Source organism: Pseudomonas sp. RIT-PI-o, assembly GCF_001297215.1.
GTDB lineage: Bacteria > Pseudomonadota > Gammaproteobacteria > Pseudomonadales > Pseudomonadaceae > Aquipseudomonas > Aquipseudomonas moraviensis_A.
Window position 1 is genome coordinate 227,205 of record NZ_LHPA01000041.1, and the last position, 57,671, is coordinate 284,875.

Annotated in this window: 36 protein-coding genes and 1 pseudogene (2 of these 37 cut by a window edge); 20 read left to right on the forward strand and 17 right to left on the reverse strand. The window is 60.2% G+C overall.

All coding sequences use genetic code 11. The annotated features are described in order from the left end of the window. From AEQ63_RS23370 to secA, 4 genes are all read right to left on the reverse strand, one after another. Positions 1-523 carry the 5' portion of a Nudix family hydrolase gene (locus tag AEQ63_RS23370; RefSeq protein WP_042607300.1) on the reverse strand. 425 nt of this gene lie to the left of the window's left edge, so 523 of the gene's 948 nt are visible here — the first part of the coding sequence; it begins with the start codon at positions 521-523; its stop codon lies beyond the left edge, outside the window. Next, a complete protein-coding gene (locus tag AEQ63_RS23375) occupies positions 520-1,152 on the reverse strand; it encodes a glutathione S-transferase family protein (RefSeq protein ID WP_064365022.1) in 633 nt (210 codons plus the stop codon). Before AEQ63_RS23375 ends, AEQ63_RS23370 begins: the two co-directional genes overlap by 4 nt. Before the next feature lie 159 nt (positions 1,153-1,311). Beyond that, positions 1,312-2,529, reverse strand: coding sequence for a bifunctional glutamate N-acetyltransferase/amino-acid acetyltransferase ArgJ (gene argJ, locus AEQ63_RS23380; protein ID WP_064365024.1), 1,218 nt, complete (start codon positions 2,527-2,529; stop codon positions 1,312-1,314). Between the two features lie 122 nt (positions 2,530-2,651). Beyond that, positions 2,652-5,393, reverse strand: a complete 2,742-nt coding sequence (secA, locus tag AEQ63_RS23385; RefSeq protein ID WP_042607303.1) for a preprotein translocase subunit SecA — start codon at positions 5,391-5,393, stop codon at positions 2,652-2,654. Between the two features lie 307 nt (positions 5,394-5,700). Between secA and AEQ63_RS23390 the strand changes: the two genes are divergently transcribed. Beyond that, the gene (locus AEQ63_RS23390; protein ID WP_042607304.1) at positions 5,701-6,156 is read left to right on the forward strand and encodes a DUF721 domain-containing protein; all 456 of its coding nucleotides are present in this window, start codon (positions 5,701-5,703) and stop codon (positions 6,154-6,156) included. 90 nt (positions 6,157-6,246) lie between these two features. On the opposite strand, the gene AEQ63_RS23395 is transcribed toward AEQ63_RS23390, so the two are convergent. Beyond that, the gene (locus tag AEQ63_RS23395) at positions 6,247-7,731 is read right to left on the reverse strand and encodes a helicase HerA-like domain-containing protein (protein ID WP_064365102.1); all 1,485 of its coding nucleotides are present in this window, start codon (positions 7,729-7,731) and stop codon (positions 6,247-6,249) included. A 186-nt stretch (positions 7,732-7,917) separates the two neighbouring features. On the opposite strand from AEQ63_RS23395, the pseudogene AEQ63_RS29405 reads away from it, so the two are divergent. The 5 genes and pseudogenes from AEQ63_RS29405 to AEQ63_RS23420 form a co-directional block, all read left to right on the forward strand. After that, a pseudogene (locus AEQ63_RS29405) lies at positions 7,918-8,949 on the forward strand (HAMP domain-containing protein); the annotation flags it as partial. A gap of 93 nt (positions 8,950-9,042) precedes the next feature. Further along, positions 9,043-9,807 (forward strand): methyl-accepting chemotaxis protein, encoded by a 765-nt coding sequence (locus tag AEQ63_RS29410; protein ID WP_425375757.1) that lies wholly within the window; start codon positions 9,043-9,045, stop codon positions 9,805-9,807. A gap of 288 nt (positions 9,808-10,095) precedes the next feature. After that, a complete protein-coding gene (locus tag AEQ63_RS23410; protein WP_172667874.1) occupies positions 10,096-11,187 on the forward strand; it encodes a glycosyltransferase family 4 protein in 1,092 nt (363 codons plus the stop codon). 4 nt (positions 11,188-11,191) lie between these two features. Next, positions 11,192-11,950, forward strand: a complete 759-nt coding sequence (locus AEQ63_RS23415; protein ID WP_442965728.1) for a DUF2334 domain-containing protein — start codon at positions 11,192-11,194, stop codon at positions 11,948-11,950. Continuing rightward, on the forward strand, positions 11,947-12,945 hold the full coding sequence (locus AEQ63_RS23420) for a lysylphosphatidylglycerol synthase transmembrane domain-containing protein (RefSeq protein WP_042607308.1): 999 nt from the start codon (positions 11,947-11,949) through the stop codon (positions 12,943-12,945). Before AEQ63_RS23415 ends, AEQ63_RS23420 begins: the two co-directional genes overlap by 4 nt. Here the strand turns inward: AEQ63_RS23420 and AEQ63_RS28825 are convergent. Together AEQ63_RS28825 and purU are read right to left on the reverse strand one after the other, a co-directional pair. Continuing rightward, a complete protein-coding gene (locus tag AEQ63_RS28825) occupies positions 12,929-13,105 on the reverse strand; it encodes a hypothetical protein (RefSeq protein ID WP_173867350.1) in 177 nt (58 codons plus the stop codon). The genes AEQ63_RS23420 and AEQ63_RS28825 overlap by 17 nt on opposite strands. Before the next feature lie 81 nt (positions 13,106-13,186). Beyond that, the gene (purU, locus tag AEQ63_RS23425; RefSeq protein ID WP_016773477.1) at positions 13,187-14,035 is read right to left on the reverse strand and encodes a formyltetrahydrofolate deformylase; all 849 of its coding nucleotides are present in this window, start codon (positions 14,033-14,035) and stop codon (positions 13,187-13,189) included. Between the two features lie 336 nt (positions 14,036-14,371). Between purU and mvaT the strand changes: the two genes are divergently transcribed. Continuing rightward, entirely contained in the window at positions 14,372-14,749 is a 378-nt protein-coding gene (mvaT, locus tag AEQ63_RS23430; RefSeq protein WP_016773476.1) for a histone-like nucleoid-structuring protein MvaT, read from the forward strand. 97 nt (positions 14,750-14,846) lie between these two features. Here the strand turns inward: mvaT and sbcB are convergent, their stop codons facing one another. Continuing rightward, complete coding sequence (gene sbcB, locus AEQ63_RS23435) at positions 14,847-16,277, reverse strand: exodeoxyribonuclease I (protein WP_064365033.1); 1,431 nt, start codon at positions 16,275-16,277, stop codon at positions 14,847-14,849. A 267-nt stretch (positions 16,278-16,544) separates the two neighbouring features. On the opposite strand from sbcB, the gene AEQ63_RS23440 reads away from it, so the two are divergent. Genes AEQ63_RS23440 through AEQ63_RS23465 form a run of 6 tightly spaced genes read left to right on the forward strand, consistent with a single transcriptional unit; the run spans position 16,545 to position 23,246 of the window. Then, entirely contained in the window at positions 16,545-17,261 is a 717-nt protein-coding gene (locus AEQ63_RS23440) for an RDD family protein (RefSeq protein WP_064365034.1), read from the forward strand. Then, positions 17,258-18,235: a stage II sporulation protein M gene (locus AEQ63_RS23445; protein WP_064365103.1), complete on the forward strand. Its 978-nt coding sequence runs from the start codon at positions 17,258-17,260 to the stop codon at positions 18,233-18,235. Before AEQ63_RS23440 ends, AEQ63_RS23445 begins: the two co-directional genes overlap by 4 nt. Then, positions 18,222-19,760 (forward strand): hypothetical protein, encoded by a 1,539-nt coding sequence (locus AEQ63_RS23450; protein WP_064365035.1) that lies wholly within the window; start codon positions 18,222-18,224, stop codon positions 19,758-19,760. The genes AEQ63_RS23445 and AEQ63_RS23450 overlap by 14 nt, the downstream gene beginning before the upstream one ends. Beyond that, a complete protein-coding gene (locus AEQ63_RS23455) occupies positions 19,757-20,920 on the forward strand; it encodes a DUF4350 domain-containing protein (RefSeq protein ID WP_064365037.1) in 1,164 nt (387 codons plus the stop codon). Before AEQ63_RS23450 ends, AEQ63_RS23455 begins: the two co-directional genes overlap by 4 nt. Next, the gene (locus AEQ63_RS23460) at positions 20,917-21,918 is read left to right on the forward strand and encodes an AAA family ATPase (RefSeq protein WP_042607313.1); all 1,002 of its coding nucleotides are present in this window, start codon (positions 20,917-20,919) and stop codon (positions 21,916-21,918) included. Before AEQ63_RS23455 ends, AEQ63_RS23460 begins: the two co-directional genes overlap by 4 nt. After that, complete coding sequence (locus AEQ63_RS23465; RefSeq protein WP_064365039.1) at positions 21,915-23,246, forward strand: DUF58 domain-containing protein; 1,332 nt, start codon at positions 21,915-21,917, stop codon at positions 23,244-23,246. The genes AEQ63_RS23460 and AEQ63_RS23465 overlap by 4 nt, the downstream gene beginning before the upstream one ends. Here the strand turns inward: AEQ63_RS23465 and AEQ63_RS23470 are convergent, their stop codons facing one another. The 4 genes from AEQ63_RS23470 to AEQ63_RS23485 all read right to left on the reverse strand — a co-directional run bounded on the left by AEQ63_RS23470 (position 23,247) and on the right by AEQ63_RS23485 (position 37,915). Continuing rightward, the gene (locus AEQ63_RS23470; protein WP_064365041.1) at positions 23,247-27,287 is read right to left on the reverse strand and encodes a hypothetical protein; all 4,041 of its coding nucleotides are present in this window, start codon (positions 27,285-27,287) and stop codon (positions 23,247-23,249) included. Further along, positions 27,280-31,368, reverse strand: a complete 4,089-nt coding sequence (locus tag AEQ63_RS23475; protein ID WP_064365104.1) for a neuraminidase-like domain-containing protein — start codon at positions 31,366-31,368, stop codon at positions 27,280-27,282. The genes AEQ63_RS23470 and AEQ63_RS23475 overlap by 8 nt, the downstream gene beginning before the upstream one ends. 32 nt (positions 31,369-31,400) lie before the next feature. After that, complete coding sequence (locus tag AEQ63_RS23480; RefSeq protein ID WP_064365043.1) at positions 31,401-35,054, reverse strand: Tc toxin subunit A; 3,654 nt, start codon at positions 35,052-35,054, stop codon at positions 31,401-31,403. Positions 35,055-35,194: 140 nt separating this feature from the next. Further along, entirely contained in the window at positions 35,195-37,915 is a 2,721-nt protein-coding gene (locus tag AEQ63_RS23485; protein WP_152972408.1) for a hypothetical protein, read from the reverse strand. Positions 37,916-38,370: 455 nt separating this feature from the next. On the opposite strand from AEQ63_RS23485, the gene AEQ63_RS23490 reads away from it, so the two are divergent. Continuing rightward, positions 38,371-38,748 (forward strand): DUF6124 family protein, encoded by a 378-nt coding sequence (locus tag AEQ63_RS23490; RefSeq protein ID WP_064365047.1) that lies wholly within the window; start codon positions 38,371-38,373, stop codon positions 38,746-38,748. Positions 38,749-38,840: 92 nt separating this feature from the next. Here the strand turns inward: AEQ63_RS23490 and AEQ63_RS23495 are convergent, their stop codons facing one another. Then, positions 38,841-39,200 (reverse strand): PilZ domain-containing protein, encoded by a 360-nt coding sequence (locus AEQ63_RS23495; RefSeq protein ID WP_064365105.1) that lies wholly within the window; start codon positions 39,198-39,200, stop codon positions 38,841-38,843. A gap of 231 nt (positions 39,201-39,431) precedes the next feature. Then, positions 39,432-39,818 (reverse strand): tetratricopeptide repeat protein, encoded by a 387-nt coding sequence (locus tag AEQ63_RS23500; protein WP_042607317.1) that lies wholly within the window; start codon positions 39,816-39,818, stop codon positions 39,432-39,434. Positions 39,819-39,990: 172 nt separating this feature from the next. Here AEQ63_RS23500 and pyk point away from each other — a divergent pair, with 172 nt between their 5' ends. Further along, on the forward strand, positions 39,991-41,442 hold the full coding sequence (gene pyk, locus AEQ63_RS23505; RefSeq protein WP_024014116.1) for a pyruvate kinase: 1,452 nt from the start codon (positions 39,991-39,993) through the stop codon (positions 41,440-41,442). Positions 41,443-41,605: 163 nt separating this feature from the next. After that, positions 41,606-45,508 carry a hypothetical protein gene (locus AEQ63_RS23510; protein ID WP_064365048.1) on the forward strand — a complete coding sequence of 1,301 codons (3,903 nt, stop codon included), beginning with the start codon at positions 41,606-41,608 and terminating at the stop codon, positions 45,506-45,508. Positions 45,509-45,634: 126 nt separating this feature from the next. On the opposite strand, the gene AEQ63_RS23515 is transcribed toward AEQ63_RS23510, so the two are convergent. The 3 genes from AEQ63_RS23515 to AEQ63_RS23525 are packed head-to-tail and all read right to left on the reverse strand — an operon-like array spanning position 45,635 to position 48,447. After that, a complete protein-coding gene (locus AEQ63_RS23515; RefSeq protein ID WP_064365049.1) occupies positions 45,635-46,384 on the reverse strand; it encodes an enoyl-CoA hydratase-related protein in 750 nt (249 codons plus the stop codon). Positions 46,385-46,412: 28 nt separating this feature from the next. After that, positions 46,413-47,348: an iron-sulfur-binding ferredoxin reductase gene (locus AEQ63_RS23520; protein WP_064365050.1), complete on the reverse strand. Its 936-nt coding sequence runs from the start codon at positions 47,346-47,348 to the stop codon at positions 46,413-46,415. Next, positions 47,341-48,447 (reverse strand): GGDEF domain-containing protein, encoded by a 1,107-nt coding sequence (locus tag AEQ63_RS23525; RefSeq protein ID WP_064365051.1) that lies wholly within the window; start codon positions 48,445-48,447, stop codon positions 47,341-47,343. The genes AEQ63_RS23520 and AEQ63_RS23525 overlap by 8 nt, the downstream gene beginning before the upstream one ends. Before the next feature lie 430 nt (positions 48,448-48,877). Here AEQ63_RS23525 and AEQ63_RS23530 point away from each other — a divergent pair, with 430 nt between their 5' ends. From AEQ63_RS23530 to AEQ63_RS23540, 4 genes are all read left to right on the forward strand, one after another. Next, positions 48,878-50,401 carry a fumarate hydratase gene (locus AEQ63_RS23530; RefSeq protein ID WP_016773454.1) on the forward strand — a complete coding sequence of 508 codons (1,524 nt, stop codon included), beginning with the start codon at positions 48,878-48,880 and terminating at the stop codon, positions 50,399-50,401. Positions 50,402-50,602: 201 nt separating this feature from the next. Beyond that, positions 50,603-53,563, forward strand: a complete 2,961-nt coding sequence (locus AEQ63_RS23535; protein ID WP_330219473.1) for a SpvB/TcaC N-terminal domain-containing protein — start codon at positions 50,603-50,605, stop codon at positions 53,561-53,563. A gap of 99 nt (positions 53,564-53,662) precedes the next feature. Next, positions 53,663-55,117, forward strand: a complete 1,455-nt coding sequence (locus AEQ63_RS29185) for a hypothetical protein (protein ID WP_330219474.1) — start codon at positions 53,663-53,665, stop codon at positions 55,115-55,117. Further along, positions 55,114-57,671: the 5' portion of an RHS repeat-associated core domain-containing protein gene (locus AEQ63_RS23540; protein WP_064365052.1), read on the forward strand. The gene runs 154 nt beyond the window's last position; 2,558 of the gene's 2,712 nt are visible here — the first part of the coding sequence; it begins with the start codon at positions 55,114-55,116; its stop codon lies off the right edge, out of view. The genes AEQ63_RS29185 and AEQ63_RS23540 overlap by 4 nt, the downstream gene beginning before the upstream one ends.

Consider the following 57,671-nt stretch of genomic DNA (forward strand, 5'->3'; position numbering starts at 1 on the left):
CCAGATCGCGGTATTTCGGGTCGTAGCCATTCGGTGCGCGCAGCTGGATCAATTTGATGCCGCCAGCAATCGCCTTCTGGATGCCGCGCAACAACGCCGGGCCTTCGAGATCTTCCGGGGTGATCAGGTATTCGGCAGGCAAACGCGCCGCCGCGACGATTGGCTGGTTAGCCGCCGGGAATTCATAGTTGACCAGCTCTCTGGCGCTGACCCAGGCCAGTGGCTGGCCTTCAGCACCGTGGGGTTCGCCGCTGAATGCCGAAACTTCCCAGACATCCAGCAACACCTGTTTGTCCGGGTAGTCGTGGCGAACCTTGATCAACGGACGGGCAGCATCAACGACGATGCCCAGCTCTTCGTGCAGCTCGCGAGCCAGTGCCGATTCGACTGATTCGTCAGCCTCGACCTTGCCACCGGGAAATTCCCACAAGCCGCCCTGATGCTGAGTGTCGGCGCGGCGGGCGATAAGGATTTTGCCGGCGCCGTCACGAATGACGGCAGCGGCGACGTGGACGCGTTTCACGGGTTCAATTCCTCCAGTCCAGCCTTTTGCCACGCCTTGAAGGCGGGCCATTGGTAGACGGTTTCAACATAAGCTTCGTCGATCGCAGGCAGCTTCACCTGATAGGTGCGCAGGCGCACGGCGATCGGCGCGAAAAAGGTATCGGCGAGGCTGACCCGCCCGAACAGGTATGGCCCCTCTTCCGTTGCCGCCGCACGGCATTCGGCCCAGAGCGCGAGCATGCGTTCGATATCGACCTTCACTTCTGGCGGCACCGGGTTCAGCGGCGCATCCTGGCTGAGGTTGAACGGCATGTGGTTGCGCATGGCGAAGAAGCCGCTGTGCATTTGTGCGCAGGCCGAGCGGGCCTGGGCGCGGGCGAAAGTATCGCTCGGCCAGAGCTGCTCGGACGGAAACTGCTCCGCGAGGTATTCAGCGATGGCCAGCGAATCGGCGATGGTGCCGCGGGTGGTTTGCAGCAGCGGCACCTTGCCGGTCGGCGAGTGCTTGAGCAGGCGTTCGCGGGTGTCGGGCTTGCCGAGCTTGATCAGCTCTTCGCTGTAGGGTGCGCCGGTCAGCTCCAGCGCCAGTGCCGCACGCAGGGACCAGGAGGAAAGCAGTTTGTCGCCGATGATCAGGTGCAGGGACATGGTGTGGCGCCTTTTCGTCAGAGGGAAAACTCTAATTTTGTAGTGTCCGGACTGGCGCTATCGCGAGCAGGCTCACTCCTACAGTGGATGTGTGAAACGACACATATCTCTGTGGGAGCCAGCCTGCTGGCGATGCAGGCGACTCGGTCCCAGGCTGGATCAGGTGCGGTATTCAGCGTTGATCTTCACGTATTCATGCGACAGGTCGGTGGTCCAGATGGTTTCGCTGCAATCGCCGCGACCCAGTTCAATGCGGATGGTGATTTCTTCCTGCTGCATCACTGCCGAGCCCTGAGCTTCAGTGTAGGTGGCCGCACGGGCGCCACGGCTGGCGATGCACACGTCGCCGAGGAATACGTCGATCTTGCTCACGTCCAGGTCCGGCACACCGGCGCGGCCCACGGCGGCGAGGATGCGCCCCCAGTTCGGGTCGGAGGCGAACAGCGCGGTCTTGATCAGCGGCGAGTGCGCCACGGTATAGCCGACGTCCAGGCATTCCTGGTGGTTGCCGCCGCCATTCACTTGGACAGTGACAAACTTGGTCGCACCTTCGCCGTCACGCACGATGGCCTGCGCCACGTCCATGCACACTTCGAACACGGCTTGTTTGAGCTTGGTGAACAGCTCGCCTTCTGCGCGGGTGATTTCCGGCAGCGCGGCTTTGCCAGTGGCGATCAGCATGCAGCAGTCGTTGGTCGAGGTGTCGCCGTCGATGGTGATGCGGTTGAACGACTTGTTGGCACCGTCGAGCATCAGGTTGTGCAGCACGTCGCGGGAGACTTTGGCATCGGTGGCAATGTAACCGAGCATGGTCGCCATGTTCGGACGAATCATCCCTGCGCCTTTGCTGATGCCGGTGACGGTGATGGTCACGCCGTCATGCTCGAACTGGCGGCTGGCGCCCTTCGGCAAAGTATCGGTGGTCATGATGCCGGTGGCAGCAGCTTCCCAGTTGTTTTCCGACAGGTCGTCCAGCGCGGCTTGCAGTGCGCCTTCGATTTTCTCGACCGGCAGCGGCTCGCCGATCACACCCGTGGAGTACGGCAGGATCTGGCTGGCGTCGACGCCGGTCAGCTCAGCCAGTCTGGCAGTGGTGCGCTCGGCGGCGGCCAGGCCTGGTTCGCCGGTGCCGGCGTTGGCGTTGCCGGTGTTGGTCAGCAAGTAACGCACAGCGTTGTTCACGCGTTTTTTCGCCAGGATCACCGGCGCGGCGCAGAACGCGTTCAGGGTGAACACGCCAGCCACGGTCGAACCTTCAGCGCAGCGCATCACCACCACATCCTTGCGCCCCGGGCGCTTGATGCCGGCCGAGGCGATACCGAGTTCAAAACCGGCAACCGGGTGCAACGTTGGCAAAGGACCAAGACCAACAGCCATGAATGCGCTCCTTACTCAATGATGTCAGCACCGCCACGGGAAAGGACGGTGGGATAAATGGCAAAACGCCGCGACGGCAGGAGCCGGTCGCGGCGCGGGGTGTTCAGCGATTGAAACGGGTTTTACTGGATCTGCCCGTGGCAATGCTTGTATTTCTTGCCCGAACCGCAGAAGCACAGTTCGTTGCGGCCCAGCTTCTGCTCATTGCGAACTGGGGCAGCGGCGGTGGCCAGCGCCACATCGACCTCTTCACCCAACGCTTCGGGCTGATCCAGCCCAGGGGCTTCGGCGTGTTCGAACTGCATGCGCGCCGCCAGTGCTTCGGCTTCCTGACGCAGGCGCTGCTCTTCGGCTTCCGGATCTTCGCGGCGGACCTGAACGTGCGAGAGCACGCGGATCGAGTCGCGCTTGATCGAATCGAGCAGCTCGGAGAACAGGGTGAAAGACTCGCGCTTGTATTCCTGCTTCGGGTTCTTCTGCGCATAACCACGCAAGTGAATGCCGTGACGCAGGTGATCCATGGTCGACAGATGGTCTTTCCACAGGTCGTCGAGTACGCGCAGGACGATCTGCTTCTCGAACGAGCGCAGCGCCTCGGCACCGGCCTGGTCTTCTTTCTCGTTGTACGCCGCCATCAGCTCGGTCATGAGCTTCTCGCGCAGGGTTTCTTCGTACAGGTGATCGTCTTCGTCTAGCCATTGCTGGATCGGCAGCTTCACGCCGAAATCGCTTTCGATGGACGCTTCCAGACCGGCCACGTCCCACTGCTCTGGCAGCGATTGCGGCGGAATGTGCGCGCTGACGGTGGCGTTGAGCACGTCCTGACGGAAGTCGGCGATGGTTTCACCGATGTTGTCAGCGGCCAGCAACGTGTTACGCATGTGATAGATCACTTTACGCTGTTCGTTGTTGACGTCGTCGAACTCGAGCAATTGCTTGCGGATGTCGAAGTTGCGGCCTTCAACCTTGCGCTGCGCCTTCTCGATCGCGTTGGTCACCATGCGGTGCTCGATCGCTTCGCCCGGCTGCATGCCCAGGGCTTTCATGAAGTTCTTCACCCGGTCAGAGGCGAAGATGCGCATCAGGCTGTCTTCCAGCGACAGGTAGAAGCGGCTCGAACCGGCATCGCCCTGACGGCCGGCACGGCCACGCAGCTGGTTGTCGATACGGCGCGATTCGTGACGCTCGGAAGCAATTACCTGCAAGCCGCCGGATTCCAGCACTTGCTGGTGACGCTTCTGCCAGTCGGCCTTGATCTGGGCGATCTGCTCAGGGGTCGGGTTTTCCAGCGAAGCGACTTCCACTTCCCAGTTGCCGCCCAACAGGATGTCGGTACCACGACCGGCCATGTTGGTGGCGATGGTCAGCGCACCCGGACGACCGGCCTGAGCGATGATTTCGGCTTCTTTCTCGTGGAACTTGGCGTTGAGAACCTTGTGTTCGATGCCTTCTTTGACGAGCAATGCAGACATGTGCTCGGAAGTCTCGATGGTCGCGGTACCCACGAGCACCGGACGACCGGCGGCCATGCTTTCCTTGATGTCCGCCACGATTGCCGCGTATTTCTCTTCGGCGGTGAGGAACACCAGGTCGTTGTAGTCTTTACGCGCCAACGGTTTGTTCGGCGGGATGACCATGACTTCCAGACCATAGATCTGGTGGAATTCGAACGCTTCGGTGTCGGCGGTACCGGTCATGCCGGACAGCTTGGTGTACAGACGGAAGTAGTTCTGGAAAGTCGTAGAGGCCAGGGTCTGGCTCTCGGCCTGAATGTTCAGGCCTTCCTTCGCTTCGATCGCCTGGTGCAGGCCTTCGGACAGACGACGACCCGGCATGGTCCGGCCGGTGTGCTCGTCGACCAGTACGACCTGGCCGTCCTGCACGATGTATTCGATATTGCGGTTGAACAGTTTGTGCGCACGCAGACCGGCATAGACGTGGGTCAGCAGACCGAGGTTGTGCGCCGAGTACAGGCTCTCGCCTTCGGCCAGCAGGCCGACGCGGGTGAGCATGTCTTCGATGAACTGGTGACCGGCTTCGTTGAGCTCGACCTGACGGGTCTTTTCGTCAACGGTGTAGTGTCCGGCCTTGGTGACCTGGCCTTCGACTTCCTCGACGTGCAGTTCCAGCTGCGGGATCAGTTTGTTGATCTCCATGTACAGCTTGGAGCTGTCCTCGGCCTGACCGGAAATGATCAGCGGGGTACGCGCTTCGTCGATGAGGATGGAGTCGACTTCGTCGATCACGGCAAAGTTGAGTTCGCGCTGGAATTTTTCATCCATGCTGAACGCCATGTTGTCGCGCAGGTAGTCGAAACCGAATTCGTTGTTGGTGCCGTAGGTGATGTCGGCGGCGTAGGCGGCACGCTTCTCTTCCGGCGGCTGGAACGGCGTCACGACGCCGACGGTCAGGCCGAGGAATTCATACAGCGGGCGCATCCAGTTGGCGTCACGGCGGGCCAGGTAGTCGTTCACGGTCACAACGTGCACGCCCTTGCCGGACAATGCGTTGAGGTAAACACCCAAAGTGGCCACGAGGGTCTTGCCCTCACCGGTGCGCATTTCGGCGATCTTGCCTTCGTGCAAGGTCATGCCGCCGACGAGTTGCACGTCAAAGTGGCGCATGCCCATCACGCGCTTGCCGGCCTCGCGGGCTACGGCAAAGGCTTCCGGCAACAGCTTGTCGAGGGTTTCCCCTTTGGCGATACGGGCCTTGAACTCGGCGGTCTTGGCACGCAATTGATCGTCCGAAAGGGCCACCATTTGCTCTTCGAAGGCATTGACGAGCTGCACCGTCTTGAGCATGCGTTTGACTTCACGCTCGTTCTTGCTTCCAAAAAGTTTCTTTAACAAAGGCGCAAACATATCGGCAGGATCTTCCACACTAAAGGGATGGAGGGCGGCCCCGTGAGTCGCCCGTGCAGCCCTCATGGCCGCATGCGAACGAGCATTCTACCCGGAAACGGTGGTGAGGAAAGTGGCGATGTTCCACGATGCTGGCACTGCGCTTTGACGGGGCTCACTTAAAATAGGGGCGTTTTGCTCAACTTCAACCCGTCGGGGAAAGAAGTCAGGCGTTGATTTAATGAGCAAAGCAGGGACAAAAGCAATGGGCCAGTGGTTCCACAGCTTTCTGCTAACATGGCGCCTCTGTTACTTCAGGTGTTCGATCATGGCGTTTCGCCCTCTTACGGCCAGAGCACCCGCCGTCCTGTTACGCGAAGCCAGGCCGCTCAAAGCCATCCTCGGCCATGCCCAGCGCCTCGAGCATTTGCAGCGCCTTCTCGAAAGCCAGCTGCAACCGGCCGCCCGCGAGCATTGCCGGGTGGCCAAGTGGCGCGAAGGCGAACTGTCGCTGGTGGTCACTGACGGTCACTGGGCCACGCGCCTGCGCTACCAGCAAAAACGCCTGCAACGGCAGCTGCAATTGTTCGAAGAGTTCGCCAGCCTGACGCGGATCAAATTCAGTGTGCGCCCGCCGATCGTCCAGCATCGGGCGACTGGGCACACGATGGATTTGTCGAGCAGCGCGGCGGAGACGATTCAGTCGACGGCCGACGGGATCAGCGATCCGGGATTGCGCGCGGCGCTGGAGCGGTTGGCGGCGCATGCCAAGGGTAAAGCCTGAAGCAAAATCAAAAGATCGCAGCCTTCGGCAGCTCCTACAGAATGAATGCATTTCAACTGTAGGAGCTGCCGAAGGCTGCGATCTTTGCTTTTAGCGGCGCTTGCTGCCGCCGAGCAGCGACCCCATCAACCCGCGCACCAACTGCTTGCCGAGGTTATTGGCCGCCTGGCGCATCGCCGATTTCAGCGCCTGCCCTGCCGCCGTGCCGAGGAATTCGCCCGCGCGATCAGCGAGGCTTGGCTCTTCAGCCTGTTTACCTGCCGGTGTTTCGGCCTCAGGCGCCAGCCCTTTGCGGCCCATCAGGATTTCATAGGCCGACTCACGATCGATCGGCTTGTCATAGCGACCCCTGAACGGCGAGCCGGCGATCAGCATGGTGCGTTCGGTTTCGGTCAACGGCCCGATCCGCGATTGCGGCGGCGCCACCAGCACGCGCTGGACCATTTCCGGCGTGCCCTTGTCGGTCAACGTCCCGACCAGCGCCTCGCCAATCCCCAGTTCGGTCAGCACCGACAGGCTGTCGAACGCCGGATTCGGCCGGAAACCGTCCGCCACGGCGCGCAGAGATTTCTGCTCTTTTGCGGTGAACGCACGCAGACCATGCTGAATGCGCAAGCCCAACTGCGCCAGCACATCGTCCGGCAGATCCGCCGGCGATTGGGTGACAAAGTAAACCCCCACACCTTTGGATCGGATCAAACGCACCACTTGCTCCAGACGCTCCTGCAAAGCCTTGGGCGTGTCGCCGAAGAGCAAATGCGCCTCGTCGAAAAACAGCGCCAGCAGCGGCTTTTCGGCGTCGCCGCGTTCGGGCAGTTGCTCGAACAACTCGGCCAGCAGCCACAGCAGGAACGTTGCGTAAACCTTCGGCGCCTCGTGCACCAGCCGGCTGGCGTCGAGCAGATGAATGCGGCCACGGCCATCCGCCCCCGGTTGCAGAATGTCCTCGAGTTGCAGCGCTGGCTCGCCGAACAGCGCTTCGGCGCCCTGCTGTTCCAGCGTCGCTAAGCGGCGTAACAGTGCCTGGCTGGAACCGGTGGTCATCAGCGCCGCGTCTTCGCCGAGCAACTGCGGGTTGTCCTTGAGGTGATTGAGCAGCGCTTTCAGATCCTTGAGATCCAGCAGCAACAGCCCTTCGCGATCCGCCACTTTGAAGGCCGCGTAAAGCGCCGACTGCTGACTGTCGGTCAGCTCGAGCAGGCTGCCGATCAGCAACGGGCCCATTTCGCTCAGGGTGGTGCGCAGCGGATGACCGGATTCACCGTGGATGTCCCACAGCGTGACGGGATAAGCCTGGGGCGTGTGACCGAGCCACGGCATGCCGGCAATGCGCTCGGCCACTTTGCCCTGCGGGTTGCCAGCGGCGCCGAGGCCGCACAGGTCGCCCTTGATGTCGGCGGCGAACACCGCCACGCCAGCATCGCTGAACGCTTCGGCCAGACGCTGCAACGTCACGGTTTTACCGGTGCCGGTGGCGCCGGCGATCAGTCCGTGGCGGTTGGCCAGGCGCATGGCCTGAGCAATGGGTTGCGCGGCCGGATCAGCGCCGATAACGAGTTGCAAGGAGTCAGGCATTTTCTCACCCAATGGTTAATCTTTGATGACACATGGCCGATACATAAATTGGACAGACCCGTCAGAAATTCGGGTCGGACATTTCCCTAAGGAGAGCCGGAAATTTCAGTTTTTCAACCTTGCCCATAGTGCGCGCCCCTATCAAAGCACGCCCAGGACATTAAGACCTTAGCGGAACCCCAAGCCATGAACAAAAACCTGCGCTTCAGCCATAAGATTTTGCTTGCCGCCGCCCTCATCGTCATTGCCGCTTTCGCCTCGTTCACGTTGTACAACGATTGGCTGCAGCGCAATGCGATCCGCGATGATCTCAATAACTACCTCAATGAAATGGGCGAGGTCACTGCCGGCAATATCCAGACCTGGCTCAGCGGGCGCATCTTGCTGATCGAGAACGCCGCGCAGAACATCGCCATCAACCCGGAACCTGCCACGGTCGCCAGCCTGCTGGAGCAGAAAAGCCTGACCTCGACGTTCATGGCCACCTACCTGGGTGATGCCACCGGGCATTTCACCATCCGCCCGGACGTGAAGATGCCGGACGGTTTCGATCCGCGCGTACGCCCTTGGTATAAAGGTGCCGAAAGCAGCAGCACGTCGACCCTGACCGAACCCTACATCGATGCCGCCACCGGCCAGTTGATCATCTCCATCGCCACCGCGTCGAAAAAGGCCGGGCAGAGCGTCGGCGTGGTCGGCGGCGATCTCAGCCTGCAATCGCTGGTCGATACCCTCGCCGCGCGGGATTTCGACGGGATGGGCTATGTGTTCCTGGTCAGCGCCGACGGCAAGATCCTCGTCCACCCGGACAAGGCTCTGGTGATGAAATCGCTCAAGGAAGCCTACCCGCAGGACACGCCGCGCATCAGCAGCGACTTCAGTGAAGTGACGGTGGATGGCAAAACCCGCATTGTCACTTTCGCTCCGATCAAAGGCCTGCCGTCGGTGAACTGGTACATCGGTCTTTCAATCGACAAGGACCAGGCCTACGCGATGCTCAGCGAATTCCGCACCTCGGCGGTGATCGCGACCATTATTGCCGTGGCGATCATCATTGCCCTGCTCGGCATGCTCATCCGTCTGCTGATCCAGCCGCTGCACGTGATGACCCGCGCCATGGAAGACATCGCCGACGGTGAAGGTGACCTGACCAAACGTCTGAACATCGTCAATAACGATGAATTCGGCATCCTCGGCACCGCGTTCAACCGTTTCGTCGAGCGTATTCACGGCTCGATCCGCGAAGTGTCCTCGGCCACCGGCCAGGTCAATGAGGTCGCCCTGCGCGTCGTTGCTGCGTCGAACTCGTCGATGTACAACTCCGACCAGCAAGCTTCGCGCACCAGCAGCGTCGCTGCCGCGATCAATCAGCTCGGCGCCGCCGCGCAGGAAATTGCCCGCAATGCCGCGCAAGCTTCGAATCAGGCCAGTGACGCCCGGGGTCTGGCCGAGGATGGCCAGCAAGTGGTCGAGCGCAGCATCAAGGCGATGAATCAATTATCGAGCATGCTCAGCGCGTCGAGCACCAACATCGAGTCGCTGAACAGCAAGACCGTCAACATCGGTCAGATTCTCGAAGTGATCACCAGCATTTCCCAGCAGACCAACCTGCTCGCGCTCAACGCTGCCATCGAGGCGGCACGTGCGGGTGAGGCAGGTCGCGGCTTTGCGGTGGTGGCCGACGAAGTGCGCAACCTCGCGCACCGCACTCAGGAATCGGCGCAACAGGTGCAGACCATGATCGAGGAGCTGCAGGTCGGCGCCCGGGAATCGGTGAGCACCATGAGCGACAGTCAGCGCCACAGCCAGGACAGCGTGGAGATCGCCAATCTCGCCGGCGAACGCCTGAACAGCGTGACCTTGCGCATTGGTGAGATCGACGGGATGAACCAGTCGGTGGCGACCGCGACTGAAGAGCAGACTGCGGTGGTCGAGTCGATCAACGTCGACATTACCGAGATCAATACACTGAACCAGGAAGGCGTGGAAAACCTGCAGGCGACCTTGCGCGCGTGCTCGGATCTGGAGCAGCAGGCTTCGCGTCTCAAGCAACTGGTGGGCAGCTTCCGCATTTAAGATCAAAAGCCTAACCCCCTCACCCCAGCCCTCCCGAAACGTCGGACCGCCCCCAAGGGGGCGAGGGGGAAAGGGAGCAGACCTTCAAGCTTTTCAATGCCTGTGTTCGACTGGATATCGCAGGACATCGCAACAATCCCAAACACCCCGATCAATTCCCTCTCCCTCCGGGAGAGGGCTAGGGTGAGGGGCGCGCAATCCCGACCGAACATCTATTCTGGATAACGGTCAACCAAGGGAGAACAACACAGCGGAGGGTTGCTCACCGTGCATATCGCCGACATCACCATGTTCTACGCCCCGGCCAGCGGAGGCGTGCGTACTTACCTGGATGCCAAACACCGTCGCCTCGGCGACCGCAACGCCATTCGTCACAGCCTGCTGATCCCCGGCGCACGACTGGGTGAACATGACGGCATTTATACGGTTCCAGCGCCCGCCCTGCCCTTCGGCAAAGGCTATCGCTTCCCGCTGCGCCTGGCGCCGTGGCGCAATGTCTTGCAGGATTTGCAGCCGGACCTGATCGAAGTCGGCGATCCCTACCTCACCGCGTGGGCGGCGCTGGATGCCCGGCGGCAGCTGGATGTGCCGGTGATCGGCTTTTATCACTCGGATCTGCCGCTGCTGGCGGGCAATCGCATGGGCCATTGGGTCACGCCGAATGTCGAGGCCTACGTCACCCGTCTCTATGGCAATTTCGACCGGGTGCTTGCGCCGAGCCAGGTCATGGCCGACAAGCTCACCGGGCTTGGCGTGCGCAATGTTCATGTGCAGCCGCTCGGCGTGGATCTGCACACCTTCCATCCTGACGCCCGCGACCCCGGCCTGCGTGCCGAACTGGGCATTGCCGAAGACACCCGCCTGCTGATCTTCGCCGGGCGCGGGTCCAAGGAGAAAAACCTGCCGGTGCTGCTCAAGTGCATGCAACGCCTAGGCCCGCGCTATCACCTGCTGCTGGTCGGCTCGTCGATGCCCGCTGCGGTGCCGGACAACGTCAGCGTCATCGACGAGTTCTGCCCGGCGCCAAAAGTCGCGCGGCTGATGGCCAGCGCCGATGCGCTGCTGCATGCCGGTGATCAGGAAACCTTCGGGCTGGTCATCCTTGAAGCCATGGCTTGCGGCATTCCCGTGGTGGCCGTCGCCGCCGGAGCGTTTGAAGAAATCGTCAACGATTCCTGCGGCCTGCTCTGCGCGCCGAACAATCCGCAAGCCATGGCCAATGCTGTGCGCGAACTGTTCAGTCGTGGCTGTGATCAGCTCGGCCGCCAGGCACGCCAACATGTCGAGCGGCACTACGCTTGGGATACCGTGGTCGACAGCCTGCTCAGCCACTACCACGCGGTGCTTGGCCATACGCTGCCACGGGTGGCCAATGGCTGAGCAAATGAAAACGGTTTGTCTGGTGTTGCATGATGTGGCGCCCTCGACCTGGGCGGATTACCAGCCCTTTGTCGAGGCCGTCGATGCGTTGGGCAATGTACCGATGACGTGGCTGGTGGTCCCGGATTTCCATCGCCACGATGCCCTCGATGCCAACCCGGCGTTTCGGCAAGTGCTCGATGCCAGGGTTGCCCGAGGCGATGAACTGGCGCTGCACGGTTATTACCACGACGATCAGGAGCCCGTGCCGAACACCCCGCGCGACTGGTTCATGCGTCGGGTCTACACCCATGAAGGCGAGTTCTATCGGCTGTCCCGCGAAGCAGCCCTTGACCGCCTGCACGCAGGTCTGGAGATGTTTCAGCGCTACGACTGGCCGGTGCACGGTTTCGTCGCCCCGGCGTGGCTGATGAGCGACGGCACCCGTCAGGCCTTGCGCGAATTACCGCTCAGCTACACCAGCGATCCGCAACATCTTTATCGCTTGCCCGATTTCACCGCCATTGATGCACCCGGATTGGTCTGGAGCGCACGCAGCGCCTGGCGGCGCACCGTGTCGAAAATCGTCAGCGACCAGCGTGAACAGCGCTGGCGCGACGCACCAGTGATTCGCCTGGGCCTGCATCCGGTCGACATGCGCCATCGTTTCTCTCGAGAGTATTGGTTACGCACACTGGAACGCCTGCTGGCGGACGGACGCGTGCCGCTGACCAAGATCGACTGGCTCGCCCGACAGCACGGTCAACTGGAACGCGCAGCATGAAGCGCAGCCTGTTGTTGCTGATCGGCCTGCTCGCAGCGGTGCTGATACCGGTGCTGCTTGGCGGCGGCGAAACCTGGGCACGCCTGCGCAGTTTTCCGCTGAACTGGCTGTTGATCATGTTCGGCATGATCCTGCTGTGCTGGGGCATCAATACCCTGCGCCTGCGGTTGTTGCTCGGCGATCAGCGCGAAAAGGTCGCGCCGTTGAAAAGTCTTGGCGTGGTGATGGCGGCCGAGTTCGCCTACTGCGCTACGCCCGGCGGCAGCGGCGGGCCGCTGACCATCATGGCCTTGCTGGCCCGGTGCGGCGTGCGTCCGGCGCGGGGCAGCGCGGTGTTTGCCATGGACCAGCTCAGCGATCTGTTGTTCTTTCTCTGCGCGCTGAGCGGAATTCTGATTTACGCGCTGTTCCAGCACCTGAGCGATCGCCTCGAATGGCTGCTGACGGTCAGCGCCGTGTCGCTGTTCGGCGGCTTGTGCAGTTGCGTATTGATTGCGCGCTATCACCGGGCGTTGATTCGCCTGAGCGGCCGGCTGTTGGCGGGGATGAACGTCACGGCGCGCACTCGCCGCCGCTGGGCGCGCAAGTTGCTGCACTTTCTCGCGGCGTTTACCGATACCTTGAAACTTCCTTGGCAGACGCTGGTTCAAGTGTTTGCCCTGACCTGCGTGCACTGGCTGCTGCGCTACAGCGTCTTGTATCTGGCGCTACGCGGGCTCGGTGCCGACTTGCAGTGGGCATGGAGTTTTCTGGTGCAGATGCTCTCGCTGGGCGCCGGCCAGTTCAGTCTGTTACCCGGCGGCGCAGGGGCAGCGGAATTGACCTCGGCCGCGCTGCTCGCGCCGATGGTGGGCAAATCCACCGCAGCGGCGGCGATCCTGATCTGGCGCGTAGTGACGTATTACTTCTATCTACTGGTCGGCGGCCCGGTGTTCGTGTTGATGCTGGGCAAGCCGTTGCTGAAGAAGCTGATGAACGTCAGGCAGGCTTCTTAGGTTCGTCGTGCTCTTGCTGCAGCTGCTCCCACAACTCGGCGGCGCCGGGGAATTCGGTGCCGTCCTCGGGGCTCATGTCGTCGGGGTCGTAGCGACTGAGGCAACCTTCACCAAGGGTGGCAGGTGCTTTGGAGGTGGCTTTGTCCAGTGGATCGCTCATGGCTTTTCCTCGGGCTCAAATGACAAGGGCCTGAGCGATTCAACGCCCAGGCCCTTGGTTTTTCAAGCAGGTCGTGTGCTATCAGAACACGACCGTCTTGTTGCCGTGCACCAGCACACGGTCTTCGAGGTGATAACGCAGGCCGCGGGCCAGCACCATCTTCTCGACGTCACGGCCGAAACGCACCATGTCTTCGATGCTGTCGCTGTGGCTGACACGCACCACGTCCTGCTCGATGATCGGGCCGGCGTCCAGCTCTTCGGTCACGTAGTGGCAGGTCGCGCCGATCAGCTTGACGCCGCGCAGGGACGCCTGGTGGTACGGCTTGGCGCCGACAAACGAAGGCAGGAAGCTATGGTGAATGTTGATCACCTTGTGCGCATATTCGCGGCACATGTCCGGCGGCAGGATCTGCATGTAGCGCGCCAGCACCACCACTTCGGCGTCGTGCTGTTTGACCAGGCGCGACACTTCGTCGAACGCTGGCTGCTTGTCCTGCGGATTGACCGGTACGTGGTAGTAAGGAATGCCGTGCCACTCGACCATGCTGCGCAGGTCGTCGTGGTTGGAAATCACGCAGGAAATTTCGCAGTCCAGCTCATCGCTGTGCCAGCGGTGCAGCAGGTCGGCGAGGCAGTGGGATTCGCGGCTGGCCATCAGCACCACGCGTTTTTTCTGCTCGGTGTCGGTGATGCGCCAGTCCATCGAGAACTCTTCGGCGATCGGCGCGAACTTCTCGCGCAATTCTTCGATACCGAACGGCAGCGAATCGGCACGAATTTCGTGACGCATGAAGAACCAGCCCACTTGATTGTCAGAGTGGTGGCTCGCTTCGGTGATCCAGCCGTTATGAGAGGCCAGAAAATTACTGACTTTGGCAACGATGCCAACGCGGTCCGGGCAAGATATCACCAGCCGAAAAGTGCGCATGAGGGGGAAACTCCAGAACTTCACAAAGGCCGCCATTCTAGCGACTGTGCAGGAAAACTGCAGTACGCATGCGTGGCGGGCGAAACGAAGCCCGGCGAAACGGCTTTCTGACGCAGGTCTTCGTCAAGGCCGTGACGCTTTAGCGAGGCGTTTGTCAGACAACTGTAAATATCTGTGCTGACTGCATCACATTATTTAACGGAACATTCAATTGACGGCTAATTCCTGTAACTCATTTAAATAAAAAGCCCATCTAAATGTTTACTTGATGAAACAGCCTGACTATTATTGCGGCACTGTCCCCTGTCATTCAGCATTCTACAAAAGGTAGTACTCATGTCCTTGATCAACGAATATCGCGCCACCGAAGAAGCCATCAAAGAGCTGCAAGCCCGTCTGAAAAACCTGTCCGAAGACGACAAACTGCAAGCCGAACTGGAATTCGAAGGCAAATTGCGCACGCTGATGGGTGAATACTCCAAATCGCTGCGTGACATCATCGCGCTGCTGGACCCGGAAGCCAAATCCAAGGCTCCACGTGGCGGCGCAGTGAAAACTACCGGCACCAAGCGTGCACGCAAAGTTAAACAATACAAAAACCCGCACAACGGTGAAGTCATCGAAACCAAAGGTGGCAACCACAAGACTCTGAAAGAGTGGAAAGCCAAGTGGGGCGGCGACGTGGTTGAAGGCTGGGCTACCCTGCTGGGCTAAGCCGCGACACCTTCGCCGAGCGATCCGCGAACAAAAAAACGCCAGCTTGCGCTGGCGTTTTTTTATGCCGGTAAATTATTACCGGGCATGTTCGATTTCACAGATTCAAACGTTTGCGTAATGCATGGACATAGTTCTGCCAGTCATTGAGCACCTCTCGCTGCATTGGCGTCGCACTAAGCGACCATTGCTCGGCACTCTCGATAAATGACTGCACGGTATTCGGCGCGCCTGCCTCGGGTTGCGTCAGACGCTGCTGACAAAATAATCTCCAGCGTTCCTGCTCGGCAACATCCAGGGTCTGCGGAAAGTTGCGTGCTCGATATCGAAAAAGTAATTCGGGCAAACGTTCATCATCGAAAGGCCACGGCTCTTGCGCTAGTTGCGCAGGGTCCGCCATTCGAACTTGCTCACATAGGCGGCGGTCACGATCGCCGATAAATCCGTCGTACAACTGCTGCTCGGGATCTTCGCTGGGGGTGAAATCTTCGCTGGCATAAATCGCCGCGATTTTATCTTTCCAGACTTGTTGTGCGTCAGTTAGTCGCAGTGCCCGCTCCTGATAAAGCGCCATATCCAGCCCAAGGCGTTGCTGATCTTCTGCACGCAATACCGCCAGCGGCGCTACAACCGGACAACGATTGATGTGAATCAGCTTGAGCGGCACCGGCAACTCACCTTCGGCCAACTCATCGCGGCGGGTATAAAGACGCTGGCGCAGGGCGTGCGCGTCCAGGTCCAGCAGCCCCTGCGGATCGAGATGCAAGTCACAGACGATCAAGGCGTTACGGTTCTTCGGGTGCCAGGCCAGCGGCAGGACCACGCCGACATAACTGCGCACCGCCGAGAAACGTCCGGACACATGCACCATTGGCTGCAACAGGCGGATCTGATCCATGACTTTCGGTTTGCTGCGCAACTGGAACAGCCAGTCGTAGAGTCTGGGTTGTTTCTCGCGAATCAGCCGCGCCAGTGCGATGGTGGCGCGCACGTCCGACAGCGCCTCGTGGGCATGGCCGTGATCGATATTATTGGCCGCCGTGAGGCGTTCGAGCTTGAGGGTCACGCGGCCCTGGTCATCCGTCGGCCAGACCAGACCGTCAGGACGCAATGCGTAAGCGGCGCGCACCACGTCGATCAGATCCCAGCGACTGTTGCCGCCCTGCCATTCCCGGGCATAGGGGTCGAAGAAATTGCGATACAGGCTGTAGCGAGTCATCTCGTCGTCGAAACGCAAGGTGTTGTAGCCGGCGCCACAGGTACCCGGTGCGGCCAGTTGCGCATGCACACGGGTCATGAAATCGGCTTCGCTCAAACCCTTCTCGGCAAGCTGAGCGGGCGTGATTCCGGTGATTGCGCACGCCGCCGGATGCGGCAGGATGTCTTCGCTGGGCTGGCAATACAGATTCACCGGCTCGTCGATTTCGTTGAGCGCATGGTCGGTGCGAATCCCGGCCACCTGCAGCGGACGGTCGTTGCGCGGATTGATGCCAGTGGTTTCGTAGTCGTACCAGAAGATTGAAGTCACGGGCGAATCCTGAACAGAAGATCGGCGAAGTCTAGGCGCTCCAGGGTTACCACGGCCAGCCTCGGAGCCCTTGAACAGCAATTTCTCCAGATTCCTACAGCTGAATTGCATTTCCCTTGTGGGAGCGAGCCTGCCCGCGAAAGCTTTCTGTCAGTTGCACATGGGCTGACTGATCCACCGCATTCGCGAGCAGGCTCGCTCCCACACCCGAGAGACTGCTAGCATCAGCCGCACTTGCATCCCGAACAGGCGAACATCAGGTAGCCCATGCTCGAACCCACAGCACCGCCAAGGAAAGCACCGCTGGATACGCGGCATCAGGTCGAAACGCCGGAAGGCATCGACCTGCCTTTACGCCCCGCCGGGCTGATGGTGCGCGCCGTGGCGTTTGCCATCGATCTGGGCATTCGCGGCTTGATTCTGGGCGTGCTGTTTATCGCACTGGCATTTCTCGGCAAGCTCGGCATGGGCCTCGGTTCACTGCTGCTGTTTGCCATCAGCTGGTGGTACATGGTGCTGTTCGAGGTGCTGCGCCAAGGCCGCTCGCCGGGCAAGCAATGGCTGGGTTTGCGCGTCGTCCATGACGACGGCACGCCGATCGGCTGGTCGGCCTCACTGCTGCGCAACCTGCTGCGTGTTGTCGACCTGCTGCCCTTCGGCTATTGCCTCGGTGCGATCAGTTGCCTGCAACACCCGCCCTTCAAACGCCTCGGCGACATTGCCGCCGGCACACTGGTGGTCTACAGCGAACGCCCGCTCAGTCGCCCGCAATTGCCTGAGGCCGAACCTCGCCGCTGCCCCGTCGCTCTCACGCTCAGCGAGCAACGCGCGGTACTCGGTTTCGCCGAGCGTCAGGCCGAGCTGTCGCCGGCGCGAGTCAATGAGCTGGCGGCATTGCTGGCGCAGCCGCTGCATATTTCCGCGCCCAGGGCCGTGTCCGAACTCAATGGCATCGCACGCGGACTGCTGGGGCCGACCCCATGAAGCAGAGCCTGTTCGAAACCCGCCACAAAGCCGAATGGGAGCGCTTCGCCCTGGCGCTGGAACGCCTCGAACATGGCAAGGACACCGCGCAGGTGAGCGCTTTTCCCAAAGCCTATCGACGTCTCTGCCAGCATCTGGCTCTGGCCCAGGAGCGCGGCTACAGCAGTTTTCTGATCGATTCATTGCAGCAGCAGGTGTTGCGCGGCCATCAACAGCTGTATCGGCATCGCAGTCGCCTCGGCGCGCAAATCATCAGTTTCATCCTCGCCGACTTTCCGCGACTGGTGCGCGAAGAGTGGCGCTTCGTTGCGGTTGCCAGCCTGCTGTTCTTTGGCAGTCTGATCGGTTTCGCAGTGCTGGTTTATCTGTTTCCGCAGCTGATCTACAACCTGATCCCCGCCGAACAGGTGCGCCAGATGCAAGGCATGTACGACCCCGTCGCCGGCCACCTCGGACGCTCGGCGGAACGCGCAGCGAGTGAAGACTGGGTGATGTTCGGCTATTACGTGATGCACAACATCGGCATCGCCTTCCAGACCTTCGCCAGCGGTTTGCTGATGGGCGTGGGCAGCGGTTTTTTCCTGCTCTACAACGGCATGATCATCGGTGCGGTGGCCGGACATCTCAGCGAAATCGGCTTCGGCCAGACCTTCTGGTCCTTCGTGATCGGCCACGGCGCATTCGAACTGACCGCCATTGCCCTCGCCGGTGCCGCGGGCCTGAAGCTGGGCTGGGCGCTGATCGCACCGGGACGCCTGACCCGCGGCGAGGCACTGCGCCTGGCCGCGCAAAAAAGCGTGCTGCTGGTATGCGGGGTCATGCTGTTCTTGCTGATTGCAGCCTTCATCGAGGCTTACTGGTCGTCGAAGACCAGTGTCGCACCGCTGACCAAATACACCGTCGGCGCCGCGCTGTGGCTGGCCGTTGCGGTTTATCTGCTGTTGGCCGGAAGGACTCGCCATGCGCCTGAGTGACGCCAGTGTGGTGATCCGCCCGCGCACGACCTGGGAAGCCATGGACCTGGGCGTGTTGCTGAGCCAGCAGCATCGGCGGTTGTTGATGACCAGTTGGGCGCTCGTCACCCTGCCGCTGTTCGCCCTGCTCAGCGTGCTGCTGTGGGATTCACCATCGCTGGCGGTGTTTGTGTTCTGGTGGCTGAAACCGGCATATGAACGCCTGCCGCTGTACATCCTCTCCAAAGCGCTGTTCGGCGAGACGCCGACGCTCAAACAGGCCTTGCGTGAATGGCCGCGCCTGCTCAGGCCGCAACTGCTGGCCAGTCTGACCTGGCGCCGGCTGAGCCTGAGTCGCAGCTTTGTGCTGCCGGTGACGCAACTCGAAGGCCTCGACGGCGAGGCCAGACAACAACGCCTGCAGGTGCTGCTGCAACGCAACGGCGGCGCCGCGCAATGGTTGACGATCATCGGCGTGCATCTGGAAACCGCACTGTGGATCGGCGTGATGCTGCTGTTCTACATGTTGCTGCCGCAGCAGATCGAAACCGATTGGGACTGGCAGTCGCTGCTGCTCGCGGCCGATCAGGACTGGCGTTGGCTGGAACACCTGACCAACGCGTTTTATGCGCTGATCCTGGTGGTCTGGGAACCCGTCTATGTTGCCTGCGGTTTCAGCCTGTACCTGAACCGCCGCACGCAACTGGAAGCCTGGGATATCGAGCTGGTCTTCCGTCGCTTGCGCCAGCGCCTGAACAACAGCGTGCTCGGCGTGTTGCTGGCCGCGTGTCTGCTACTGCCGAACCTGCAACCGGTGTGGGCGGCTGATACGCCGGACGCGCCACGACTGCTCAATCAACCGCTGACCAGTCAGGCCTCGCGCGACAGCATCCAGTCATTGCTTGAACAGCCGCCGTTCAAGAACAAGGAAAGCGTCACCCGTTACCGCTTTGGCGAGGATCCGGCGAGCCCGGCGAAAGACGCGCAGCCGGGTGAGGCGCCGCAGTGGCTGAAGACCCTGCTCGGCTGGCTCGACGGGCAACGCCTGAATGCCGTGGCCAATGTCATTGAAGTGCTGTTGTGGGGTGCGTTGATCGCCGCGCTGGGCTGGCTGGTCTGGCGGTATCGCGAATTCTTCCGGACCTTTGTCAGTCGTCGCCCGAACCTGCCATCGCGCAGCAAACCACCGGCACCACCGCAAGTTTTCGGCCTCGATCTGAACCGTGAAACCTTGCCTGACGACATCGCCGCCAGCGCCGAACAATTGTGGCTCAGCGAACCTCGCGCCGCGCTGGGCCTGCTCTATCGCGGGCTGCTCAGCCATCTGCTGCACGATTTCGACCTGACGCTGAAAGCCGCCGACACCGAGAGCCAGATCCTCGAACGCATCGAGCAATTGCAACGTCCCGACCTGCTCGCCTACAGCCGCAACCTTACCGGCCACTGGCAGAACATGGCCTACGGGCACCGGGTTCCACCGGCACATTTGCAAGCGGAGCTGTGCAACGGCTGGCGTGCATTGTTTGCCAAAGGTGCTGCGCATTGAACCGGCGCATCGGCTGGTCGATCGGTGCGCTGGCGCTTTTGCTGCTCGGCGGCTTGAGCCTTTTTCTGTTTCTCAAAGCCCGGCCGTATCAGGAAGTTATCGATCACGGCCCCTCGCCCACCGCGCAAGCCAACCCGTATCTGGCCGCAGAAATGTTCCTGCGCGAGCGCGGCCTCGCGGTCAATCACGCCGACACCCTGGCGGTGCTGCCGCAGATCGATCCGCACAACCACACCTTGCTGTTGTTCGGTGAACGCGCGCGGATGACGCCGCGTGAAGTCGATCAGGTGCTGAACTGGACTCGCGCCGGCGGGCGTCTGGTGTTTGTCGCCGAGTCGCTGTGGGATGCGCAAACCCGGCAAAGCAACGATCTGCTGCTCGACCGCGTGCAACTGCACCAATCGCTGAGCAAAGACTTGAAAGATCCTCCGGCAGAAGTGGAAAAGGATCGCTTCCCGAAACTGACCAAGCTGTATCTGGAAGACGAAGACGCGCCGGCCTACGCCGGTTTCGACACCGACTTCCACCTCGATGACCCGAACAACGTAGCCCAGGCCTGGGCCAACAGCGCCAAAGCCACGCACATGATGCAACGGGTATACGGCCTCGGCACGGTCACCGTGGTCACCGATGCCGAGCTGTGGAAAACCCCGGCCATCGGCCAATACGACAACGCCTGGCTGCTCTGGTACCTGAGCGCGGACACCGACGTCACGCTGATTTACAGCACCGCCCACGATGGTCTGTGGACGTTGCTCTGGCGCTACTTCCCGCAGGCTATCGTCGCCCTGCTCGCCTTGATCGGTCTGTGGTTGTGGCAGGCGAGTGTGCGCCACGGGCCGGTGCAAATGCCGGCGCCAGCGGGTCGCCGGCAACTGCTGGAGCATCTGCGCGCCAGCGCCGATTTCCTGCTGCGCCACAACGGCCAGCAAGCGCTGTTGCAAGCGCTGCAGCAAGACATCCTGCGCCGTGCCCGTCGCCGCCATCCCGGTTTCGATCAATTGAATGTGGCCGAACAATGGCTGGCGTTATCGCGCCTGACCCGGCAACCCACCCGCGCCATCAGCCAGGCCCTGAGCCCACGACCGAAGCAGCGCTTGTCCAGCGCCGATTTCAGCCGTCAGGTCGCTCATCTGCAAACCTTGAGGAACGCGTTATGACTGAACAGATCGAGCCCGGCAGCGCGACTCACGCCGCCCAGCAACGCCAGCGTGCCAGCCAGTTGGCGCAAGCGGTGCGCAACGAATTGAACAAGGCGCTGATCGGCCAGGAGGCGGTGGTCGACGATGTCCTGACCGCACTGATTGCCGGCGGCCATGTGCTGCTCGAAGGCGTCCCCGGTCTGGGCAAGACCTTGCTGGTGCGGGCGCTGGCGCGTTGCTTCGGCGGCGAGTTTGCGCGCATTCAATTCACCCCCGACCTGATGCCCAGCGACGTCACCGGCCATGCCGTGTATGACTTGCAGACCGAGCAGTTCAAGCTGCGCAAAGGCCCGTTGTTCACCAACCTGCTGCTGGCCGATGAGATCAATCGCGCCCCGGCGAAAACCCAGGCGGCCTTGCTCGAAGCCATGCAGGAACGCCAGGTGACACTTGAAGGTCGCGCCCTGCCCATCGCGCAACCGTTCATGGTCCTGGCCACGCAGAACCCGATCGAACAGGAAGGCACCTATCCGCTGCCGGAAGCCGAACTCGACCGGTTCATGCTCAAGGTGCGCATGGATTACCCCGATGCCGATCAGGAACTGAACATGGTCCGTCAGGTGTGTCGTTCGACCCGCGCCGACATGCTCGACGTGCAACCACTGCGCACCGTGTTGCAGGCCAAGGATGTGCAAGCCCTGCAACGGATTGCCAGTGATTTGCCGCTGGACGATCAGGTTCTCGATTACGCCGTGCGCCTGGCGCGCAGTACGCGAACCTGGCCGGGGTTGACCCTTGGTGCCGGGCCGCGCGCCTCGATCGCCCTGGTGCGTTGCGCCCGCGCCCGGGCGCTGTTGCGCGGCGGCGAATTCGTGATTCCCGATGACATCAAGGGTTGCGCGCTTGCCGTGCTGCGCCATCGCGTGCGCATCGCGCCGGAACTGGATATCGAAGGTCTGCAGGTCGATCAGGTGCTCGCGCAATTGCTCGATCAAGTGCCGGCGCCGCGCCTGTGAAACCCTCTCGGCTGCTGCTGGGCTGGCTCGCCCTGCTGCTGGTCGTCAGCCTTGTGCTCGGCGTCTTTCAGGCACTCGGCAGGGAGCTCCCGTCGAGCCTGATTGCGATCAACTGGGGTTTGCTCCTGGCTCTGTTGGCGTTGGCAGTTATTGACGCACTGCGCCTCAAACGCCTGCCCTCGCTACGCATCAAGCGGCAGATGCCCGGCAGCCTGGCACTGGGGCGCTGGGCAGAGGTGCAACTGGACATTACACATGACTTCGCCGAGGCGCTGAACGTCGATCTTTTCGACCACGTTCCCGACGGCCTCGCGTTTGAACATCTGCCATGGGCCGTCGAGCTTCAACCCGGCCATTCGAGCCAGATCCGCTACCGTCTGCGCCCGGCCAAACGCGGGCATTTCCGCTTTGAACAGTGCGAAGTCAACCTGCCGAGCCCGTTCGGATTATGGTCGGGAAAACGCCTGATCGAGGTCGCCGATCAGACCCGCGTCTATCCCGATTTCGCCCGGCTCTACGGCGCAGAGTTACGCGCCGTCGACAACTGGCTCAGCCAGCTTGGCGTACGCCAGCGGCAACGTCGCGGTCAGGGTCAGGAGTTCCATCAGTTGCGCGAATTTCGTGAGGGCGACAGCCTGCGCCAGATCGACTGGAAAGCCACTGCCCGCCAGCGCACACCGATTGCCCGCGAGTATCAGGACGAGCGCGACCAGCAAATCATCTTTCTCCTCGATTGCGGCCGACGCATGCGCAGCCAGGACGATGAACTGTCGCACTTCGACCACGCGCTCAATGCCTGCCTCTTGCTCAGTTATGTGGCGTTGCGTCAGGGCGATGCGGTGGGATTGAGCACGTTTGCCGATGATCAAACGCGCCATGTCGTGCCAGTCAAAGGCAGCGGGCAACTGAACGTGCTGCTCAACGCGGTTTACGACCTCGACAGCACGCAACGTCCGGCTGATTATCAGGCCGCCGTCAACCAACTGCTGACGCGCCAGAAGCGCCGGGCACTGGTGGTCATGGTGACCAACCTGCGCGATGAAGACGATGAGGAGCTGCTGAGCGCGATCAGGCGTCTGAGCGCACATCATCGGGTAATGGTCGCCAGTCTGCGCGAAGAAGCGCTGGATACATTACGCCAGTCACCGGTGCAAACGCTGCCAGAGGCGTTGGCTTATTGCGGCACGGTGAACTACCTGAATGAGCGTGCAGAACGCCATGAGCGCTTGAGTGCTCATGGCGTTGCCGTGATGGATGTTCGGCCCGCAGCGTTCGGCGCCGAGCTGGTGACGCAGTATCTGAGCTGGAAAAGTAGTGGGGCGCTTTGATCACTCCAGAATCGGCACATACACCGATCCACTTTCGGAGGTGCCGTCAGCATTTTCCACTTCAACCTCAAGGGAAACGATTTCCGACGCGGACATCACTTTCCAGCCAGTCTTGAATTCACCCTTGCTGTCTGTAATGGAATCAATGAAAGGCTTGCCGTTGACGCGGACCCGAATTTTTCTTTGAGGCAGCGGTTCTGACGATGTGTTGTCCACGACCAATGCAGTCATCGATACATAGGCGCCCACATAGGCAGGATTCGGCGTCGCAACAACAGACGCCACAACAGCTGGACGCTCAGTGACAATCAGTGGCAGCGATTTCATATCCCATCCAGCCACGCCCCCCTTCACCGCCGCCCACACATGCCCCTCCCCCGGAACACCCAGCGACAAGCGAAGCTTTGCGTGCCCTTGAGCGTTGGTACGGGTTGAAGGCAAGAATTCATCCGCGTAATTCCACATGACCTCAACGTCACTCTGCGGCTGACCATCGAGTGCTGACACGACGCTGGCTTGAAGCTCTACCGGTTCACCCGGATAGCCAGCGGACTGGATAAGGACCAGTTCGTTGATTTCAAGCGGCGCATTGAGCGTGAATCGATAATGGATGGAGCGTGCGCTAGCGCCTGCTCCCACGGTCGCAGTCAACTCGTTCAATCCAGGGCAGGCAGGGATAAAGCCTATTTTCGCCATTCCGTAAAAGTCCGAGACACTCATCAATTCATTGATCCCGGCCCCGAGCCATTTTACCGTTATGCCTGGCATCGCTTTGCCGCTGATCGATGACTGCAATCTGACTTGCCACTCAAGAGTCTCTCCCCAATCAAGTACTCTGTCCGCAACGGTATGTTCGGCAAACTCTACGACCCGCGAACCTGAACCCTGCGACATCGCATTGGCCGGCGAAAGCCGTGCCAGCCGTTCGGCGGAAAGCCGCAAGGCAAAACTGCCGTCCGTGAAATCTCCCGCGCGCAACCCGAACCTCGCCATTCCATTCGTGACGACCTGCGCCATGCCCAGCTCTGGCTCATAGCTATTGCCCAGTACCGCGGGCGCCGTGCCGGTGTGCCCCATACGTACGGTCTGCCCGTTAAATTCTTCCGGGAAAAACGCCACGATACTGTGCCGACCGTTGCGACGCGGGAATCCGGTGGTGACACCCCAGACCTGACTGGTCTGACCATCGAAACTGACCTTGACTCGCGGCCAGAGATCTTCTGCCAATGTTTTGAAGGTGGCGTTTCTCTGCTCCGAGGTATTGTCGAAGAGACTGAGCAAAGTCGCCTGCACCGTATGCATGTCAGTGCTCACGGGAAGCACGGCGAAGCCGGAGTTACCACTGCTGTCCGTATTGACCACTACGGGGTCTGCGCCTGAGTACCATGTGACCGGCACATCGGCAACTGCCTCCCCGGTAAATCGTGATACCACATTAGCCCACGTCCAGGCCCGATCAAGATCCACGACCGGATCCACCGGTGATTCCAGTATGGAATTGAAACTCAAGGCGTTATGTCCCAGATCCATGGGTGTGACGGGGGCGAGGAATGCCAATTGAGGCAGGTTCACAGCGAGCGCAAAGTCACCTGCTCTTGTGCTGCTGCTGAAGTCGAGTTGCCAGAAAGCACCCTCTGCACCCAGCGGTTGAGATTGCGCCAGGGGCGGACGCACGCCCGCGTTCAATTCTTCGGCAGGCGTTCCCGACCACTCCAGCGCTGTTGACAGGCCCACCAGCGGGCTCAGCTCATTGAGCCAGACGGTGAACTGATGATCCGCACCGAGGCAGGGATATAGCGTCTGCCCATCGAGTGCTGCCGTTACGCGGTCCAGCCTGACGCCAAGCTCCCGAGTCAGGTCTGCATTGACGAATCGCCCGCACAACTCGCGATCATCTGCAACAGCATCAGCGCGCAGACGCAACTCAAAGGGTCTGCTCAGGCTTTCGGCGGCGCTGGAGGACAGGTTCCATGTCAATCCATCAGCCCCCAGCGGGAAAAAAATGCCCGGGTCAGCCGGGTTCAGACCGATCAGCGGATCGCCCTCTCGCCAATCCAGACTGATGCGTTTGTTGTCGACCCATGGGCTGCCCTCAACAGGGGTGACCTTCAGCACATGGGTCTGTCCATGCCGGCACACCAGGCCGATGGTTTGCAGATCCACTGCTTCGTCATCCAGAGTGACCTTCACATGCGCCTTCCAGACATTGGTCGCGATCGCCTTCACGACGAATTCCATCTCGCTCGGCTCGGCATCTTCATGAGCCTTGATGGTGGCAGTCACACGATGGTCTCCCGCAGCGCCAGGCTGATGGCTATGACTGGCCCAGCCACCGGTGCCTGTCAGGGTCTTCGTCACGCTCCCATCCGGCTCCGTCCAGAACACCAGTGCTCCCTCGACCGGGCCACCGGTTCCCGATGCCGTCTTGTGCAGCACCTGCACCCACATTCGTGCGCTGTCGTTTTCATCCACCACACAAATCCTGTCAGGCCCTCGCACCTCACCAGGTTCAACGACATTGCGCGCCAGCAACATGGGTTTGGCAGGCGAACTTTCCAACAGATGCGCAGAGGTCAACCGCAGAGAAAACTGGCCATCGTCTCTGTCCTCGTTATCAAATCGATACTCAAGCAGTCCACCCGAACCTATACGAGCGGCTGTTTCAAGCGGTGGCGTGACAGTAACTCCCAGCTTCTCGGCAGGGTCGCCGCTCCAGCGCAACGTCACGTCTGTGTCCCACAGTTCCTCGGGGAAGCGGATTTGCAAACGATAGGTCGTTCCGCGATTGGGATAGCCTTTCTGATCCCACGGCCGCTCGCCTCCCTCTCCAATGATCGTGCGGATCTCTTGCAACGGGTCGGTCGCCAGCACCTTGACTTCAAAGACGTGACTCACTGCGCCGCTGGCGTAGTAGAGACTTTCGACCGACGCTTGGATCTGCACATCGCCGGCCGCGCTCGGTTGTTGTTCAAACCAGGCCCAGCCCTCACGATCGGTCGGCGTTGTGGTTTTTACGTCCGTGCCGTCTACCGTCCAGGTGACTGTCATGCCCTCCAGCGCCTTGTCGGTGTAATACGAACCGACGCAGACGCCAACCCTGATGGATTGGCCATACTCCATTACCACGTAATGCGCCGCCTCTTTCAGTTGAATGAACTTGAGGCGGTGGTCACCCAGTGAGACCGGAATATCCAGCACGGGGGAGTTGAACTCGTTCGCTAACTGCAGAGTGAAAAGATAGGGAGGGTCGCCGTCAAGTTCCGGGCAAACGAGACTCCAGTTATCATCCAGCGGTTTATCCCTGCCCCAGTCCGGATCGGCGACAATTGCGCCCTGTGGGTTGTTCCTGATGTTCAAGGACGCCCGAGTACCCTGCCAGGCATCATCCTGCGCATGGATGCACTTGAAGCGGTGCGCAGTCGAACCCAGCGCGCCCAGACAAAGAGGCAAGACGCGCGCCAGTGGCAATTGTTCTGCGTCCAGTTGCAACGTCAACACATGCGCGGCCGGCAAATGCAACTGCAGGTTGATCCGGGTGATACGCAACGAGGAGAAGTAGTCGCCCTCTTTGTTGAGCGGACTGATGGCGTGGACTTTCAGAAGCTGTGTATCCAACAGCGGCAGTGTCACATCCACTTCATACGTGTGTGGCCGGAACAGCCGAGGCAGACCATCGCGCTGGCGCTGGAGGTCGGCATTGCGGTCGCGAAGTGCGCCCACGCGCAGGGGAATTTTCTGCGTATCGGGCAGCCCGGCCACACTGAGCTCCAGCAGCCCCTCCTCATCGTGGTCCATTTCACAAAGAAAGCTGATGACATACCTGACGTCGTTGCTGGCACTTTTGAATAAGGTAATTTCCTGATACGCGGAAGACCCGTCGAGAGCGGACAGGATATTCAGGCGCTCACCACTTTCCAATTGCTCGGCCTTGGTCACGACATAAGCCGGGTTGACCGGCCCTCTTTTCCACTCTCGCAGGCTCTGAGAGAAGTCGCCGTTGAGGATCAGATTGCGCTCGGCTTGAATCCCTGGGTTACGCATGATGACGGCTCCGTTCGGCATTGCGCTGCAAAGCATCCGCTTTGGCTTCTGTCACCAGGTTTTCCACTGCCAGTACGAAGGTCGGCTCACCGGGCCTGGCCGAATAGCGGATAGTGATAATGAGGTCGGTAATGGATGCAAGCACGGCAGATTGAGCCGGCTCGCCCCACCACGGAAAATGGATTTCCCAACAGGAAACGGCCCCCGAGCACTCAAAGGCGCGAAGCAGCCCCGTATCCTGGTCTTCCATGACGCGCCCATCATCGGCAACGCCTTGGGAAATGCCGATTTGCTGCCCCGAGCGCGTGTTGAACACCACATCGGCAGGTGCTGCCTTGCTCTCGGGGTTATGCAGATATTCCACCGCCTGTGGCACTGGCCGGACGACGGTACGACTGCCAGTCTGGGTCAGCGTGGCCCTGAGGTTTTCGTAGGGTCCGAGCAATGCCGGGCAGTCAAATTCAACCGAGCGGATCAACCGGCAGTATTCACCGGGATGGTCGCGATTGAAGTTCAACTCACTCACGCAAAAAGCGAGGCGTCCGTGAGTCTGCAGGTTTCCAAGCGCCGTCGCCCAGTCGGGGGCGTCGGGCTGCGGCTCGACGGTATCAGCGAAAAGCTGTCGCAAGGAAACGGTCTTGACCCGCTCGATACGTCGCTCGAAGCTTTGCAGGTGATCGCGCTGCTCGCGCATCAGAAAGCCCGCCAACTGCTGGCCAGCCAACAAACCGTGATGTTTATCGGACCATGCCTGGGCCAAAATCGACGGTGAATCGTAATCACCGGTTTGTGCAATGCGCGATGCCTGAGCACTGACGCACAGACTGTAAGTTGCGTCATAAGCCTGGTAGTACAACGCCTTGAGTTGTGCCAGCAGCCAATCGTAAAGCTGACTGTGGGTGGTGCGTTTTTGCAGAAAGTCGTACACGGCCATGGATTGAAGATTGGTTTGCAAGACCAATTGCAGACTGGCCCGGGCCGCATCCACAGCAATCACTTGCGCATTGATCTGCTCATCCAGCGCCTGCAGTTCGGCGAGTGCCAGGTTGCGTTGCAAACCCCACTCGCGGCGACGCAGACGATAGCCTTCAGTCACCGCTCTTTTTTCCGCGTCGGCCTGCTTGCCCAGTGAGGCAATCTGCAAGCCCTGTGCGATGGCATGCAAAACACCTTCTGGAAAGGCATTGCCGTTGGCCATACCAAAAACTTTGGGAATGACCGAAATCCCCCCCGCCGCAGACTGAACCGCGACCGAGCCCTGATTGAGTTCCTTGGCAGCGTGAAGGTCATCCATGACCTTGTATTCCTCTGCCGTGACGTTTTCGTCAAACCACGCGGCGTACTCATCGGCGCGTTGCTTGACGGCGGCGTGACTTTGGCGCAAGGCCGTCAGCGTCACGTCCATCTGAGCGAGGGATTTTTCCTGAATGGTTTTCGTCCATTCGGCTTGTTCCAGCAAATGCCTTTGTTGCAACTCAATCTGTTGCGCTGTGTCGCGCTGTTCCATGAAGCGCAGCAGTTCACTGCCGAGGTTTTGCAGCTCCTGTGCAGACCGCAGGGCAAATTCGCTGGTGACTCGCCAGCCGTAGCCGTTCAGGACTGGCCGCCCCCCCATTCGCCGTGGCCCGGCGTTGTTTCCTGCCGCCAGATCAGGTAACAGTTGCGCAGGATCACCCGGCGGTTCATACAGCGGCAATTCGAGCGGTTTGCCATCAATGGTCAACCAATGGCGCAAGTTGTAGAGGCGCTGCCGAGGCAGTTGGATCAGCGCCAACAAGCGATCATTGGTCGGCAGTTTGAACGGTGGTGTCGCCAGCAGCCCCATCGCCGGTGCGAAATCAGCCGCGGGCGGTACGTCGGCAAGGGAATACACATGCGTTCTCTCGAACGCTTCCAGCGTTGGACGCGCGCCGCTCTGGTCAATCAGCGCTCCGAGCGTCTGCGTCTGCCAATCGGCCACCGAGCGCGCCGTAGGCGGGTCGCCCATCAAGTCCTGCGCCTGCTGATAACACTCCTTGGCCAGCACCAGACTGTCCCGCGTCTGCTGGCGGTAATACCAGTCCCCCTCCTCGACCAGATTCTTGACGAACTCCATGAAGGTCAGGATCTGAAAATGCTGTGGCGCCGCATAACTGATGGCGTACGGATCATCTTCTACCAGACACTCAGAGCCGGCATTGCCGGGACTCACCAAGGGCCGGCAGCGCCAGTAGTCCGGCTTGTCGCTTGGCTGCGGGGGATTGGAAACCTGCGCGGTCGCTTGCGGATCGAACACCCTGCGCCACCAGGCTTCAGCCTCGCGATAACGATTTTCGTCGCGAAAGCGGATACCCACCAGATGAATCACATGGTAGTAGAACTCCCAGAAGTACAGGCCATTGGCACTATTGAAGGCACCGTTGGGCTCATTGACCGGCCCGGCTTCCGAGGTCGGCTCATCGAAAAACTGCGCCTCCCAGGCGTACACCGCATCTACAGAAATATTGGCGAGCCCGACCAGCCGCGGACCGAACAGCGAATTAAGGCGTACCCGTGCCAGGGTTCCAGGCTTGTTGAAGGCCAGAAACTGCGCCGCGTCATGCCGATTCTTTTCCAGTACCGCGGGATCGAAACCCACGATGCCGGTCATTGTCAGCACGAACTGTTTCCGGCCATAGGTTGCAGAGGCAGTAGTCGCGCCGAAAGTGAAGGTGATGGGGCTGATGAAGCCGCCTGAACCACGCGTGTAGGTAAGCCAGTCGGTGGCCCATCCACCGTCTGTCGAATACGTTCCACTGGTTTCCTTCGGATCCCCGCCCGAGGGTTCGCTGGTCAGCGTCAAGTCGAAACCCACGGTTGCCACGCCCCCGGTGCCATTTGGCCTGCAAATGCCCCTGACGGCCAGGATGTCTCCCGTGGAGTGAGTCAGCACAAACGCATCCAGTTCGTAGAAGTCAGTCAGCGTCCCGGACGTCGGGATCGTCGTAACCATTTTTGGCCGCATCTGTTCAGTCAGCGAATGCTGGACAGTGAGCACACTGTCGAAACGTTGCGCGAGTTTTTCCAGCCAGCCGCCCTCATACGCAGGGAGTGGCCGAAACAACACATCGCGCATTACCGGCGTCTGCGCTTCATCACCTTTGAAAAACAAAACGCCGAGAAAGCCATTGGGATGACTTTCGGTAACACGGATCGTGGCAATCAAGCGGCTATCGGCTGGCGGAGGCGTGTCGAGATCTCCAATGCTTTGCAGATTTGTTGCCGGCGACCACTCTCCGTTCTGCGATCTGAAGGCTATGTTGATGCTCACCTTGTAGGGAACATAGCCATCCTTGTCTTTCTCCCCGAGTTTGTCTGAAAGCTCGGCCCAGACCAGACACGGCCTGCCGTTCCAGAACACCGGGCGCACATCCAGCACGGTTCCGGTCACCCCGACATCGATCATGTCCCACTCGTACCACGCCGCCGGATTGACGTTGGTACAGGTCGGCGTCAGTTCAATCTGCGCTTCGCGCCAAAAGTATCGGTAAGGCGCCACCCGTTCTCGGCCGACAAGGAAATAGCGCCCATCCACGGCCGTGGTGCCATGCAGAAAAGCACTGATGACTTCCAGGTTGCAGATTTCTTCAAAAGACTTCAGATAGGCACGCAAAGCGATCAGTACCGAATCGGTGCTTAACCGTGTCTGGTTCAGATCGGTCATCAACGTCAGGAACAAACGAGTCATGCGAGACCGCGCGAACGGCGTCATGTAGTTTTCCGGGTAAATGAGGAGCAACATCAACGCCGACCAGTCCGAATAGTTTCTGTACAGCTCCCAGCGTTTCAGATCCTCTTCAGGGAACTCTGTCTTCGAATACCCCGGCTCAAGCTTGCGGTAGGCAGCATTGATGAATTTCTGCGCGCAGCTGATTGCCTCGGCACCCAGTGCACTGGGCACTTTTTGCGTGTCGAGCGAGTCCAGACGCAACAATTCATTCAGATGGTCAGCGTTCTTTATGATGCTGAACCGGCCATCGCTCTCGCCGAAGTGGCCCAGGCAATACTCCGTCAGAGCAGTACGACGTTGTTCGAGCAAATCGTTGATGATGCTTTGGCTCATGATCTTCACCTTCTGGCGGGGCTGCGCGAACGTCATGCTTCATTCGGAAGGGGGGGAGGCGCGAATTCAATCGGTGCAAAGTCCACTGCGTTTTTGCTGCTCTCCGAGACCACGGTGCAAATGAATGTGCCTCCCGTCGGACTTGAGATAACCGCTCGGGCAACGCCTTGCTGAGTGGTCTGGCCCTGCTGAGGCCGAATCACCGCCTCAACCGCCAGTAAAGACGCGTCATCAACAGCTGTGGCGGACCAACGCACCCCGCGGTTTTTGCCCAGATTGCCGAAGCGATCCATGAGCACGGCCGATAACTCGACCGCTTGCCCCGCTGGCACAACGTTGGTGGGCACTCTGGACATGAAAGGCGCGGGGAAATCCAGGTGCAGCTCGTCGTCGGTCACCTGGATGAGCGGCCCCTCCTGCGGCGCGATCAAGGGCACCCAGAACAGCGGACGCTCAGCGCCCATGACCTTCCCTGGCGTGTAGGTTGCCGTGGCGACACCGGTTTGTGGCTGGGTGTTGCCGATAACCAGGGTGCCAAGACTGGCCTGTCCGCGAATGGACACACCGCTGAGCGCCGTGCCGTCCTGATCTGTCAGCCTGATGGTGAAAATGATCTTGCCCTCACTTCCGGCAATCACCTCGAAGTTATCCGGCACAATCTGCATGTTGATGAGCGGCGCCCGCAGCTCGGCGGATGGGCGAACCGCTGCCGCCGCTTCCCACAGACTCAACGAGGCATGCTCGGCAGCGTCTTTGTAAACCGGCTTGTCGACGGTTTCAGGCAGCGTCCCCAGGAGAAAAATGGTCAGCGCATCCATCTGGGTATGGGTGGCCAGTTCGCGTACCCGAACCAACAGATCCAGTTGCTGGAGATTTTTCAAGAGCCTGTATTTCGGGTCGATTCGCCCGATGCATTCGTGCACTTCCTGCTCGCTCCAGTCGAAAAACCGTGCCAGCCAGACCTCCGATGCCTGCTGTGCAAGGCGCAGCGCGTGGGTGGACAAATCCTCCGGATCTCCCCATTCATGGATCTGCCTCAAGTACTCAAGCAACTCGGTATGAGGCTGCTTGCTGATCTCGAAGGCATGAGTCAGAACCGTCAGGTAGTACAGGGTTGCGACGCTGAAGACTTCAGGGTCGTTCTGCTCCCACCAATCGTTGAGTCCGTAATCGAGCAGGGCATCAAGGGTTTCGAGGCTTATGTCGAGTTCAGCCACGACGGCGCTGAGCCGACGTATGTCAGCCAGCAGGAAAAACAGCGGATCAAGAGGTTCCTCGCGCAGGGTGTGTGACAGCTCCCAGTCCTCACCCATTTGCTCGACGATTCTGACCAACAGCTCATAAACGCTCGAATTCGCCCAGGTCAAGACCTTCAGCGCCCTCTCTGCATCCAGCCCGGTATAAACGGCCAGACATTCACGCGCGACTGACAGCTGAGCAGCACGCGCCTGCAGCAGAACCGTGAGCATGATTTCGACGATGGGCGCACGCACACTGATGTCATCTTCAATCAGCCCCTCCCTGACCGCCTTGTCGAGTTCCTCTCTGGCGAAAACAACGTATTGGTCTTCCGTACCCTCGCGGGATTTCACCAGCCCCAGCGGGTCAGTCAGCGAAGAAAGCAGATCTTTCCAGTTATGCCCCACCTGCAGCGGCGGCACACCGGCGGTCACAAATCCGGTATGCGTCAATAATGCCTCGCCCAGCAAATTGCGGACCTGCTCGAACAAGCGCAGTTCTGGCTCGGTCGCCACATTGGACACCTGAGGAACCGCCACCTGTTGCAGCATCCACAGCACCGGCAAATCGCGCGTTCGACACCAGTAGCGGCATGCAACCAGTGCCGAAATGAGGTTCAACACATCGGGGGCAGTGTCGCCGGCCGTGGGTTCTCCCGTGATCACCGGAATGCCCGCCAGTCCGTCAGCCCATGCCTCCCCGCCAAGCACCATGAGCATCAACAGCCCCTCGACCGGCGTCATGCCCAACAAGCGGGGCAATTTCACCAGTCGGTAAAACGCCGACAGAATCTCCGGGCTGCGCTCGAGCTTCCCGGTTCGGCCATGGGCACGGGCAATCGCCAGCGCCAGATACTGGTAGGTCTGCAGGTCGATTTCCAGCGCGCTGCAGATTCGGCTGATGGTGAGTTCGGGCACACCCTGCGACGGTAGCAAGGGAAACTCACCGTTATCCAGGAGCAATGGATCGCGGTAGTGTCTCTGGACATTATTGAATATCTGATCAAACTGTGACGCTAGCTGCCCGCGGCCATAGATCGAGAATTTGTCGATAAACACCGCGAACTCCGCAGCCGTGCACTGGAAGCCTTCACGCAAGGTCTGGAACAACCCCAGCGCATGCACGGTATGGTCGGTAACCCAGATGGCGGGTTTTACAGGTTTTTCAGGGGAGTCCGGGATGCCAGCCCACTCGGCGTTGAAAGCGGCCACCAGCAGCGAATCGACCTCTTCGGGAGGCAGCCTCAGCCATAAATCCAGGCGTCGCTTGCGGTTCATCCGGTCGTATCGCCTCGGGTTGAGGGGGGATTCGCTCAACCGGTGCTGAAATCTTTCGTAATTGACACTGACGGCGGGTGATTCGCCGCCGTTGATAAAAACCGAACCGGAACGCTCGCTTTCCTCCTTTTCGGCAGCCGCATAGATACTCACGTTATCCGATCGTGTTGGTGCGTAACGGCCAATGGACAGAAATGCTTCCACGCCATCGGCATCCAGTTTGGTGCGCTTGGCGAAAAAATTCACTTGATTGAGGTTCTGCCAGTCCACCCCGGTGGCGCCGTAATTCTTCAGATAGAATGCGTTTCTGGTGTCGGCGTCGTCGGGAACGGGCCTCTCGGTCAACAAGTCCCGCTGAAACGGCCCCAGCCGCGACGCATGCGCCAGCGCACGACCGGCGTCGTCATCCCAGGCATCCGGGAGAAGAAAGTTTGGATATTCGATATCTGTCCAGCGGGCGAAGTGCCCTACCGAAAGACCGTGATCAGCGACCAGCGCATTGATGGTTGCCCAATGCTTGTAGTACGGCAAACCGTTCGGATAGCGCCGCAGGATCATGGCGGCTTCCAGCTCCGCTTCAGTTTTGCCGATAAACCTTTCCAGTACCTTGAGCGTGATCTCCACTGCTGAAACGGTCTGGTGCATCGCGTTGTGGTCGATGAGCAGCTCGCTGATATCGGCCCGACGCGTGTGGATCGGAATCATGCCGGTTACCGCATCGGAATCACCATAGTCCTCGATATTGTCCCCGACCCACTTCCACATCTCTACCAGATAAGCGACAACCCCCGTGGCATCTTCGAGCGCGCCAACCGGTGCGAACTGGTCAAATGCCGGGCGGAACAGGAGTTCGAAACTGGGCCCGGTATTGAACCCACCCGCCTCGAACGGTGCCGGTGTCGTCTCGCCGGCCAATGACTGCTCGATGAACTGCCGTCGCAGGTAAACCGCCAGCCCATTCAACCGACGCAGCAACTTTCTGGCGTCCTCGACATTGATGTCGAAGTCTTTCGCCAGGCCCTCGGCGCCCTTCTCCACCAAGGGAAAAATCGACTCACCACGCTCCAGCCAGGATCTCAGACCGGCGAACTTCTCCAGGCTCTGCTGCTCGCCAAAGACCTGCTCGAACAACTCCAGGGCGGGTTTTTTCGCCGTACTTTTACTGGCCATGCTGTCAGTCCTTGAACAGTTGATGTGCGCTGGCGGGGAACCTGGCCGGCATCGGTTGACACAGAGCATTCAGCGCTTCGGAACAGACATAGTCCACTGTCATAAATGACAGGTTTTACGACCATTCATCGGAAAAACCTTCAAGCGTTGTCTGGCGAATCGACACGCACATCAAAACGCGCACTTTCTGCATCGTCTGACATTGGCGCCCCTGTGTCGGAGATTTGCCGGAAACGGCACCACTGGGCGCCACTGTGGAGCGGCTCCGTCGGCGAGGCCGTCCAGCCAGCGTCAGTGACGGTAATGGGGCCGGCAAGCAGGACATCCGCGCTGTACCAGCTCAAGAGTGTCCCGATGCCCGGTTTGCCCAAGCCAGTGACGGCCACCAGGGGAGAAACCCAGAGGCCTGGCCCTGGGTAGATGAATTGCGGGAGAAAAAGCCTTACCTGACACTCCCATTCGCTGGGGATCGAATGATATTCACCCTTGGAGGCCATAACGCTCAATGTGACAGCCCCATCGGGTAGCTCCAGCGTTGCGGGGATTGACCAGCTTGCGTCGTCAAGCACCGGGGCCGTGCCCAATACGCATTCCCCGCGCTTGAGCGTGATCAGGTCACCAGGAACGCCGAACCCGGACACCGTCACCGTAGCGCCGAGGAATTCTTCGGGAGTGGGTGATTCGGGCGTCGGCGCGACGGGTACGACCCGACATGGCACGTCAAGGCTGGGTTTTGAAGTTTTGCCCTCGAACGTCTGAGTTGCCCAAAGGATTTCGTCTCCGACCTCCAACACAACGCTGGCTTCCCACGTACCGTCCACACCGATCTGGACATCGCGCAACAACGGCTCATCGAGCCCGCGGCGCCAGACGGTAACCAACCCGTCTCGCCGACCTGTACCCGACAGAACTGCCGTGCGCGTCAGATCGCCTCCAGGAAGCGGCCGCACGAACTCGGGCGGCATGACCACGACGTCGAATTGGCGCACCTCACTGTCGGGTGAGGCCCGGTCGTTGAGGGTTTGCTGCGCGGTGATGAACCATGTCTTGATGGCGAGTCCGGTGAGGTGCACCGACCAGGGGCCGTCCTGCCCGAGAACCACGGGATCGCCCAAGGGCTTTCCGTCCTGTAAATTCCACAGCCGCATCGAAGCGCCTGACATGCCGAAGTCACCGGTCACTGTCAGATCACTGTCCGTTTCCTGTTCGGGCAGCGGCGTTCTGATCGCGGGCTTGAGCCGCTCCCTGTAGACCTTGAACGTCAGTGAGCCAGGCTTCGATGTGAGTCCGACGACTGTCTGCGTCGCTTCGATGGTGCAGGGCAGCCCATCCGTGAACGGAGTCGGGCGGCAAAAGGTCCAGGTTTCCCCGACGACCGTCGCTGTAAATGAGTGGTTGCTGTCGCTGAAGCTGATATTCACCACCGCACCGGGCCAGCAAGTGCCGCTGAAAACCGGATTGAGCCCGTCCTCGGGAGGGACATCGATACCGGGTTCGCGAGGCAGGATGCTGATTTCATACTCCATCCAGCCTTCAGAACCGTCCAGCTCTTGTCGGATCGATATTTTCCGTTTGTTCGTCGGCCCCCAGGACTCCAGCGCCTGCGTAGACCACTGCCTGTTTCTGACGACAACGGGCGTCGCTATTTCGGCTCCGGCAAACAGGCTGACGGTAGCGCGGTCGACGCCCTCGCCGCTGAAGGTGGGTCTATACTCGCCGTCATCCGTTACCTCTCTGACAGGTTGTAATTCCTTGTTGAGCGTGAAGAGAAGTGGTAACGAGTCGATCCAGCCGCCGCTGTTGTCGGAAATTCGTTGTCGGGCACTCAATTGGTATTCGCCCGGCCTCCAGTCCAGCGCTGTTGTTTCCCAATTTCCCCCTACTACTTTTACCGACACAGGCTCCGTTCCGCCCGGGCCGTCGAGGATATTGATATCGACCATCGCATCGCTGAGGCCTGTACCGGAAAACTTTATTCCGCCATCCGGAAGAAAGACTACAGAGGGCGCCGGCAATTGCAGGGGACGGATTTTTACAGCCCGGGCGACGCTACGTTTTGACTGCAAAATGCCGTTATCCTGGTAAACCGTCAGCGAATGAACACCCGGTTCCAAGCTCAATGGGATAACCCACGCCGCTTCAGTCAACTTGCCACTTTGCCCTACCTGCACGTCTGTAAAATCGATGAACGCCTTCACAATCGCACCAGTTACGCCAGCAGTGCCGGAAAGCGTAAAGGCCATGTCCTGGATATCATCCGGCCGTGGTAATTCAATGACCGGTACGCGTAAACCAGAGATATAGGTTTGCGGTAAGGATTTTTCTGAAGCGTACGTTTGAGTCCCGATGGAAAAGCGCGCCAGAGCAACATATTCGTAATCTCTATCGTCAGGCTCGAAACCCGGCAGCCAGGTTGGGGAGTGCCATCTTCCATCCCCTGCGACGGTAGTGACTCCGAGAGCGAGCTTCTCGCCTGTGCCAGTCCCTGTTACTTCGATACGAGTATCAGGCAGACCGCTACCGTTGACTTGGCTGCCAGTACCTTCCTGCGGTTCGATGATCGGCGCGGGAAACTGTGTGGTAATCGAAACCCTTGTTTCAAAGATCGCGCTGAAGGCCGTTATGCCGACAGCGCCAGCAGGCATGTAATGCGGCAACGTAAGGCTCCAGACACCCAGACGCGCGTGAGTCGTGAACGTGAACGGAGTGAAGTTCCCGGTGAGCGTAATACGCACACTTTCGTTCCCGATGAGACCTCTGCCGGAAATAGTTGTCTGGCTAACGTCTATAACGGCCCCATTGGGGGGCTGATCAATTATTAACGTAATACCTTCGGGCAATTGTTCAGTATCGTCAGTCATGATTTCCCCAGGGAGCACTGGTCCGTTCGGTGCAGAAAGCCACAACAGTCCCAGCGAGCACACCTGACAGATCTGACAGTCCCGACAAACGGTAACTATTCCCACACCGCAACATGCAGACGTCCTTCAGCCATTAACACGCGGCTACATCGGCTTGCGCCGTTGCCTACACATCACTCAGAATCCGCCGGCTTGTGCGCTTTGAAGCTGCCCCGTAACGTGATCCGTGCCGCTGCCAATCAGTGGTCGGGTTTAGTCGCCCGGGGGTTTGTCATCAAGGTGTATAAGCGTCATCAAGTCGGGTAATCCCTATTCCCGCACTCGATGGTGGCTGTACGCAGGGCGCTTCGGCGCGCCGGTTTTTGGTGATACCCCCGGTCGACTAACCTGCGTCCAGCCGCCACCCCATTCGTTTAGTCGCGAGGGGTGAAGGCCCCCAACCAAGGGTTATCACCATGATCAAACCAACATCCAATCCCCCCGAAACCGAAGACTCGACCTCCCCCTACGCTTCCCCCGATTCCACCAGACTTCACGAGGCCGCTGAAAAAGCCCTCGACCACTACCTGAAAAAACCCGCAACTGCGCCGTCGTGCAATTCCGTCGATCGCGGCATGCAGATGTTCATGGTCGCGCCTGATATCAACCCCGAAGCGATGGCCATTCAAACCTACGAGACCTTTTCTTCGGTCAGCATTCTGCTGCTCGATCTGGCGGACAGCCTCGAGGACAAGCCACGGCATCTGGCGATGGCGATCTATCAGTTGAGCGAGATGGGGTTATTGCTGGCGGAGAAGGCGCTGGATCAGGAGCGAGCGATCACGACGGCGTGACGTCAAGATCAAAAGATCGCAGCCTTCGGCAGCTCCTGCACTTGGAACGCGTTCCCTTGTAGGAGCTGCCGAAGGCTGCGATCTTTTGCTGTTCAGGCCGAGGCTGGCAACGGCTGAAAGCTGAAGTACTGCTGCAGCGCCAGCACCAATTGACCGAACTCCGCTGGCGCGCGGCGCAGGATGAAACCGGCGTCGTAGTGCAGCGGCGTGGCGTCTTCATGGCACCACACGCAGCAGGCGCTGAAATCGATGACTTGCTGGCCGCCATCGCGGGTGGGGACTTTGAGGCGTAACTGGAAATCCATCCCGACCATCATCGGCAATTGACTGATCAGCATCAGCCCATCTGCCGACACGTTGCCGAGAAAGCCAACGGGTTTGTCGGTCACGCTGTTGAACACTCTGAGGTAGTACGGCAACTGGTGCCGTTCGATCCGGCGGTCGGTAAACATGATCAGCAGTTCGCCCTGCATGGCTCCGTCAGGAGCCGCACCTGTGCTTCGGAACGAACCTGTTCGGCAGGCCCGCTCTCCCCGCTTCCGGTGTGACGGTCGCAATCATCGCCGTCACCTTTACCACTGCCAGTCGCAGGTGTTGCGCCGCCGTGAAGACAAGGCTTCAGGCGGTTTCCTTGACTATAGCGGAGCTTGTACAGACGGCCAGATTTTGTACGGCAAGTGCCGTCAGAAGCGTGTCGGCCGCACCACCGCAGCGGCACTGCGCGTCGGGTAATGGCCCAGACTCTGCAGGGTTTCCAGACGCGCACGGGCGCGGTAGGCGTATTCGCTGTCGGGGTACGAAGCGATGATGAACTGGTAGGTCTGCACCGCGTCGATGTACAGCTTCTGCCGTTCCAGGCACTGACCGCGCATCATCGACACTTCCGGCCACACGTACGGCCGCGCACGGCTGGCGCGTTCGACCTTGGAGAGTTCGAGCATGACCTGCTCGCAATTGCCCCGCTCGTAGGCGCTGTAGGCGTTGTTCAAGTGATGGTTCATCGACCAACGGGTGCAGCCCGTCACGGCGAGGACGCTGAGGGCAAGGGCGGCAATGGGCAACAATCGCATGGGGGTTCTCCTGTCTTGTGCTCTGTATCGACCCCTGGTCGGAAATCTTCAGGCGCGCTGATCGCAAAGTTGCCGCGTTCAATAAAGAAAACGATAAGTAGTGCATTCGAACAATGACTACACCCTTCGAGCATAGTAGCCTCTGCCTGCGCTTGAACTCAGGAGTCTTTGCATGTCCGTCCGTCGTACCAAAATCGTCGCTACCCTTGGCCCGGCCAGTAACTCGCCGGAAGTTCTCGAACAGCTGATTCTGGCTGGTCTGGACGTTGCCCGTCTGAACTTCTCCCACGGCACCCCCGACGAGCACAAGGCTCGCGCGAAGCTGGTGCGTGACCTCGCTGCCAAGCACGGCCGCTTCGTCGCCCTGCTCGGCGACCTGCAAGGCCCGAAAATCCGTATCGCCAAATTCGCCAACAAGAAGATCGAGCTGAAGATCGGTGACAAGTTCACCTTCTCCACCAGCCATCCGTTGACCGAAGGCAACCAGCAAGTGGTCGGCATCGACTACCCGGATCTGGTCAAGGACTGCGGCGTGGGCGACGAGCTGCTGCTCGACGACGGCCGCGTGGTGATGCGCGTTGAAACCGCCACCGCCACCGAACTGCATTGCGTCGTGACCATCGGCGGCCCGCTGTCCGATCACAAAGGCATCAACCGTCGCGGTGGCGGTCTGACCGCGCCGGCCCTGACCGAAAAAGACAAGGCCGACATCAAGCTCGCCGCGGAAATGGAAGTCGACTACCTCGCGGTGTCCTTCCCGCGTGACGCCGCGGACATGGAATACGCCCGTCAACTGCGCGACGAGGCCGGCGGCACTGCCTGGCTGGTGGCGAAGATCGAGCGCGCCGAAGCCGTGGCCGACGACGAAACCCTCGACGGGCTGATCAAGGCGTCCGACGCAGTGATGGTTGCCCGTGGTGACCTGGGTGTGGAAATCGGCGACGCCGAGCTGGTGGGCATCCAGAAGAAAATCATTCTGCACGCACGTCGCCACAATAAAGCGGTGATCGTCGCGACGCAGATGATGGAGTCGATGATCCAGAACCCGATGCCGACCCGCGCCGAAGTGTCCGACGTGGCCAACGCCGTGCTCGACTACACCGACGCCGTAATGCTTTCGGCCGAATCCGCCGCTGGCCTGTACCCGCTGGAAGCCGTGCAGGCAATGGCGCGCATCTGCGTCGGCGCCGAGAAGCACCCGACCGGCAAGACCTCCAGCCACCGCATCGGCAAGGAATTCAGCCGCTGCGACGAAAGCATCGCGCTGGCGACCATGTACACCGCCAACCACTTCCCGGGCGTCAAAGCGATCATCGCCCTGACCGAAAGTGGCTTCACTCCGCTGATCATGTCGCGTATCCGCTCCTCGGTGCCGATCTACGCCTTCACCCCGCACCGCGAAGCCCAGGCTCGCGCAGCCATGTTCCGTGGCGTCTACACCATCCCGTTCGACCCGGCCTCGCTGGAACCGCACGAAGTCAGCCAGAAAGCCATCGACGAACTGACCAAGCGCGGCGTTGTGGAAAAAGGCGACTGGGTCATCCTGACCAAGGGCGACAGCTACCACACCACCGGCGGCACCAACGGCATGAAGATCCTGCACGTGGGCGACCCGCAGGTCTGAGTGACCGACAGCTGAAACGCAAAAGCCCCGCCATGTGAATGGCGGGGCTTTTTGTTGGCGGCGCACAAAGTCAACACGGCTGTCTACTGTCAGACCTGACAGTAGACCGGGTCGATTGTTGGGTAGCTAATCGGGTCGTAACCATCCACTCAAGGAGAGCGGCATGAACGATTCGATACGGTTGACCCAGGACGACGATGGGCGTGACAAAACCTTTGCAGACAACGGTGTTTTTTTACTGGATCGCGTCTCTCTCGGACGCGAATCCATACTGTATGGCGTCCAGACGCAATACACCCCTACCATCGAGCGGATTTATTTCACGGGGCAGGCACGCACGGGCGTCACCGAAAGACCCTACGTGTTGGGCTGCCTGAAAGCCGATGGCACGCTCGATCCCGACTTTGGCGATAACGGCATCGCCAGTGGCAATTTCATTCAACGAACGGAGTCAGCGGGCAGCTCCATCACGCTGCTCGATGACGGGAAAATCCTGCTGACCGGATGGATCTACGACACGGCAACTCCGGCGTTGGCCAGATTCTTCGCTGACGGCAGACGCGACACCTCTTTCGGTGTCGACGGCTACGTGATCCTCAGGCGGCCGGTCTCCAGCGTTGATCAGGACCTGGCTGGCATAGCAGAGAAGAATGCCAGTCAGGAATTTCCGACCAGCGTCACACCGCTGGCAGATGGAAAAATCCTCGTGGGCAATACCTATGTCGTCACTCACGTGACAGACACACGTGCGTACCTGTTCCTGCTCAACAGCGATGGTTCGTACGACACGGATTTCAACGGCACAGGTTATGTCCAGGTGATTTATCCCGGAGCAGATCCCGCTCAAGTGAAACTGCGCAGTGCATGTGTGGATCACGATGGCACGATTGTGGTGGCGGGAGGCCTGGTTTCTGATCCGAATCTGAGAGTGCCGTTGATGGCGCGCTACACGCGCGCCGGCAAACTTGTACCCGGCTTTGGCACGGCGGGTTTCTTCGCCCCACCACAAACCTTGTTCGAATTCGCCGAATTCGAAACGGTCATTGCCCAGCCGAACAAGCGGCTGCTGGGGATCGGCTCAACCAGCGATGGGCGAGGCCTTTTGATCAGTCTCGAAGCGGATGGCAAATACAATATTCAGTTCAATGGCGCAACACCGTTGCTCACCCGGCTCGACGACAGCAATACCAAATGGGAAGCAGGCGCCATGCAACCCGATGGCAAAATTGTTTTATGCGGAGCCATCAAGCCTGCGGACGAGTCGTCGCCCGGCGTGGTGGTGCGCTTGCTGGACAACGGCGCGCTGGACACGACATTTCACCAGCGCGGCTGGACAAGCACTCGGGTCGACGGTCACACCCGTTTCTATGAGCTGGCGTTGCAGAAGGACGGGAAGATCGTCGTGGCCGGTTTTCGGCACGGCGACGGAGCCTTCCAAGGCCTGATCCTGCGTTACCACGCCAACGGCACAGGTAAGCAGCCATCGACTTCGAGCAATGAAGGGCAACTCGATCCCGCTTTCGGCACCCACGGTCTAGTGCTTCTGAACGCTTCGGGTACTGAAGGGGCTACGATTGAGCCCAGGGGGCTGGGCGTCGATTCCACTGGCCGGATCTACGTCGTCGGCGCTGAGCACAGTGACAGGGTTTCCTACTGGTGCATGAGGATGAGTGCCAGTGGAGTCGTCGACAGCACATTCGGCAAGGGTGGGCATGTTACCGGCGAGTTCGATCCAGATGAAGGCGGACGTGCCCACTCGGTTATCCTTGAAGTCGTAGCGCTGCCTGACGGCAAAATATTGCTGACAGGTTACTTCTTCGATGGCAGCTTTGACGCGTGGGTCGGGCTCGTGCGCCTGTTACCCGATGGCCGTCCGGATCCGGACTTCGGCGATAAGGGGGAAGTGCTGATCCCCCTTGGCAGCCTGAGCGCCGACCGGAAACTGCGCGATGAGAACTCCCGCGCAACGCCGCTGGCTCAATCGGTCAGCCACGGCCCTGTGCTGCCTGATGGCAAGATTCTGGTACTGACGCGGATTTATGACGGTAATGAACAAACGCAGTCGGTCGTGCTTCGTTTCATGCCCAATGGTGCACTCGACACCAGCTTCAACCAGACCGGAATGGTCCGCGTCGCACACCCTGACTATCCTCATACCGTATTGACCGATATGGTCGTCGACCATGAAGGAAAGTACGCTCTGAGCGGTTATTGCCTCGGAAAAAACCATCGGCCGGGCGACGCGCTTTTCAGCAAACTGGAGATCACTGGAGCCCTGGACACTTCCTTCGCCACAGCGGGCTATTTGGTGGTCAAGCCCAATAGCGACGAACTGCGCTTCTTCATTGGCAAACTCGTCGCCCAGGCCAACAGACGTCTGTTGGGCATTGGCCAGGATCAACACTTGGAAAAGGAGCGGGGATTGTTGATCAGTCGGGAATCCGATGGCAGCGCGAACATCCAGTTCAATCGGGGCGAACCGTTGCTGACCAGACTGGAGGGCCGCTCGACCAGTTGGTCATCGGCGGCCACCCAGCCGGACGGGAGTATTCTGGTGTTTGGATACCTGTTTGATCCAGCTCGCACCGTGATCGCGAAGTTCACTGACCGGGGCGAACTGGATAAAACGTTCGGGACCGGAACAGGATGGCTGCAGTTCGATGTCATGAGGGGTTTCATGCCTGCATCGTTGCTCACCGACCACAGCGCGCTGTTCATTGCAACCGTAATGGACAATGGTCGACGAGTGTCCTGCGTGGCGCGCGGTCTGCTGACACCGAAGAGTCAAACCCTCGATAGCGCAGGCAAGCCTGACCTGGAGTTCGGTACCGACGGGACAGTAATGATCAATGTCCCCGACATGCCATTGGCGCGGGTCTCCGGCGTTCGTATCGGCCCGGACAACAAGATTTACTGCGCGGGCAACGGTGAAGATGTCGCCGATCCGAACCCCAGGTATTTCCTTGGTCGGTTCAACAGTGACGGCAGTGTCGATCGCAGTTTTGCAACCTCCGGTTTTGCCCAGGACATTTATCCTGACTGCACCCTGTCGCAAATCAAATCCTTCACGTTTCAACCCGATGGAAACATCGTCATCTTCAGTGAAGTCTACGCTGGAGGCCAGTTGGTGCCCGCCTTCTCCCGCTACGACGCTCACGGGCAACTGGATCCCTCGTTTGGTACCAACGGACACACCGTACTGGATATCAAGCTGTCGCCACCCGGCAGGTCGGCATCCAGCGACAGATCTCGAAAAATAGACGCCAGCGCCACCCATCCATACGGCGTCGAAATACTGCCGGACGGCAAAATCCTCGCATCCCATAACTATTTTTTCGATTTACAGCAGTCCCATGGCCTGATTATCCGCCTGGAAAAAAATGGCGCACTGGATCTGGGCTTCAACCAGATCGGTTATATCCCGGTGATTCATCCCGATTACCCCCTCAATGCCACGGTGTTGAGGAATGTGATCGTGCAACCGGATGGCAAGTACCTGGGTTGCGGCAATGTGTACGACGACTCCGGCAACCCCAGCCCGGCCATGTTCGTACGCTACAACGCTTCCGGTGAGCTGGACGAGCAGTTTGGCAACAATGGATTTGTCACTGTTGCCAGCCCACTGCACGCCCATCTGATCCAGGCTACTGTGCTGCAACCCAATCAACGCATCCTCGGGTTCGGCGATAGCCTTGGCAACGAAGGCGTGATGATCAGCCTTGAACCTGACGGCAGTCCCAACATTCAGTTCAACCGGGGTCAACCTCTCTATACGGAGCTGGAATCCGGTTCGATTACGTCATGGACAGGCGCAGCCATTCAGAAAAACGGCAGGATTGTGATCGCCGGGGCGATCGGAGTACGGGGACAGGCTGACATTGTCATCGCACGGTTCATCGACGCAGACTTCGATCCGGAGTTCAACGATGGCCAAGGTTGGCTACGCACACGCCTGGAGGACGGCGTGCAACTGGCTACCGGTTTGACACTGCAGGAGGATGGCCGGATTTTGATCTGCGCCACCCTGCCCGGCAGAAAAATCGCGTTGCTGCGCTACCATGGCTGAGTTTCGCCAACCGCCTCAAATGGAACGCCCTGCCAGGTAAATGGCAGGGCGTTGCATATTGGGCCTGACAAATGTGCTCGCTGACGTGGCCCCTTAGCTCACAGGGCCAGTGCAGTCGCCGCCATTTCAGTGCCGTTTGATAAATCCGTTCAACGCCGCCAACGCTTCCGGGGAACGCAGCCGCTGGGTGAACAACGCGCCCTCCTCCTCGATGACTTTGCGCAGCAACTCGCGATCCGGCGCTCGCATCAATTGCTTGCTGATGCGTACCGCTTCGGGCGGCAGTTCATCAAACCGCAGCGCCATCTCCCGGGCCTTGCTCAGCACCGCATCACCGCTGTCCAGCGCTTGGGTGGCGATCCCCCACTGCGCAGCCTGCTCGCCGCTGAAGCTTTCGCCGAGCAACAACAATTCTGCCGCTCTGGCCTGCCCAAGCAGACGCGGCAGGATCAGGCTGGAACCGAACTCAGGGCACAGACCAAGGTTGACGAATGGCATGCGCAGGCGTGCATCGCGGCTGACGTAAACCAGATCGCAATGCAGCAACAGGGTTGTGCCGATGCCAACCGCCGCGCCGGCCACAGCGGCAATCACCGGTTTGCGGCACTCGAGCAAATTGAGCATGAAATGAAACACCGGGCTGTCGAGGTCGCTCGGCGGTTGCTGGATGAAGTCGGCGATGTCGTTGCCGGCGGTGAAACACTCGGCGCTGCCGGTGATCAGCACGGCGTTGATCTGCGAGTCGCCATCGGCCTGCTTCAATGCGTCGGCGAGGCGGCCGTACATGGCACGGGTCAGGGCGTTTTTCTTGTCCGGGCGGTTGAGGCGCAGGGTCAACAGACCGCGCTCGCGCTCCAGCAGAATGGCTTCGGTCATGGCGTGTCTCGCGTCTGGAAATCAGCGCTCAACCACGGGACAGAAACACATCGGCCAGCAGTTGATTGCGCGGCAATCCGGCCAGATACAAGCGCCTGGCGAAGGCGTCGACACTGGCCGTCGAGCCGCAGACTAAGGCCAGGGTCTGTCGGGAAACAAGGCGCAGTTGCGCCAAAGCGGCGGCCGACTCGGCCGCCGTCCACAGCTCGACGCTGAGGTTTTCCCGCTGCGCGGCCAGTGCGGCAAGGGGTTTGGCCAGATAGTGCTCGCGTGGGTCATGGGCCAGGTGAATGACACGGATGGCGCCTTGGTGATCCTGACGCAGTGCTTCGCGAAGGACACCGAACAACGGGCCTAGACCGGTGCTGGCGGCGAGCAGCCACAGCGGCCGGGCGTGCCAGTCCGGGTCGTAGTGCAAAGCGCCGCCGCGCAGTTCACCGAGGCGGATCGAGTCGCCGATCTGCAGGTGACGTGCGGCATCGATGAATTCGCCGGGCTGGCGGCAATCGAGGTGAAACTCGAGGAAGCGGTCTTCTTGCGGCAGGCTCGCCAGCGAGTATGGCCGAGCGATGTGGTCAATCCACAACACCAGATGCTGGCCGGCACTGTAGCGCAGCGGCCGCTGCGGGGCCAGGCGCAGGCGCAGAACGCTGTCGCTGAGCCAGTCCAGCGCCTCGACCACGGCCGGGCGACCGTCGGCGAGCGGATCGAAGGTGTGCACCTGCAGATCTTCGGTCACCTGGCATTGACAGGCCAGGCGCCAACCGTCCTGACGTTGCTCGGCACTCAAGGCGTCCGGACGGTTGTCGGCAGGCAGGCCTTGGGTGCATTGCACCAGACAGGCATGGCAACTGCCGGCGCGACAGCTGTAGGGCACGACGACGCCGTTCTGGTTGAGGACGTCGAGCAGATTGCTGCCCGCCTCAACCGTCCATTGCCGATCACCGACGCGCAGTTCAGGCATCGACGTTTTCCCATGCCGCGGCACAACGATTGCGCCCGTCCCGCTTGGCCCGATACAGCGCCTGATCGGCGCGCTGCAACGCCTCATCCAGATCATCGCCAACGCACAGCAGGGTCATGCCCGCCGACAGGCTCAGGTTGCGCACTTGCAGGCCCATCAATTCCACCTCACTGAAGGCGATGCGCAAACGCTCGCAACACGCGGTCAGGCGTTCGGCATCGCAGTCGGGCAACAGCACCACGAATTCCTCGCCACCATAGCGCGCCAGCACGTCGCCGTCGCGCAGGCACGCTTGCGCGACAGCGGCAAACGCCTGCAGCACCTGATCGCCGGCGGCGTGGCCGTGCAGGTCGTTGATGCGTTTGAAGTGATCCAGATCGATCAGCGCCAGACCGTGCATCACGTCGCTGTCCAGCGCGTTGAGCTCGCGCGAGGCGATGCGCAGGAAGTGACGGCGATTGAACAGGCCGGTCAGTTCATCGGTGGCGACCAGGTCTTCGAGCTGGCGCATCATCCCGCGCAGGGTGTCCTGATGCGCCTGCAAGGCAAACCGGCGCTGCCGCTGACGTTGTCGGGAAACCTGGACGAAGCGCGCGTAAAGCACCAGCCACGCCAAGACCATCGCCAGAATGCAAACCTGCAATGCCGCGAGCGCAGGCTCGGCGAGGCGGAAGTGGTAGGCGTCCCACAGGGTAATCGCGGAGAAACTGAAAAACACCAGCAGCGCGCAGCGGATGAACACCCGGCGGGTGAGATGGAACAGGCCGAACAGCAGAATCAGCACGTAAAACACCAGAAACGCCCCGCGCGCCTCGTCGACATGGGCGATCAGCCAGGTCTGCCAGCCCAGGCCCATCAACACTTGCGCTTCGGTCAGGCTGGGGTCGGCGAAGCGCTGGTTGCGACCGCTCCAGAACAGCCCGAACAGGGTCGCCTGACTGATGACCACCAGAGCGCTGCCGATCGCCACGCCACTGAGCGATTGCTGGTAATGCCCGGTAAAAAACGCCAGCCACAGCAGCAGCAAAGCCAATCCGTAGGTGGCCGCAGCGAGGGCGAAGCGTTTGAGCAACAGGCGTTGAATGGCGTTATGGGTCAATCGTTGACTCACCGTGCGATAGGAGGCTGACCGAGTGTCCTACTCTACAGACCGGATGCCACTTTAGAGGCCCGGTCGCTAAATGACCACCGATTTTCGGGCCGGGAAAATGGCGTCAAAAGTGTGGCCCGCCCGGCCCGGAAGGGCAGCTACAAGCCGCAAGCTTCAAGCGGCAAGCTCAAGCTGTCCGAGTCCTGCTTTGACTTGCCGCTCGAAGCTTGCAGCTTGCAGCTGCTGCAATGAATGACTACTGGCGCGTGTATGCCCAACAGAGCCGCGGTATACTGCCGCGCCTTTTTAGCGTCGCGCCACAAAGGGACAGCCGCAAGCCTCAAGCGGCAAGCTCAAGCTGTCCGCGTAATGCTTTAACTTGCCGCTTGAAGCTAGAAGCTTGTAGCTGCCCCACCGTGTTTTTCGAGGAGCGCGACTCATGACCGTGATCAAGCAAGATGACCTGATTCAGAGCGTTGCCGACGCTTTGCAGTTCATTTCCTATTACCACCCCGTGGATTTCATCCAGGCGATGCACGAGGCCTACCTGCGCGAAGAATCGCCGGCGGCCCGTGATTCGATGGCGCAGATCCTGATCAACTCGCGCATGTGCGCCACCGGCCATCGGCCGATTTGCCAGGACACCGGTATCGTCACCGTGTTCGTCCGTGTCGGCATGGACGTGCGTTGGGATGGCGCCACCATGGGCCTGGACGACATGATCAACGAAGGCGTGCGTCGCGCCTACAACCTGCCGGAAAACGTCCTGCGTGCCTCGATCCTTGCCGACCCGGCAGGCGCTCGCAAGAACACCAAGGACAACACCCCGGCCGTGATCCACTACTCCATCGTCCCGGGCAATACCGTGGAAGTGGACGTGGCGGCCAAGGGCGGCGGTTCCGAGAACAAGTCGAAAATGGCCATGCTCAACCCGTCCGATTCGATCGTTGACTGGGTGCTCAAGACTGTTCCGACCATGGGCGCTGGCTGGTGCCCGCCAGGCATGCTCGGTATCGGCATCGGCGGCACCGCGGAGAAAGCCGCGGTGATGGCCAAGGAAGTGTTGATGGAATCCATCGACATTCACGAACTCAAGGCCCGTGGCCCGCAGAACCGCATCGAAGAAATGCGTCTGGAGTTGTTCGAGAAGGTCAACCAGTTGGGCATCGGCGCCCAGGGCCTCGGTGGCCTGACCACCGTGCTCGACGTGAAGATCATGGACTACCCGACCCACGCCGCCTCGCTGCCGGTGTGCATGATCCCCAACTGCGCTGCCACCCGTCACGCGCACTTTGTGCTCGACGGTTCCGGCCCGGCCTCGCTGGAAGCGCCACCGCTGGACGCCTACCCGGAAATCGTCTGGGAAGCCGGCCCGTCGGCCCGCCGTGTCAACCTCGACACTCTGACGCCGGAAGACGTGCAGAGCTGGAAGCCGGGCGAAACCGTGCTGCTCAACGGCAAGATGCTCACCGGTCGCGACGCCGCGCACAAGCGCATGGTCGAGATGCTCAACAAGGGTGAAACCCTGCCGGTGGACCTCAAGGGTCGCTTCATCTACTACGTCGGCCCGGTTGATCCGGTCGGTGACGAAGTGGTTGGCCCGGCTGGCCCGACCACCGCGACGCGGATGGACAAGTTCACCCGGCAGATCCTCGAGCAGACCGGTTTGTTGGGCATGATCGGCAAATCCGAGCGCGGCCCGACTGCGATCGACGCGATCAAGGACAACAAGGCTGTGTACCTGATGGCCGTCGGCGGCGCGGCTTACCTGGTTGCGCAAGCGATCAAGAAGTCCAAAGTGCTGGCGTTTGCCGAACTGGGCATGGAAGCGATCTACGAGTTCGAGGTCAAGGACATGCCGGTCACCGTGGCGGTGGACAGCAAAGGTGAGTCCGTACACATCACTGGCCCGGCGATCTGGCAGCAGAAGATCAGCGAAAGCCTGGCGGTAGAAGTGCAGTAAGCCCTTCGCTTCCATGAAACGGCCGACTCATCCGCAGGGATGAATCGGCCGTTTTCATATGTGCAAACCGATCGCGATAAAAAAGCTGCCGGAGCATACAAAATGATCTTGCGCACCTGTCAGATCTGACAGGTTCATTTACCCGCCATTCTTGTTAGCGTCAGTCCAGTCACGCCCACCCCGCGCGCAATGGATTCGACCATGCCTGAACAACAAGAGCTGAGCATCACCACCCCCTCCATCGCCAAAAGCGCATCGATCGCCACCATTGGCAAAAGCTGGGGCGCGGTGGGGCCGACCGGAGCGGCTTCGTTCGAACTGCCGATTCCGACGACGGCCGGGCGCGGCTGGGATGCGCAGTTCTCGTTGAACTACAGCAGCCAAAGCGGCAACGGTCCGTTCGGGCTTTCCTGGCACTTGGCCGGCGCAGGTCAGATCAGCCGTAGAACCAACAAAGGCGTACCGCGCTATACCGATCACGACGAGATCATCGGCGTCGACGGCGAAGTATGGATGCCGGAGCTGGATGTAAACGGTGAAATCAGATTCCGGGAAGAAAACACCTATAACGATGTCGACATCGGCCCGCACAGGGTCGTGCGCTACTGGCCGCAAGTGGAAAGTGATTTCGCCCTGCGTGAGTGCTGGCAAGCGCAAACCCGAGAAGCCGATCCACCGTCATTCTGGCTGATACACGGCGCCGACGGTTCGCTGCACCTCTACGGCAAGACCGAAGCCAGCCGAATTGCCGACCCCGACGCGCCTGGACATATCGCTGCCTGGTTAATAGGCGAAAGCATGAACGCGCGCGGCGAACATATCTGTTTCGACTACAAGGCCGACGATCAGGATCCCGACCCGCTGCATGAATACCGCGCCCAGCGGTATCTGGCCCGCGTGTGCTACGGCAATTTCACCGCCAGCAACAATCTGTACAGCTGGACCACAGAACACCCCGCCGAACTGGACTGGCATTTTCATCTGCTGTTCGATTACGGCGAACGCAGCACGTCACTGAGCGATATCCCAGCGTACGACGGTGACACCCTGAAACCCTGGACGCTGCGAACGGACAGCTTTTTGACCCATGGTCAGGGGTTTGAGCTGGGCACGCGCAGACTCTGCCAGCAAGCGTTGCTGTTCCATCATTTCCCCGCAAAGCCGACTGACCAACCGAAACTGGCGAGCCGCCTGCTACTGGAATACCGGCGACCGCAGGACGGCGCAAAGTGGACCTATAGCCAGATCAGCGCGGCGCACTATCAGGCATTCGATGCCACAGGCTTCGTCGAAAATACGCCACCGGTCGAGTTCGACTACGCCCCTTTTGACCTCAATAAAACCCCGCTTCGCTTTCTTGAGTTCGATACGCAGCCGGGTATCGAGGACGGCGGTTTTTATCAGTGCGTTGATCTTTTTGGCGAAGGTGTGCCGGGTTTTCTCTGCCGCCATGACCAGAGCTGGTACTACCGCGAACCGCGGCGCGCGACCCAAGGCACCGATGCAATCGACTATGGGCCCTGGGTCGCGCTGGACAGGATTCCGGTGGCTGATCGCAACCGGCCGGTCCAGCAACTGTTGACCGACCTGACGGGTGACGGTCGGCTCGACTGGGTTACTGCCCGACCGGGCATCAGTGGGTTTCGCACCCTGACAGAGCAACGCACGTTTGCCGACTTCATTCCGTTTGGCAAATTCCCACCGGAATTTTTCAACACGCTCTCGACACTCGGCGATTTGACTGGAGATGGTTTGAGTAGCCTGGCATTGATCGGGCCGAACTCGGTGCGACTGTATGCCAACGAACGTGAACAGGGCTTTGCTGCTCCCGAGGAGGTCGCTCACAAACCCGACGACGACCGCTTGCCGTTGTTCAGCAACTCCCGCACAGAACTGGTGGCGCTGAGCAGTTTTCTGGGCAGCGATATGCCTGAGCTGTGCCGGATTCGCCACGATGAACTCCGTTGCTGGCCGAACCTGGGCCATGGTCGGTTTGGCCGTGGCCGCAAGATCAGCGCGTTGCCCTTCAGCTATGAGCAATTCGATTCGTCCCGGGTACGCCTTGCCGACTTCGACGGCTCCGGTGCCCCGTCGCTGATTTATCTGAACTCCGACGCCTTCGATATCTATTTGAATCGCGGCGGCAATGGCCTGGAGCAAATACCGGTCAGCGTGCCGTGGCCCGACGGCGTGCGCTACGACCGGTTCTGTCAGGTGAGTTTCGCCGACTTGCAAGGCCTGGGCTGCGCCAGCCTGATCCTGACGGTAACGCACATGCAGCCGCAGCATTGGCGTTACGACTTCGTTTCGGCCAAGCCGTATCTGCTGACCAGCAGTAACAACAACATGGGCTGCAGCGCCAGCGTGGTCTACCGCAGCTCGGCGCAGGAATGGCTGGATGAGAAACGCCATTTGCCCACCCTCAGACGTTTTCCGGCGTGCCACCTGCCATTCCCGGTGACGGTGGTCAAAAAACAGCAGCAACTGGATGAAATCACCGGCAACTGTCTGACGCAGGTTTTCACCTGGCGGGAAGGTTTCTACGACAGCCGCGAGCGCGAGTTCCGCGGTTTCGGCCTGTTGCAGCAAACCGACAGCGAGAGCGCCGGCGACGATCAGGGCGACGGCTTCAGCGAGCCGATGCGGGTCTTCACCTGGTTTCATACCGGGCAATCGATGAACCGCTCGCGTGACGACTATTTCACTCACGACGCACATGCAGTGCCACTGGGCGATACGCTGTTCAGCCGCTACCACGAGGCGGACGATTGCGAGGAACAGCTGGATGCTCCTGACGCAGACACTTGCTACCAGATTTCCCGGGCACTGGTTGGCGCGGTCACGCGCATCGAGACCTATGCCGATACAGGCGAGGATGTTCCGCGGGTCACCACGCCTTTTACCGTCGAAGAAACCCGTTATCGGGTGCGCGAGGTGGGTAAACAAGGCGCGACCGCCGCCGCCGTCCTGCTGCCGCTGGTGGTGGAAAAAATCAACTACCAGTACGACGGCTTCGTCGACGATCCCATGTGCCGCATGGATCTGGTCCTGCGCTACAACGCTTACGGCCAGGCGACGCACTCAATCACCGTGAGCTACGCCCGGCGGCTCACCGACAACGATACGCCGCCGTTCGACGATCCTGATGAACGGCAGTGGTAGTCAGACGCCCATGACCCGGCGCAACAATCGTTCTACCTGAATGAAAGCCGCTCTGCGCTCATCGATCTGGACAAGGATCCGCAGCATTGGCGGCTCGGTTTGCCCTATCAGCAGCGCGGCAATGCGCTGGTCTTGCCCAAAGGCACACTGCCCACCGGGCTTATGCCTGGGCAGGTCTCTTATGACTGCCTGATGGAACATGAGGATTCGCCGCAATGGAACGCCCAGCGAGTGCTGACCACACAGTCCGTGCAACGTTACGTGAGTACCGACGGCAAACTGCTGGACGACGGCACTGCCAGCTTCGAAGCCTTGTTCGGCCCGTTGGAAGTGGCACAACTGGACAAGACGGCGCTGGACGCTTACAGCGTTCTATCGAATTTCGACGTGCGGACCGAATTGGCAAAAATCGGTTACACACCGATGCCGTTCCTGTTCTGGGTCCACCCCATGGGCAGCAGGGAGCAGGACCTCTGGTCGGCGAATTTCGGCTACGCCGAATATGCCGGCCCCGAGCGTTTCTACAAGGTACGGCGTTACCGTGAAACGCTCAGCCATGGCTATACCAGTGCCGAATACGACCCTTACTCGCTGGCCATCATCTGCGTGGAGTTACCGGACGGCTGTCTGACGCGTATCGAGTACGACTATCACGCGCTGCAACCGCTGCAAATCATCGATGCCAACCTGAACATTCATCAGAGTTTTTATGACCCCGCCAGGCAGCCTCTGGCCACCAGTTTCCATGGCACCGAGAACAACAGGGAGGCGGGGTTCAAGCCACTGAGCGAATACAGAATTCCGGATGACCGCAGCCCCGCTGCCGCCATTGCCTACCCATCCGATGCCGTACAAAAAGCCGCGAGTACCCTGCGCAAGGACCTGTTCAGCTGGATGGGTCGGATCGCCAGTGATACCCGCGCCGCCTTGGCCTGGATCGCCCAGGGTTATCTGCTGCCCAGCGGCCACATCAGGGCCAGCGCGCGCCGCCGACTTGCCCGGCCTGGTAACGTCCTGACGCCCGATGAGCGAGCCCTGCAAGATGCCATCGCCGCCGTGCATCGCGAACCGGTCCACAGCGTGATCCTCAGCGCCGACCGCTACCCGGACGATCCGCTGGCGCAGATCCAGATCATCAAAGCCTGTGTCGACGGCTTTGGCCGCGCTCTGCAAACCCAGCAGCTGGTCGATCCGGGCGAGGCGTATGCCGTGGACGCTGACGGTTCACTGATTATCGAAAATGGTCAGATCAAAGTGGTCGATGCCAATCCGCGCTGGCGCATCAGCGAGCGTGTCGAATTCAACAACAAGGGTTTGCCGGTTCGTCAGTACCGCGCGTTTTTCGCCGATACCTATACCTACGTCAACGATCAGTCCCTGCGCACCCTCGGCCATCACGACAAGGTTTTCTATGACGTCATGAGCCGGCAGGTGCGATTGATCAATGCCAAGGGGCACCTGTCCCGAGTGGCCTACCATCCCTGGTTTCAAACCAGCGAAGATTTCAACGACACTGCCGAGACACCATCTCCAACCCAGGCGCCAGGGTCGTGACCGCCAACGTGCATCGCCGCACACCCGCGCTGGCCGTGGGCGATGCGCGTGGCTTGCCAGTGCGTCAGGTCGGGTACTTGCGCAGTGTGACCGACGACACTCCCAAAGCCCTGGTAACCCGGCAGCAGCACGACTGCGCCGGGCGGCTGGTCGAACAATGGGATCCGCGCCTGTCGGCAGCGTGCCTGACCACGGTTTACCGCCTGGACGGATCGGCCTTGAAAACCGACAGCGTCGACGCCGGCTGGCGCCTGACCCTGCCCGGGCTCGCCGGTGAGCCTTTGCGCCGCTGGGATCAGCGCGGCAGCCATTGGCAGACGCTCTTCGATGAGCAACTGCGGGTGGTCGCCGTCGGGGAAAATGGCCGGCCCAACGTGGATGTTTTCATCTACGCCGACGCCTCGGCCGAGGCGGGGCTCAATCAGCGCGGCCAGTTGCTGGAACAAAAGGATCGTGCCGGTTCACTGCTTACCGACAGTTTTTCCCTGACCGGCCCGTCTCTGAAGGAAACCCGCACGTTCCACGACGGTGAGCCATTTACCAGCCACCAAGTGTTCAGCCCCCTCGGCGCACTGCTGGAGCAGACCGACGCCGGCGGCCACCGGCGACGCTTATGTTACGGCCTGGCCGGGCAACTCAAGGACGCGCAACTGCTGATCAGCGGCACGTCTGACTGGCAACCGGTGTTGATCGACGCGCAGTACAACGCCAACGACCAGATCATCGAACAACTGGCCGGGAATCGGGTGCACAGCACGTGGACGTATGACCCGGCGGATAATCGTTTGCACACCCAGTCCAGCCACCACGAAGAACGTGGGGTCCTGCAAGACCTCGAGTACTTCTACGACCGCGTCGGCAACATCACCCGCATCGAAGACCACGCTTTTGCACCGCGATATTTCGCCAACCAACGGATCGACGGCCACCGTGATTTCATCTATGACTCGCTTTATCGGCTGATCAGCGCCACCGGCCACGATGCGGGCCCGCCGCCGGACATCCCCGGTCTGCCGCAACCGGGTGACCCTAACGATCGCCGCAACTACACCCAGACCTATCAATACGATCACGGTGGCAACCTGATCGAACTGTGCCATGTACGGGCGGGCAACCATTACACCCGGCAAATGCGCATCGATCCGAACAGTAATCGCGGGGTACGCTGGGAAACAGAAGAGCCGGAACCGGAGTTCGACGTTCTGTTTGATCGCCACGGCAACCTGAACGCGATGAACCCCTGCAAACCGCTGACCTGGAATGCCCGCGACGAGCTGCAAAGCGTGACCCTGATCCAGCGCCCGGACGGCCCCGATGATGCCGAACATTACCGCTACAGCCAGGGCATGCGCGTGTTCAAGCGCCACGAAACCTTGGCGGCCAACACCGCGCACTTTCATCAGGTGCGCTACTTGCCGGGGCTGGAAATCCGCACGCGCGACAATGGCGAAGAACTGCACGTCATCACCCTCGGCAACGCCCGTTGCCTGCATTGGGCAGCGAAACAACCCGAAGGCATCGCCACCGATCAACTGCGCTACAGCCTGGAAGATCACCTTGGCTCCTGCGTCATGGAACTCGGTCAGCAGGCGCAACTGATCAGCGCCGAAGGTTACTACCCGTTCGGCGCCACGGCATGGATGACCGCGCCCTCAGAGATCGAAGCCCCCTACAAGTTCATCCGCTATTCGGGCAAGGAGATGGACGCGAGCGGTTTGTATTACTACGGCGCCCGTTATTACGCGCCATGGTTGCAGCGCTGGGTCAGCGCCGACCCGGCGGGGGATGTGGATGGGCTGAACCTGTATGGATTCGTTGGCAATAATCCGCTGCGGTACTTCGATGCTCAGGGGCAACAGCGAACACCTTCTGAATTACTGACCGTGGCGACAGACTACGAAAACCTGCTTGCTGTTGTTACAGGCAAACTGGACAAATCGATCTATCAACTCAGCCATTTGAACTCCACCAGGGATATCTACCGTTCCAGCGGGAAGCGTGCAGCCCTGACCCTGCTCAACGTTCTGGCCTCTGCCCTCACTGCGGGTACGGCGCTTACTGCAGGAACATTCGTCGGAACATTTGCCACGTTCAACCCGATCACCGGGTTGGGTATCGGCATAGCCACAGCAGCCATCGCCGCAGACGTGACAGGTGCAGGGATAGACAAGCTAGGCGCAGACAATCCTTACGGCTACAAACTGTTGCCCGACAGCGCAGATTACGATGTCGGTCGTCTGGCTGAAGAAGCCAAACCCACGGATGGGAAAAATAAAATCAAATCCTTTCTCTCAAAATATGACCCCCGCACCACCGACGGTAACAAGGAAAGTCTGATAGCAGGAACCATTGGAGTCGCTGATGACATCACAGGAGGCACTCATCTGGAAAAATGGCTGGCCTTTTTCCGTCTCAGTGTCGAAGTGACGGAGGCACTCAATAATTCGCTCGGGCAGCGCGATCTGGACCTGGTAGGACAAAGTATCGAATTGACCGCCGATTACCTCGCTGCCCGGAAGGAGCTGTATGACCAGGCATTGGCAGAGCTTGAAGG

Excerpts from the sequence above, each read along its gene's own strand:
- AEQ63_RS29410 (WP_425375757.1), top strand. The coding sequence starts at position 9,043 with ATGTACAACTCCGACCAGCAAGCTTCGCGCACCAGCAGCGTCGCTGCC.
- AEQ63_RS23495 (WP_064365105.1), bottom strand. The coding sequence starts at position 39,200 with ATGTTTACCGACCGCCGGATCGAACGGCACCAGTTGCCGTACTACCTC.
- AEQ63_RS23395 (WP_064365102.1), bottom strand. The coding sequence starts at position 7,731 with ATGCCTGACTCCTTGCAACTCGTTATCGGCGCTGATCCGGCCGCGCAA.
- purU (WP_016773477.1), bottom strand. The coding sequence starts at position 14,035 with ATGCGCACTTTTCGGCTGGTGATATCTTGCCCGGACCGCGTTGGCATC.
- AEQ63_RS23530 (WP_016773454.1), top strand. The coding sequence starts at position 48,878 with ATGACCGTGATCAAGCAAGATGACCTGATTCAGAGCGTTGCCGACGCT.
- mvaT (WP_016773476.1), top strand. The coding sequence starts at position 14,372 with ATGTCCTTGATCAACGAATATCGCGCCACCGAAGAAGCCATCAAAGAG.
- AEQ63_RS23440 (WP_064365034.1), top strand. The coding sequence starts at position 16,545 with ATGCTCGAACCCACAGCACCGCCAAGGAAAGCACCGCTGGATACGCGG.
- AEQ63_RS23410 (WP_172667874.1), top strand. The coding sequence starts at position 10,096 with ATGTTCTACGCCCCGGCCAGCGGAGGCGTGCGTACTTACCTGGATGCC.
- AEQ63_RS23450 (WP_064365035.1), top strand. The coding sequence starts at position 18,222 with ATGCGCCTGAGTGACGCCAGTGTGGTGATCCGCCCGCGCACGACCTGG.
- AEQ63_RS23470 (WP_064365041.1), bottom strand. The coding sequence starts at position 27,287 with ATGCGTAACCCAGGGATTCAAGCCGAGCGCAATCTGATCCTCAACGGC.
- AEQ63_RS23490 (WP_064365047.1), top strand. The coding sequence starts at position 38,371 with ATGATCAAACCAACATCCAATCCCCCCGAAACCGAAGACTCGACCTCC.
- AEQ63_RS23500 (WP_042607317.1), bottom strand. The coding sequence starts at position 39,818 with ATGCGATTGTTGCCCATTGCCGCCCTTGCCCTCAGCGTCCTCGCCGTG.
- AEQ63_RS23420 (WP_042607308.1), top strand. The coding sequence starts at position 11,947 with ATGAAGCGCAGCCTGTTGTTGCTGATCGGCCTGCTCGCAGCGGTGCTG.
- AEQ63_RS23510 (WP_064365048.1), top strand. The coding sequence starts at position 41,606 with ATGAACGATTCGATACGGTTGACCCAGGACGACGATGGGCGTGACAAA.
- argJ (WP_064365024.1), bottom strand. The coding sequence starts at position 2,529 with ATGGCTGTTGGTCTTGGTCCTTTGCCAACGTTGCACCCGGTTGCCGGT.
- AEQ63_RS23415 (WP_442965728.1), top strand. The coding sequence starts at position 11,192 with ATGAAAACGGTTTGTCTGGTGTTGCATGATGTGGCGCCCTCGACCTGG.
- AEQ63_RS23460 (WP_042607313.1), top strand. The coding sequence starts at position 20,917 with ATGACTGAACAGATCGAGCCCGGCAGCGCGACTCACGCCGCCCAGCAA.
- AEQ63_RS23445 (WP_064365103.1), top strand. The coding sequence starts at position 17,258 with ATGAAGCAGAGCCTGTTCGAAACCCGCCACAAAGCCGAATGGGAGCGC.
- AEQ63_RS23475 (WP_064365104.1), bottom strand. The coding sequence starts at position 31,368 with ATGAGCCAAAGCATCATCAACGATTTGCTCGAACAACGTCGTACTGCT.
- AEQ63_RS23480 (WP_064365043.1), bottom strand. The coding sequence starts at position 35,054 with ATGGCCAGTAAAAGTACGGCGAAAAAACCCGCCCTGGAGTTGTTCGAG.
- AEQ63_RS23390 (WP_042607304.1), top strand. The coding sequence starts at position 5,701 with ATGGCGTTTCGCCCTCTTACGGCCAGAGCACCCGCCGTCCTGTTACGC.
- AEQ63_RS28825 (WP_173867350.1), bottom strand. The coding sequence starts at position 13,105 with ATGAGCGATCCACTGGACAAAGCCACCTCCAAAGCACCTGCCACCCTT.
- secA (WP_042607303.1), bottom strand. The coding sequence starts at position 5,393 with ATGTTTGCGCCTTTGTTAAAGAAACTTTTTGGAAGCAAGAACGAGCGT.
- AEQ63_RS23535 (WP_330219473.1), top strand. The coding sequence starts at position 50,603 with ATGCCTGAACAACAAGAGCTGAGCATCACCACCCCCTCCATCGCCAAA.
- AEQ63_RS23485 (WP_152972408.1), bottom strand. The coding sequence starts at position 37,915 with ATGACTGACGATACTGAACAATTGCCCGAAGGTATTACGTTAATAATT.
- AEQ63_RS23515 (WP_064365049.1), bottom strand. The coding sequence starts at position 46,384 with ATGACCGAAGCCATTCTGCTGGAGCGCGAGCGCGGTCTGTTGACCCTG.
- AEQ63_RS23520 (WP_064365050.1), bottom strand. The coding sequence starts at position 47,348 with ATGCCTGAACTGCGCGTCGGTGATCGGCAATGGACGGTTGAGGCGGGC.
- AEQ63_RS23375 (WP_064365022.1), bottom strand. The coding sequence starts at position 1,152 with ATGTCCCTGCACCTGATCATCGGCGACAAACTGCTTTCCTCCTGGTCC.
- pyk (WP_024014116.1), top strand. The coding sequence starts at position 39,991 with ATGTCCGTCCGTCGTACCAAAATCGTCGCTACCCTTGGCCCGGCCAGT.